50 protein-coding genes (1 of these 50 running past the window's edge) are annotated in these 57,671 nt (G+C 71.9%); 16 read left to right on the forward strand and 34 right to left on the reverse strand.

Annotation, left to right across the window (positions count from 1 at the left end):
- Positions 1-154: 154 nt before the first annotated feature.
- The 6 genes from dapB to truB all read right to left on the reverse strand — a co-directional run bounded on the left by dapB (position 155) and on the right by truB (position 7,521).
- Positions 155-922: a 4-hydroxy-tetrahydrodipicolinate reductase gene (dapB, locus tag ACFYPG_RS32365; RefSeq protein ID WP_387355008.1), complete on the reverse strand. Its 768-nt coding sequence runs from the start codon at positions 920-922 to the stop codon at positions 155-157.
- Positions 923-1,081: 159 nt separating this feature from the next.
- Positions 1,082-2,506, reverse strand: a complete 1,425-nt coding sequence (locus tag ACFYPG_RS32370; RefSeq protein WP_387355010.1) for a M16 family metallopeptidase — start codon at positions 2,504-2,506, stop codon at positions 1,082-1,084.
- 47 nt (positions 2,507-2,553) lie between these two features.
- Entirely contained in the window at positions 2,554-4,935 is a 2,382-nt protein-coding gene (locus tag ACFYPG_RS32375) for a polyribonucleotide nucleotidyltransferase (RefSeq protein ID WP_355009560.1), read from the reverse strand.
- Positions 4,936-5,161: 226 nt separating this feature from the next.
- Positions 5,162-5,431 (reverse strand): 30S ribosomal protein S15, encoded by a 270-nt coding sequence (gene rpsO / locus ACFYPG_RS32380; RefSeq protein WP_030337594.1) that lies wholly within the window; start codon positions 5,429-5,431, stop codon positions 5,162-5,164.
- A 199-nt stretch (positions 5,432-5,630) separates the two neighbouring features.
- Entirely contained in the window at positions 5,631-6,560 is a 930-nt protein-coding gene (locus tag ACFYPG_RS32385; RefSeq protein WP_355009561.1) for a bifunctional riboflavin kinase/FAD synthetase, read from the reverse strand.
- Between the two features lie 76 nt (positions 6,561-6,636).
- Positions 6,637-7,521, reverse strand: a complete 885-nt coding sequence (gene truB, locus ACFYPG_RS32390; RefSeq protein ID WP_355009562.1) for a tRNA pseudouridine(55) synthase TruB — start codon at positions 7,519-7,521, stop codon at positions 6,637-6,639.
- 200 nt (positions 7,522-7,721) lie between these two features.
- Between truB and ACFYPG_RS32395 the strand changes: the two genes are divergently transcribed.
- Both ACFYPG_RS32395 and ACFYPG_RS32400 read left to right on the forward strand, forming a co-directional pair.
- Positions 7,722-8,024 (forward strand): hypothetical protein, encoded by a 303-nt coding sequence (locus tag ACFYPG_RS32395; protein ID WP_355009563.1) that lies wholly within the window; start codon positions 7,722-7,724, stop codon positions 8,022-8,024.
- 10 nt (positions 8,025-8,034) lie between these two features.
- Positions 8,035-9,033 carry a hypothetical protein gene (locus ACFYPG_RS32400; protein WP_387355012.1) on the forward strand — a complete coding sequence of 333 codons (999 nt, stop codon included), beginning with the start codon at positions 8,035-8,037 and terminating at the stop codon, positions 9,031-9,033.
- A 22-nt stretch (positions 9,034-9,055) separates the two neighbouring features.
- Here the strand turns inward: ACFYPG_RS32400 and ACFYPG_RS32405 are convergent, their stop codons facing one another.
- The 10 genes from ACFYPG_RS32405 to rimP form a co-directional block, all read right to left on the reverse strand.
- Positions 9,056-10,381, reverse strand: a complete 1,326-nt coding sequence (locus tag ACFYPG_RS32405; protein ID WP_387355014.1) for an MATE family efflux transporter — start codon at positions 10,379-10,381, stop codon at positions 9,056-9,058.
- Positions 10,382-10,877: 496 nt separating this feature from the next.
- Entirely contained in the window at positions 10,878-11,087 is a 210-nt protein-coding gene (locus tag ACFYPG_RS32410) for a DUF6186 family protein (RefSeq protein ID WP_181548655.1), read from the reverse strand.
- Positions 11,087-11,494, reverse strand: coding sequence for a hypothetical protein (locus tag ACFYPG_RS32415; protein ID WP_210784728.1), 408 nt, complete (start codon positions 11,492-11,494; stop codon positions 11,087-11,089). The genes ACFYPG_RS32410 and ACFYPG_RS32415 overlap by 1 nt, the downstream gene beginning before the upstream one ends.
- A gap of 101 nt (positions 11,495-11,595) precedes the next feature.
- Positions 11,596-12,645 carry a bifunctional oligoribonuclease/PAP phosphatase NrnA gene (locus ACFYPG_RS32420; RefSeq protein WP_387355016.1) on the reverse strand — a complete coding sequence of 350 codons (1,050 nt, stop codon included), beginning with the start codon at positions 12,643-12,645 and terminating at the stop codon, positions 11,596-11,598.
- The gene (gene rbfA, locus ACFYPG_RS32425) at positions 12,642-13,130 is read right to left on the reverse strand and encodes a 30S ribosome-binding factor RbfA (protein ID WP_355009567.1); all 489 of its coding nucleotides are present in this window, start codon (positions 13,128-13,130) and stop codon (positions 12,642-12,644) included. The genes ACFYPG_RS32420 and rbfA overlap by 4 nt, the downstream gene beginning before the upstream one ends.
- A gap of 126 nt (positions 13,131-13,256) precedes the next feature.
- Positions 13,257-13,553, reverse strand: coding sequence for a DUF503 domain-containing protein (locus ACFYPG_RS32430; protein WP_238671751.1), 297 nt, complete (start codon positions 13,551-13,553; stop codon positions 13,257-13,259).
- 90 nt (positions 13,554-13,643) lie between these two features.
- A complete protein-coding gene (gene infB / locus ACFYPG_RS32435; protein ID WP_355009568.1) occupies positions 13,644-16,664 on the reverse strand; it encodes a translation initiation factor IF-2 in 3,021 nt (1,006 codons plus the stop codon).
- A 93-nt stretch (positions 16,665-16,757) separates the two neighbouring features.
- Positions 16,758-17,090 (reverse strand): YlxR family protein, encoded by a 333-nt coding sequence (locus ACFYPG_RS32440; protein ID WP_357199288.1) that lies wholly within the window; start codon positions 17,088-17,090, stop codon positions 16,758-16,760.
- A 16-nt stretch (positions 17,091-17,106) separates the two neighbouring features.
- Entirely contained in the window at positions 17,107-18,150 is a 1,044-nt protein-coding gene (nusA, locus tag ACFYPG_RS32445; protein ID WP_355009570.1) for a transcription termination factor NusA, read from the reverse strand.
- A complete protein-coding gene (rimP, locus tag ACFYPG_RS32450; RefSeq protein WP_355009571.1) occupies positions 18,147-18,836 on the reverse strand; it encodes a ribosome maturation factor RimP in 690 nt (229 codons plus the stop codon). The genes nusA and rimP overlap by 4 nt, the downstream gene beginning before the upstream one ends.
- A 155-nt stretch (positions 18,837-18,991) precedes the next feature.
- On the opposite strand from rimP, the gene ACFYPG_RS32455 reads away from it, so the two are divergent.
- From ACFYPG_RS32455 to ACFYPG_RS32485, 7 genes are all read left to right on the forward strand, one after another.
- Complete coding sequence (locus ACFYPG_RS32455; protein ID WP_387355019.1) at positions 18,992-19,519, forward strand: hypothetical protein; 528 nt, start codon at positions 18,992-18,994, stop codon at positions 19,517-19,519.
- Positions 19,516-19,953 (forward strand): ferritin-like domain-containing protein, encoded by a 438-nt coding sequence (locus tag ACFYPG_RS32460; protein WP_030337610.1) that lies wholly within the window; start codon positions 19,516-19,518, stop codon positions 19,951-19,953. The genes ACFYPG_RS32455 and ACFYPG_RS32460 overlap by 4 nt, the downstream gene beginning before the upstream one ends.
- Before the next feature lie 52 nt (positions 19,954-20,005).
- Positions 20,006-20,608, forward strand: coding sequence for a PadR family transcriptional regulator (locus tag ACFYPG_RS32465; protein ID WP_355009573.1), 603 nt, complete (start codon positions 20,006-20,008; stop codon positions 20,606-20,608).
- A complete protein-coding gene (locus tag ACFYPG_RS32470; RefSeq protein ID WP_355009574.1) occupies positions 20,581-21,339 on the forward strand; it encodes an ABC transporter ATP-binding protein in 759 nt (252 codons plus the stop codon). The genes ACFYPG_RS32465 and ACFYPG_RS32470 overlap by 28 nt, the downstream gene beginning before the upstream one ends.
- Positions 21,336-24,116, forward strand: coding sequence for an FtsX-like permease family protein (locus tag ACFYPG_RS32475; RefSeq protein WP_387355021.1), 2,781 nt, complete (start codon positions 21,336-21,338; stop codon positions 24,114-24,116). The genes ACFYPG_RS32470 and ACFYPG_RS32475 overlap by 4 nt, the downstream gene beginning before the upstream one ends.
- Before the next feature lie 74 nt (positions 24,117-24,190).
- Entirely contained in the window at positions 24,191-24,691 is a 501-nt protein-coding gene (locus ACFYPG_RS32480; protein WP_387355023.1) for a nitroreductase/quinone reductase family protein, read from the forward strand.
- A 151-nt stretch (positions 24,692-24,842) separates the two neighbouring features.
- Entirely contained in the window at positions 24,843-25,571 is a 729-nt protein-coding gene (locus ACFYPG_RS32485; protein WP_387355025.1) for a nucleotidyltransferase domain-containing protein, read from the forward strand.
- 6 nt (positions 25,572-25,577) lie between these two features.
- On the opposite strand, the gene ACFYPG_RS32490 is transcribed toward ACFYPG_RS32485, so the two are convergent.
- On the reverse strand, positions 25,578-26,291 hold the full coding sequence (locus ACFYPG_RS32490) for a VIT1/CCC1 transporter family protein (protein ID WP_091400358.1): 714 nt from the start codon (positions 26,289-26,291) through the stop codon (positions 25,578-25,580).
- 55 nt (positions 26,292-26,346) lie between these two features.
- On the reverse strand, positions 26,347-27,204 hold the full coding sequence (gene map / locus ACFYPG_RS32495) for a type I methionyl aminopeptidase (protein ID WP_355009578.1): 858 nt from the start codon (positions 27,202-27,204) through the stop codon (positions 26,347-26,349).
- Positions 27,205-27,299: 95 nt separating this feature from the next.
- On the opposite strand from map, the gene ACFYPG_RS32500 reads away from it, so the two are divergent.
- Positions 27,300-27,617 carry an STAS domain-containing protein gene (locus ACFYPG_RS32500; RefSeq protein ID WP_355009579.1) on the forward strand — a complete coding sequence of 106 codons (318 nt, stop codon included), beginning with the start codon at positions 27,300-27,302 and terminating at the stop codon, positions 27,615-27,617.
- Between the two features lie 26 nt (positions 27,618-27,643).
- Here the strand turns inward: ACFYPG_RS32500 and ACFYPG_RS32505 are convergent, their stop codons facing one another.
- From ACFYPG_RS32505 to pcaF, 11 genes are all read right to left on the reverse strand, one after another.
- On the reverse strand, positions 27,644-31,303 hold the full coding sequence (locus tag ACFYPG_RS32505; RefSeq protein ID WP_355009580.1) for a SpoIIE family protein phosphatase: 3,660 nt from the start codon (positions 31,301-31,303) through the stop codon (positions 27,644-27,646).
- A 194-nt stretch (positions 31,304-31,497) separates the two neighbouring features.
- Positions 31,498-32,049, reverse strand: coding sequence for a pyridoxamine 5'-phosphate oxidase family protein (locus tag ACFYPG_RS32510; protein ID WP_355009581.1), 552 nt, complete (start codon positions 32,047-32,049; stop codon positions 31,498-31,500).
- Between the two features lie 47 nt (positions 32,050-32,096).
- The gene (locus ACFYPG_RS32515; protein WP_387355028.1) at positions 32,097-32,846 is read right to left on the reverse strand and encodes a gamma-glutamyl-gamma-aminobutyrate hydrolase family protein; all 750 of its coding nucleotides are present in this window, start codon (positions 32,844-32,846) and stop codon (positions 32,097-32,099) included.
- Entirely contained in the window at positions 32,843-33,610 is a 768-nt protein-coding gene (locus ACFYPG_RS32520) for a 3-oxoacyl-ACP reductase (RefSeq protein WP_355009583.1), read from the reverse strand. The genes ACFYPG_RS32515 and ACFYPG_RS32520 overlap by 4 nt, the downstream gene beginning before the upstream one ends.
- A gap of 5 nt (positions 33,611-33,615) precedes the next feature.
- The gene (locus ACFYPG_RS32525) at positions 33,616-34,989 is read right to left on the reverse strand and encodes an aldehyde dehydrogenase family protein (protein ID WP_387355030.1); all 1,374 of its coding nucleotides are present in this window, start codon (positions 34,987-34,989) and stop codon (positions 33,616-33,618) included.
- A 94-nt stretch (positions 34,990-35,083) separates the two neighbouring features.
- Positions 35,084-36,448, reverse strand: coding sequence for a glutamine synthetase family protein (locus tag ACFYPG_RS32530; protein WP_355009585.1), 1,365 nt, complete (start codon positions 36,446-36,448; stop codon positions 35,084-35,086).
- Between the two features lie 115 nt (positions 36,449-36,563).
- The gene (locus tag ACFYPG_RS32535) at positions 36,564-38,150 is read right to left on the reverse strand and encodes an amino acid permease (protein ID WP_355009586.1); all 1,587 of its coding nucleotides are present in this window, start codon (positions 38,148-38,150) and stop codon (positions 36,564-36,566) included.
- A 394-nt stretch (positions 38,151-38,544) separates the two neighbouring features.
- Positions 38,545-39,045, reverse strand: coding sequence for a DUF456 domain-containing protein (locus ACFYPG_RS32540; protein WP_355009587.1), 501 nt, complete (start codon positions 39,043-39,045; stop codon positions 38,545-38,547).
- A gap of 109 nt (positions 39,046-39,154) precedes the next feature.
- Complete coding sequence (locus ACFYPG_RS32545; RefSeq protein WP_387355033.1) at positions 39,155-41,371, reverse strand: putative bifunctional diguanylate cyclase/phosphodiesterase; 2,217 nt, start codon at positions 41,369-41,371, stop codon at positions 39,155-39,157.
- Between the two features lie 4 nt (positions 41,372-41,375).
- A complete protein-coding gene (locus ACFYPG_RS32550) occupies positions 41,376-42,188 on the reverse strand; it encodes an SAM-dependent methyltransferase (RefSeq protein WP_355009589.1) in 813 nt (270 codons plus the stop codon).
- A 110-nt stretch (positions 42,189-42,298) separates the two neighbouring features.
- On the reverse strand, positions 42,299-43,504 hold the full coding sequence (gene pcaF / locus ACFYPG_RS32555) for a 3-oxoadipyl-CoA thiolase (RefSeq protein ID WP_387355035.1): 1,206 nt from the start codon (positions 43,502-43,504) through the stop codon (positions 42,299-42,301).
- Positions 43,505-43,610: 106 nt separating this feature from the next.
- Between pcaF and ACFYPG_RS32560 the strand changes: the two genes are divergently transcribed.
- The 4 genes from ACFYPG_RS32560 (at position 43,611) to ACFYPG_RS32575 (ending at position 47,847) form a co-directional block, all read left to right on the forward strand.
- Positions 43,611-44,576, forward strand: coding sequence for a glutathione S-transferase family protein (locus ACFYPG_RS32560; RefSeq protein WP_387355037.1), 966 nt, complete (start codon positions 43,611-43,613; stop codon positions 44,574-44,576).
- Positions 44,569-45,252 (forward strand): DUF998 domain-containing protein, encoded by a 684-nt coding sequence (locus ACFYPG_RS32565; protein WP_387355039.1) that lies wholly within the window; start codon positions 44,569-44,571, stop codon positions 45,250-45,252. The genes ACFYPG_RS32560 and ACFYPG_RS32565 overlap by 8 nt, the downstream gene beginning before the upstream one ends.
- 168 nt (positions 45,253-45,420) lie before the next feature.
- The gene (locus tag ACFYPG_RS32570; protein ID WP_387355052.1) at positions 45,421-46,713 is read left to right on the forward strand and encodes a dicarboxylate/amino acid:cation symporter; all 1,293 of its coding nucleotides are present in this window, start codon (positions 45,421-45,423) and stop codon (positions 46,711-46,713) included.
- A gap of 69 nt (positions 46,714-46,782) precedes the next feature.
- Positions 46,783-47,847 carry an NADH:flavin oxidoreductase/NADH oxidase gene (locus ACFYPG_RS32575; RefSeq protein ID WP_387355041.1) on the forward strand — a complete coding sequence of 355 codons (1,065 nt, stop codon included), beginning with the start codon at positions 46,783-46,785 and terminating at the stop codon, positions 47,845-47,847.
- Between the two features lie 50 nt (positions 47,848-47,897).
- Here ACFYPG_RS32575 and ACFYPG_RS32580 read toward each other — a convergent pair whose 3' ends face one another.
- Positions 47,898-51,500, reverse strand: coding sequence for an ATP-binding cassette domain-containing protein (locus tag ACFYPG_RS32580; protein WP_387355043.1), 3,603 nt, complete (start codon positions 51,498-51,500; stop codon positions 47,898-47,900).
- Positions 51,501-52,324: 824 nt separating this feature from the next.
- Here ACFYPG_RS32580 and ACFYPG_RS32585 point away from each other — a divergent pair.
- Complete coding sequence (locus ACFYPG_RS32585) at positions 52,325-52,888, forward strand: hypothetical protein (protein WP_387355045.1); 564 nt, start codon at positions 52,325-52,327, stop codon at positions 52,886-52,888.
- A gap of 284 nt (positions 52,889-53,172) precedes the next feature.
- Here the strand turns inward: ACFYPG_RS32585 and ACFYPG_RS32590 are convergent, their stop codons facing one another.
- Together ACFYPG_RS32590 and ACFYPG_RS32595 are read right to left on the reverse strand one after the other, a co-directional pair.
- Positions 53,173-54,012, reverse strand: a complete 840-nt coding sequence (locus ACFYPG_RS32590) for a GNAT family N-acetyltransferase (protein WP_355005204.1) — start codon at positions 54,010-54,012, stop codon at positions 53,173-53,175.
- A gap of 5 nt (positions 54,013-54,017) precedes the next feature.
- The gene (locus ACFYPG_RS32595) at positions 54,018-55,271 is read right to left on the reverse strand and encodes an MFS transporter (protein WP_355005205.1); all 1,254 of its coding nucleotides are present in this window, start codon (positions 55,269-55,271) and stop codon (positions 54,018-54,020) included.
- A 112-nt stretch (positions 55,272-55,383) separates the two neighbouring features.
- Between ACFYPG_RS32595 and ACFYPG_RS32600 the strand changes: the two genes are divergently transcribed.
- Positions 55,384-55,977 (forward strand): PadR family transcriptional regulator, encoded by a 594-nt coding sequence (locus ACFYPG_RS32600; RefSeq protein WP_355005206.1) that lies wholly within the window; start codon positions 55,384-55,386, stop codon positions 55,975-55,977.
- Positions 55,978-56,143: 166 nt separating this feature from the next.
- Here the strand turns inward: ACFYPG_RS32600 and ispG are convergent, their stop codons facing one another.
- Positions 56,144-57,316 carry a flavodoxin-dependent (E)-4-hydroxy-3-methylbut-2-enyl-diphosphate synthase gene (ispG, locus tag ACFYPG_RS32605; RefSeq protein ID WP_355005207.1) on the reverse strand — a complete coding sequence of 391 codons (1,173 nt, stop codon included), beginning with the start codon at positions 57,314-57,316 and terminating at the stop codon, positions 56,144-56,146.
- A 9-nt stretch (positions 57,317-57,325) separates the two neighbouring features.
- Positions 57,326-57,671 carry the 3' end of a M50 family metallopeptidase gene (locus ACFYPG_RS32610; RefSeq protein ID WP_387355048.1) on the reverse strand. 905 nt of this gene lie beyond the right edge of the window, so the window shows 346 of its 1,251 coding nt (coding positions 906-1,251); the start codon falls outside the window, past its right edge; it ends in the stop codon at positions 57,326-57,328.

Genomic DNA, 57,671 nt, shown 5'->3' on the forward strand with positions numbered 1-57,671 from the left:
ACTCAACGACCGCCCCCGAATGACCCTGGGCTGGGCCACCCCAGGTGAGAAAATGACCCAGCTCCTCGGTGTTGCAACCACCGGTTGAGCCCGCCCCGCTGACGGAAACTGTCCAAGATCTGTGCCAGCAACGAGGGAGCGGGAAGGTCTGAGCTCAGTCGAGCAGGGCGTCCAGGCCGACGGTGAGGCCGGGGCGGTTGCGCACCGCGCGGACGGCCAGCAGCACACCCGGCATGAACGACACCCGGTCGTACGAGTCGTGCCGGATGGTCAGCGTCTCGCCGGTACCGCCGAACAGCACCTCCTGGTGGGCCACCAGGCCGGTGGCGCGCACCGCGTGGACGCGTACCCCGTCGATGTCGGCGCCGCGCGCACCCGGCACCTCGTCCTTCGTGGCGTCCGGGACCGGGCCGAGGCCGGCCTCGGCGCGGGCCCGGGCGATCTGCCGGGCGGTGTGGGTGGCGGTGCCACTCGGGGCGTCCAGCTTGCGCGGGTGATGCTGCTCGATGATCTCGACGGACTCGAAGTGTCGGGCTGCCCGCGCGGCGAACTGCATCATCAGTACCGCGCCGATACCGAAGTTCGGGGCGATGACCACGCCCACCTCGGGCCTGTCGGCCAGCCAGCCGCGCACCTGCTCCAGCCGCTGCTCGGTGAAGCCGGTCGTGCCGACCACCGCGCTGATGCCCTGCTCGATGCACCACTGGAGGTTGCCCATGACGACGTCCGGCGTGGTGAAGTCGACGACCACCTCGGCGGTGGAGACGGCGGAACGGTCGTCACCCTGGTCGATCGACGCCACCAGGGCGAGGTCGTCGGCGGCGTCGACAGCCTTGCAGACCTCGATGCCCATCCGGCCACGGGCTCCGAACACGCCGACCCGCACCAGCCCGGCGGGGGTCTCCTCCTGCTCGTCAGTCACGGGGCACAACCTATCCCAATCGGGACGGGCCCTTCCGGCCGGATCCGGGGCATCCACCCGCCGGGATGCCACGCGCGAAAGGGCCGCAACGCGCCGCGGCGGAAGGACTCAGACCGCGCAACGGTGGAAGGACTCAGACCGCGCTGGCGACGGAAGGACTCAGACCGCGAAGTCGCCCGCGCCGAAGGGGCCCACCACGGCCAGCGACATCGGCCGGTTGAGCAGCTCGGCGGCGAGCACGTTCACGTCCTCCACTGTGACCTCGTCGACCCGGCGGAGCAGCTCGTCGACAGGCATCAGGTCGCCGTAGAGCAACTCACCCTTGGCCAGACGGCTCATCCGGGAACCGGTGTCCTCCAGGCCGAGCACGAACGAGCCCTTGCTCATCCCCTTGCCCCGGGCCACCTCGGCCTCGGTCAACCCGTCGGCGGCCACCCGGGCCAACTCGGCGCGGGTCAGGGCCAGCACCTCGTCCACCTTGCCCGGCGCGCAGCCGGCGTAGACGGCGAACAGGCCGGTGTCGGCGTACTGGCTGGCGTAGGAGTAGACCGAGTACGCGAGGCCACGCTGCTCGCGGATCTCCTGGAACAGACGGCTGGACATGCCACCGCCGAGCACGTTGTTGAGCACCCCGAGGGCGAACCGCCGCTCGTCGAGCCGGTCGATGCCGGGGCAGCCGAGGATGACGTGTGCCTGCTCGGTCTCCTTCGGCTCCACCAGTGTGGTCGCCGGCTTGGTGCGTACCGCCGGGGTCGCCGCGCGGTGCGGCGCCGGGCCGGCCGGGTCGCTGTCCAGCGGGGTTCCGCGCACGGCCTGACGGACCATCTTGACCACTGCGGCGTGGTCGAGGTTGCCGGCGGCGGCGATGACGATCTGCGGCGCGGTGTAGCGACCCCGGTAGAAGGTCTGGATCTGCCGCCGGGTCATCGGGGTGACGGTCTCCGAGGTGCCGGAGATCAGCCGGCCCAGCGGGTGATCGCCGTAGACGGCCTGGACGAAGAGGTCGTGCACCTCGTCACCCGGCTCGTCGTCGTGCATGGCGATCTCCTCCAGGATCACGCCACGCTCGGTCTCGACGTCGGCCGGCTCCAACAGCGAGTCCGCTACCAGGTCGCACATCACGTCGATCGCCAGCGGCAGGTCCTCGTCCAGCACGCGGGCGTAGTAGCAGGTGTATTCCTTCGTGGTGAAGGCGTTGGTCTCGCCACCCACCGCCTCGATCTGCGAGGAGATCTCCAGTGCGGTCCGCTTGTGGGTGCCCTTGAAGAGCAGGTGCTCGAGGAAGTGCGCGGCACCGGCCTGGGGGCCGGTCTCGTCACGCGAGCCGACCGCCACCCAGATGCCGAACGACACGCTGCGCATCGCCGGAATCGCCTCGGTGAGGACGCGCAGACCGCTGGGCAGCACGGTACGACGTACCGTGCCGCCCAGCGGGTCGTCGCTGAGCGTCCGGGTCACCGCGCGGGCGGTGCCGCCGGAGCGGCCCGCCCCGGTGTCCCGAACTCGACTCGCTTGGCTGGCCCGCCAGCCGGGGGCCACCCCCCGTCGATCCGGTGGAAACGGCGCGCTGATGGCCCGACTCACGACTTGCTCCCGGTTCGACGAGGGGTGGGTGATGCGTTGTGCGACGGTCAGCTGTGCCGGGTCCGACGGCGCGGACGCTCGCCGCCCTCGCCACCCTCGCCGCCGCCACCCTCGCCGCCGCGCTCCGGGCCACGCCCGCCACGGTCGCCGCCACGCTCACGGTCGCCACGGTCACGCGGAGCCCGGTCGCCCCGGTCCCGACCAGCCGGCCGGTCGCCAGCGGCGGCCTCACCGGCGGCCGGAGCCTCGGTGCCCTCCGGGCGGACCTTGTCGAGGTAGATCTTGCCGCGGGCGTCGATGTCCGCGATCTCGACCTCGACCCGGTCACCGACGTTGAGGAAGTCCTCGACGCGCTCGACCCGCTTGCCGTCGCCCACCTTGGAGATGTGCAGCAGGCCGTCACGGCCCGGCAGGAGCGAGATGAACGCGCCGAACGCGGCGGTCTTGACCACCGTGCCGAGGAAGCGCTCGCCCTGCTTCGGCAGCGTCGGGTTGGCGATCCCGTTGATCCGGTCGACGGCCGCCTGGGCCGACGGGCCGTTGGTGGCGCCGACGTAGATCGTGCCGTCGTCCTCGATGGAGATCTCGGCGCCGGTCTCGTCCTGGATCGCGTTGATGGTCTGACCCTTCGGGCCGATCACCATGCCGATCTTGTCGACCGGGATCTTGACGGTGGTGACCCGCGGCGCGTAGTCCGACATCTCGGCCGGAGCCTCGATCGCGGCCTTCATGACACCGAGGATGACCTGCCGGGCCTCGTTCGCCTGCTGCAGCGCGGCAGCCAGCACGTCCGACGGGATGCCGTTGAGCTTGGTGTCGAGCTGGAGTGCGGTGACGAACTCCGGCGTGCCGGCGACCTTGAAGTCCATGTCACCGAACGCGTCCTCGGCACCGAGGATGTCGGTCAGCGTCACGTACTGGGTCTTGCCGTCCACCTCGTCGGAGATGAGCCCCATCGCGATGCCGGCGACCGGCGCCTTCAGCGGGACACCCGCGGAGAGCAGGCCCAGCGTCGACGCGCAGACCGAACCCATCGAGGTGGAGCCGTTGGAGCTGAGCGCCTCCGACACCTGCCGGATGGCGTACGGGAACTCCTCGCGCGACGGCAGCACCGGGATCAGCGCACGCTCGGCGAGCGCACCGTGGCCGATCTCGCGACGCTTCGGCGAGCCGACCCGGCCGGTCTCACCGGTCGAGTACGGCGGGAAGTTGTAGTTGTGCATGTAGCGCTTGCGGTTCTCGGGGGACAGCGTGTCCACCATCTGCTCCATCCGGAGCATGTTCAGCGTGGTGACGCCCAGGATCTGGGTCTCGCCCCGCTCGAACAGCGCCGAACCGTGCACCCGGGGCAGCACGCCGACCTCGGCGGTGAGCGCCCGGATGTCACGCGGGCCGCGGCCGTCCATGCGGACCTGCTCGCGCAGCACGCGGTTGCGCACCTCGGACTTGGTCAGCGAGCGGAAGGCGGCGCTGAGCTCCTTCTCCCGACCCTCGAACCGAGCGCCCAGCTCCTCGGCGACCCGAGCCTTGACCCGGTCCAGGGCCTCCTCGCGGTCGGCCTTGCCGGCGATGGTGATCGCCTCGGCCACGTCACCGCGAGCGAACTCGGCGACGGCGTCGTAGATGTCGTCCTGGTAGTCCAGGAAGACCGGGAACTCGGTGACCGGCTTGGCGGCGACCTCGGCCAGCTCGCTCTGCGCGCGGCACAGCTCACGGATCGCCGGCTTGGCGGCCTCCAGGCCGCTGGCGACGACCTCCTCGGTCGGGGCGGTGGCACCGGCCGAGATCAGGGCGACGGCGTTCGGGGTGGCCTCGGCCTCGACCATCATGATCGCGACGTCGCCGTCCTCGAGCGTGCGGCCGGCCACGACCATGTCGAAGGTGGCGCGAGCCAGCTCCTCCAGGGTCGGGAAGGCGACCCACTGGCCGTCGATGTGGGCGACGCGGGTCGCCCCGATCGGGCCGGAGAACGGCAGGCCGGAGAGCTTGGTCGACATCGAGGCGGCGTTGATCGCCACGACGTCGTACGGGTGCTGCGGGTCGAGCGCGAGGATGGTCTCGACGACCTGGACCTCGTTGCGCAGGCCCTTCACGAAGGACGGGCGCAGCGGCCGGTCGATCAGGCGGCAGGTGAGGATCGCGTCCTCGCTCGGCCGGCCCTCACGGCGGAAGAACGAGCCGGGGATGCGGCCCGCGGCGTACATCCGCTCCTCGACGTCGACGGTCAGCGGGAAGAAGTCGAACTGCTCCTTCGGGTGCTTACCGGCGGTCGTGGCGGAGAGAACAACCGTCTCGCCCAGCTGGGCGATGACGGAACCGGCGGCCTGGCGAGCCAGCCGACCGGTGGAGAAGGTGATCTCGCGGGTGCCGAAGGACCCGTTGTCGATCACGGCGGTGCGGGATTCGGTGCCGAGTTTGGTCTCGGTCATGTGCTGTCGTGCTCCTTCGCGTCGTGGGCCCACGACATCGGGGAGCTGCTCAGCCGGCCGGTCTTCGATCGAAGCGCCCGGGTGGCCGGCATGATGCCGGGTTCCCGGGGGCCACTACCGGAGACCGGTACGCTGACCGGCTCCCTCTCGGGTGGTCGCGCGGCCCGTGTTTCTTCAGGTGGGACGCGGTACGGGGGAGTAGCCGAGCGGCCACTCCCCCGTCACGTCACCGGCGCAGACCGAGCCGCTCGATGAGCGACCGGTAGCGGGCAATGTCCTTCTTCTGGACGTAGTTGAGCAACCGACGGCGACGGCCGACCAGCAGCAGCAGCCCACGGCGGCTGTGGTGGTCGTGCTTGTGCACCTTCAGGTGCTCGGTCAGCTCGGCGATCCGCTTGGTGAGGACCGCTACCTGGACCTCCGGCGAACCGGTGTCGCCCTCGGCGGTCGCGTACTCCGCGCGGATGCTGGCCTTGGCTTCCTGATCGAGCGCCATGTTCTCCCTGTTTCGATGGGTTGATCAAGTGGGTGTCCGTCGTCCCGATGGACCGGGAACGGACCGGTACCTCGCACCCGCGGCGTCGAGCAGGCACGCGAGGCCCCACGCCGGTCACCCGACGTCCCGGCAAGACTACCAGCACTCGCCGGTAACACCCGGCGAAGGGCCTCGGTGGCGGCCCGGCACCCCGGCACGATCAGGCCAGTACGCGCCGGGTGCGCTCGACGTCCTGATTCATCTGGGCGATCAACGGCTCGATCGAGTCGTACCGGATCTGGCCCCGCAGGTGCGCCACGAAGTCCAGGGCCAGCCGCTCGCCGTACAGGTCGCCGGTGAAGTCCAGCGCGTACGCCTCCACCCGTCGCTCCCGGCCGGAGAAGGTCGGGTTGGTACCCACGGACACCGCCGCCAGCAGCGGCTCGTGCTGACCGCGGCGGATCAGCCGGGCCGCGTACACGCCGTCGGCGGGCACCGCCGCGTACCGGTGGCAGAGCAGGTTGGCGGTGGGGAAGCCCAGCTCCCGGCCCCGCTGGTCGCCGCGGACCACGACGCCCTCCACCCGGTGTGGGCGGCCCAGCGCGCCGGCCGCCGCGCCCACGTCACCCGCGTCGACACACGACCGGATGTACGTGGAGGAGAAGACGGTGCCGGCCTCGGCGACCAGCGGGGCGCCCTCCACGCCGAAGCCGAACGTCTGACCCAGCCGTTCCAACAACGCCACGTCGCCGGCGGCCCGGTGCCCGAAGCGGAAGTTGCCGCCGACCACCACCAAAGCGGCGTGCAGGTGCTCGACCAGGACGTCGTGCACGAACTGTTCGGCCGGCACCCGGGAGAACTCCGGGGTGAACGGCACCACGCAGAGCACGTCCACGCCGAGCGCCTCGATCAGCTCGGCCTTGCGGGCCGGCTCGGTGAGCACCGCCGGGTGCGAACCGGGGCGGACCACCTCGGCCGGGTGCGGGTCGAAGGTGACCACCACCGACTGCACGCCCAACTCGCGGGCCCGGGCCACGGCGTGCCCGATGGTCGCCTGGTGCCCCTTGTGCACACCGTCGAAGACGCCGATGGTGACCACCGAGCGTCCCCATCCGCCAGGCGCCGCGTCGTAGCCCCGCCACCGCTGCATGCCGTTCCTCTCTGCTGTCCCGCCGGCCGGCGGGTCGACACCGCCGGCTGCGGGCCGACGGACCTGCGCTGCGCTGTCAGGCCGGTGCGAGCACGATCTCCGCGCGGGCCCGCCCGTCCCGCTCGCTGACGATAGCGATCAGGCCGCCGGCCGGCCCGAAGACGGCGTACGGCCCGGAGAGGCCGGCCGGGTCCAACGGCCCACCATGGGCGAGCACCCGGGCCTCGTCCGGCGTGGCCTCCCGGCGCGCGAAGAACCGGTCGGCCGCCGCGTCCAGTGGCAGGTTCACCACGTCCGGAGCGCGCTGTTCCAGCTCGTCGAGGGTCGCCGCCTCGGCGAGGGTGAAGCCGCCCACCGCGGTGCGCCGCAGTGCCGTGAGGTGCCCGCCGACGCCGAGCGCCAGGCCGGCGTCCCGGGCGATGGCCCGGATGTACGTGCCGGAGGAGCAGGTCACGTCCACGTCCACGTCCACCACGTCCGGCTCGGTGCGACGGATCGCCAGCACCTCCAACCGGGAGATGGTGACCCGCCGCGCCGGCAGCTCGACGCTCTCCCCGTCGCGGACCCGCTTGTACGCCCGCTGCCCGTCGATCTTGATGGCGCTGACCGCGCTCGGCACCTGGTCGACCTCGCCGCTCAGTCCGGCCAGCGCCGAGGAGATCGCGTCGTCGGTGACCTGCCCGGCCGGCACGGTGGCGGTCACGTCGCCCTCGGCGTCGTCGGTGACTGTGGTCTGGCCGAGCCGGATCGTGCCGGTGTAGCTCTTGCCCGCGCCGATCACGTAGGTCAGCAGCCGGGTGGCCCGGCCGACACCGATCACCAGCACGCCGGTCGCCATCGGGTCGAGAGTGCCGCCGTGCCCGACCCTCCGGGTCTTCGCCAGTCGGCGGATGCGCGCCACCACGTCGTGCGACGTCATGCCGCCGGGCTTGTCGACCACGATCAGACCATCGGTGCTCACGTCGGCCAAGCCTGCCAGATGGCCCGTACTCCGCGGGGCGTGGGCACGCCCCGCGTGACCCGAGCCTCTGCCAACGCGTCCTGAGTCGTTTTGTGGGGACAGGGCGTCCATCTGGCGGAATGTCGGGCGGGGCAACCGACCGACCGTCGTGATGCGAAGATCATCCGCCCGCTGCCGTCGCCCCGAGATCAGGACCGCCGATGACCTCCGACCGACCTCCGGGCCACGAGCACCGCGCCCGGGTCGACCTGCCGCAGTGGATGCGGCAGCCGACGCCGCAGCGTCGTACCCCGATGCGCTACGTCGATGACCTGATCGAGGGTTGGCCGGCGCTGCGGGCCGCCCGCCGGGCGGTGTGGCGCTGGCGCGGCCGGACCCGGTGGAGCGAGTCGCATCCGCACATCGTCGCCGTGCTGTCGTTCGTCGTGGCCGCCGTCCTCGGCACCGCCCTGGTGACCGGTGCCTACTACCTGCTCGCGCTGGCCACCAGCGGCGAATACTGACGGAGGAAGCGTGGAGAACACCCCGCCGGCGGACCCGGTCGACCCGCCACCGCCGTCCACCGCGGTAGCGCAGGTCAACCCGGTCCAGCTACCGGAGTGGTTGCGGTCACCGCAGGTCGAGCACCAGCCCACCGGGTGGGACCGGGTCCGCTTCTTCTCGGCCCGGCACAACGGCGCGCTGCTGCTCGGCCTCGGGCTGGTGCTGGCACTGCTGATGGTCGTCGGCGGGGTGGTCCTGGTCGGCCGGATCGCGGATGACGTCCAGGCCTCCACCTCGGCGAGCCCCACCCCGAGCCCCACCCCGCCGGTCAGCAGGGTCGGCGAGCCCCGGGACCTCTTCGCCGGGTCGCCGGCGGCCGCCTTCGCGCCGGGCGAGGAGGCCGTACGGATGCCGGCGGCCAAGGCCACCGGGCCGTTCACCGCTGCCCAGGTGCGAACCGCGTTGGAGTCGGTGCGCAAAGCGTTGATCCAGAGCCGGCTCGACACCTCGATGTTCATGGGTGATCCAGAGCCGTTCCTCGCACTGCTCGCCGCGGACGCCCGCGAGCAGCTCCGGCCGGACTTCGCCAGCAATAGCTTCCTGCGGTACGCGACCCGGATGGCGTCGCCGTCGCAGTGGAAGCCCGGCGCGCGAGCCGCGGGCCGGATCAGTTACCGGGCCACCACCGAGGAGAAGGGGATCCGACTGCTGGAGGTTTCCACGGAGTTCGTGTGGGCGTACCCGTTCAACGTGGACCCGCGGGCACCTGCCGGTGCCGCTGTGGTGGCGGTCCGCGACCGGGTGGTCTGGCAGATGCCGCACCCGGACGACGTGCAGGCATCCTCCAAGGGCCTGTGGCTCGGTTCAGCGGAGGCCATCACCTGGAACGCGGACTGCGGTCAACTGCGGGACGGCTGGATCCGAGAGCAGTACTGGTTGGCTGCCCTGCACGGGAAGCGGATACCCGCGGGCGACCCGGGCACGATCTTCGACCTGGCAGCGCCCGCGCCGACCACCACGCGCTGCTGACAGGTGGGCCCCGGCGACCCGGTCAGCGGACCGCGCCGGTCACCGCCCACCTGCCGTTGCGCAGTCGCAGCAACAGGGCGACCAGCCGGATCACCACGAACACTGTGAGCCCGGCCCAGATGCCGCCCAGCCCGAGATTGAGCGCGTACGCCAGCCAGATGGCCGGCAGGAAGCCGCCGAGCGCCGCCACGATGGTGAGGTTGCGCAGGTAACGTACGTCGCCGGCGCCGATCAGCACGCCGTCGAGGGCGAACACCACCCCGGCCAGCGGCAGCATGACGACGAACCACGGCCAGGCCACCATGGCCTGCTCGCGTACCCCGGCATCGGAGCTGAACCACGACGGCACCACGCCCGCGCCGGCGGCGACGAGCAGCGCGAAGCCCACGCCGCAGACGCCGCCGAGCAGCCCGACCCGGCGGGCGAGCGCCCGCGCACCCGCGTCGTCGCCGGCGCCGAGCGCGGCACCGACCAGGGACTGCGCGGCGATGGCGAGGGCGTCGAGGACCAGGGCGGTGAAGAACCAGAGTTGCAGGGCGATCTGGTGGGCACCGACGGCGGCGGCGCCGAAGCGGGCGGCGACGGCGGTCGCGGACAGGAAGCTGGCCTGGAACGCCAGCCCACGGATCAGCAGGTCCCTGCTGAGCACCAGTTGCTGGCGGATCACGCGGGGTTGAGGGCGCAGCGACACCCGTTCACCGACCAGGGCGGCGGCGAAGAGCACTCCGCAGAGCGTCTGCGCGACGACGTTCGCCACGGCCGAGCCGACCAGACCCAACCCGCCGGGATAGACCAGCAGCGGGCAGAGCAGCGCGGAGAGCAGGTTGGGGCCGAGCACGAAGTACAGGGGGCGGCGAGTGTCCTGCACGCCGCGCAGCCAGCCGTTGCCGGCGGCGGCGAGGAGCAGGCCGGGAGCGCCGAGGGCCGCGATCCGCAACCACTGGGCGGCGGCGTCGGCGACCTCGCCACCACCACCGGCGAGGGTACGGGCGAGCGCGCCCCCGCCAAACTGCATGCCGATCGCGATCAGCAGACCGACACCGAGCGCCAACCAGGACGACTGGACGCCCTCGGCGACGGCGGCAGCCCGGTCACCCGCGCCGAAGCGGCGGGCCGTGCGTCCGGTGGTGCCGTAGGCGACCACTGTGCCGACCCAGGCGGTGAGCGTCATGACAGTGCCGCCGACGGCGAGCGCGGCGAGCGGCACCCGGCCGAGGTGACCGACCACTGCGGTGTCGACCAGCACGTAGAGCGGCTCGGCGGCGAGCACCACGAGGGCCGGCAGGGCGAGCGCGGCGATCCGCCGAGGCGAGGCGGGTTGGTGGGCGGTGGTGGCGGTCTGGCTCATCGCGGCCGATCCTGGCACGGCTGCGGTAAGGATCGCAATCCCGCCGACTACTTACCTTCGCCGGTGCGCCCGGAGCTGGCCGAATCTCCCGCCCCGCACCGATCCGAGGGATCACCGTCGGCGGGGTCGGATCACTGGCGGGTGTCCATCGACGTCTGCAGTGCGCGGCGGGCCTGCTCGCGGGCGTCGTCGGTGGTGGTCTCGGGCTTGGGCTTGTTCGGCATGGTGGCGCTCCTCTTCCCAGGGCGTGAGCCGCCGACACACGGCGGCCCTCACGGGCGGTCCTGCTGAGCGCCCCACGGCGGTCCGGGGTTACCGGAGCAGCCGACTGGGCAGCGTGAGCCCGGGTCGATCCGACCCTGGAGGGAGGCAGTGCGGGGTGTGGCACCACCGCCCATGACCTGCACCGCCAGGCGGCACCGGCCTTCTCCCAAGTTATCGTTCAGGTCCACATACTGCTTACGGTTCCCGCCATTTGGACGGTCGGCAACCCGGCTCAGCGGGCCAGGAAGTGCCAGCCCAGCCACCACCAGAACCCGAACAGACCGATCCGGCCCACCGGCACCGAACCGACCTCGTAGCGCATCACGTAGGCACAGACCTCGCCAAGGGTGGGGATCCGCGACCCCTCCCGCCGGGCCATCCACTCGACCACCGCGAAGAGGATCAGCGCGGCGAGGAAGCCGCCGATCGCGAGCGCGCGCATCATCGCCGCACCAGCCCCCAGAAGGCGGCCAACCAGGCGAACCAGGCTGCCGACCTGGTCAGTTGATCCTCCAGAAGAGGGTCGGCCAGCCGGGAGAAGGTGGGGAAGTCATCGCCGGCGGCCAGCACGAAGGTCACGCCCTCGAAGACCCCGAAGACCACCACCGGCACCGCCCACCAGGCCGCTCCCGCGCCCAGTCGGCGCGGCGCCGGCCGGCGGGGCACCCGGTTGCTCAGACCGAGCCAGATCAGCACCCCACCCGTCCCGAGGGTGAACAGATTCGCCTCGGTCGAGAAGGACGCGAACCGGCCACCGACGAGCGAGAGGCAGACGAGGACGGGAACGGAGACGGCGGGCCGGTCCCAGGCGCGGGGGGCCTCCACGGTGAGGTCGTGCGGCTGCTCCATCCCGCAATTCTTCCCGGTATCACGGAAGGCGGGAAGACCAACACTCCCCGGAGCTGACCCTGATCTTCGAGACCGGCAGATCGATGGCGGCCGAAGGCGCGTCAGCCGGTAAGCGCAGCGTCCAGCTGACCGCGGATCGACTCGACCACCTGCTCGACGGTGCCCCGACCGGTGAACCCGGCCGCGAACGTGTGCCCACCACCACCCAGCGCCACCGCGACCCGACTGACGTCCACAGCGCCCTTGCTGCGCATCGACACCGCCCACTCGGCCGGCCTGGTCTGCTTCACCACACAGCTCACATCCGCCTCGGCGGTGCAGCGCACGGAGTCGATCAGCGCCTCCAGCACGTACGGCTGCTGGTCGTGCCGGGCCAGGTCATCGAGGGTGGCGAAGGTCCAGACCAGACCCCGACCTCCGGCGGCGGCCGGCTCCAGTCGAGCCCGGCCGAGCACCTCGCCAAAGAGGCGGACCGCGCCGAAGGGCCGCGTGTCGAAGACCTGCCGGGAAATGTCACCCGGTGAGATCCCGGTCGCCAGCAGTCGGGCGGCCATCTCGTGCACCGCCGGAGTGGTCGCCGCGAACCGGAAGGAACCGGTGTCAGTGGTCAGCGCCACGTAGAGGCACTCGGCGATGGCCGGATCCACCACCACCCCGAGCCGGGCCAGCAGTTGCTCGACCACGACAGAGGTGGCCGCAGCCCCCGGGTCGACCAGGTTGACGGTGCCGAAACCGGGGTTGGAGGCGTGGTGGTCGAGCACCAACGCCGCACCCGCCGACGACAACCGCCCGGCCAACTCGCCGAGACGCGACTCGCTCGCCGCGTCGAAGCAGATCACCAGATCGGGCGCCGGGTCGGCGGCGTCCGCCGGGACCAGCAGGTCCAGACCCGGCAACCCTCGGAACGGCTCCGGCACCTCCGGCGGCCCGGGAAAGGTCGCCTGCACGTCGCGTACGCCGAGCTGCCGCAGGCCCAGACCGAAGCCGAGCATGCTGCCCAGCGCGTCGCCGTCCGGATTGATGTGGCAGATCAGCAGCACCCGGGCGGTCGGCGGGAGAGCCCGCACCAACGCCTCGGCCTCGGCCCACGCCGCCTCGGTCGGGCCGAGCCCGGTCGAGGCGACGAACGCTGCGCTGGCGGTGCTGGTCACCGCGCTTCCCCACCCCGCGGGGTCTCCTTGACGTCGGCCTCGTCGGCCTCGTCCGTCTCATCGTCCTCGTCATCCACCCGGTACGGCTGGGCCTCGCCCGCGTACTTCGCCTGGGCGGCGAGCCGCTGCACCTCGGCGTCGGCGTTGCGGGCGGCGGCGAGCAGGTCGTCGATGTGCTTGACCTGGTCCTGTACGTCGTCGAGGACGAACGCGAGCGTCGGCGAGTGGCGCAGCCCGAGCGCCTTGCCGACAGTGCTGCGCAGCATCCCCTTGGCGCTCTCCAGCGCCGCGGCGGTGTCCGCCTGGGCCACCGAGTCCCCGAGCACCGTGTAGAACACCGTCGCGTCACGCAGGTCAGCGGTAATCCGGGCGTCGGTGATGGTGATCATCCCGAGCCGCGGGTCCTTGATCTGGCTCCGCACCACCGACGCGACCAGCTCACGCACCCGTTCCGCGTGCCGGCGTACCTTGGCCGGATCAGACATCTCGCCACCTCCACGGCGTCCTGCTTCCGGTCGACCCGGCGACCCGGAGGCCGCCGGCCGACCGGCCAACATCTCGAACATTACCTTCGGGGCCGCTCCGGTCGCCCGGCACAGCCGGCACCATGGTCAGTCGTCGTCCGCACCGTAGAGCCGGCGTCGAACCGACAGCAACTCGACCTCGGGGCGATTGGCCACCAGGCGCTCACAGGAGTCGAGCACCTCGCGGACGTGCGCCGTCTCGGCGGCCACCACGGCCACCGCCAGTTGCGCTCGACCATGCAGGTCGAGCGCACCCACCTCGGCGGCCGACACCTCGAAGCGGCGCAGCGCCGCCACGATCGGCCGTACATATGATCTCTTGGCTTTGAGCGACCTGGAGTCGCCCGGCAGCAGCAGGTCGAAGACCGCGGTTCCGGTGAACATCGCCCCGGACGATACCGCCAACCCGCCCCGCATGATCAAGGGGTTTACGCCGAGTGGCGTAAACCCCTTGATCAGCGTGTCACTGCCGGATCAGGCGCGAACCTTCTCCCGCATCTCGAAGGTCTCGATGACGTCGCCGACCTGGACGTTGTTGTAACCACCCAGGGTCAGACCGCACTCGAAGCCCTCGCGGACCTCGGTGGCGTCGTCCTTGAACCGCTTGAGCGAGGTGATCGTGAGGTTGTCCGCCACGACCGCCCCGTCCCGAAGCAGTCGAGCCTTCGCGTTGCGTCGGATGATGCCCGACCGGACGATGCAACCGGAGATGTTGCCGATCTTGGACGAGCGGAAGACATCGCGGATCTCCGCGCTGCCCAGCTCGGCCTCCTCGTACTCCGGCTTGAGCAGGCCCTTGAGCGCTGCCTCGATCTCTTCGATGGCCTGGTAGATGACGGTGTAGTACCGGATCTCCACGCCCTCGCGGTCGGCCATCTCACGGACCTTGTTCGAGGCCCGCACGTTGAAGCCGATGATCGTGACCGGCTCGGACGAGGCGCTCGCGAGCATGACGTTGCTCTCGGTGATCGCGCCGACGCCCCGGTCGAGGACCTTGAGCTGGACCTCCTCGGGGATGTCGAGGTTGAACAGCGCGTCCTCCAAGGCCTCCACCGAACCGGAGACATCGCCCTTGAGGATGAGGTTGAGCGAGGTCTTCTCGCCCTCCTTGAGCTGCTCCATGAGCGTCTCAAGAGTGGCCCGGCCACGGGAGTTGGCGAAGGACGCCGCCCGCCGCCGTGCCTGCCGCTGCTCGGCGATCTGCCGCACCGTGCGGTCGTCCGCCGCGGCGAGGAACGTGTCACCCGCACCGGGCGGCGCGGTCAGACCCAGAACCATCACCGGACGCGCCGGACCAGCCTCGGAAAGCTGGTTGCCGTTCTCGTCGAGCATGGCCCGGACCCGGCCGTGCGCCCCACCGGCGACGATCGAGTCGCCCGCCCGCAGGGTGCCCTTCTGCACCAGCACCGTCGCCACCGCACCGCGGCCCTTGTCCAGGTGCGCCTCGATGGCCACACCCTGCGCCGGCCCGTCGATCGGAGCGGTCAGCTCCAGCGACGCGTCGGCGGTCAGCAGGACGGCCTCGAGCAGTTCCTCGATGCCGATGCCCGGCTTGGCTGCCACGTTGACGAACATGGTCTCGCCGCCGTACTCCTCAGCGACCAGGCCGTACTCGGTCAGCTGCTGGCGGACCTTGTCCGGGTTGGCGTCCGGCTTGTCGACCTTGTTGACCGCAACCACGATCGGCACGTCGGCCGCCTTGGCGTGGTTCAACGCCTCGATGGTCTGCGGCATCACGCCGTCGTCGGCCGCGACGACCAGGATCACGATGTCCGTGACCTGGGCACCACGGGCACGCATGGCGGTGAACGCCTCGTGACCCGGGGTGTCGATGAACGTGACCGCCCGGTCCTCGCCCTCGTGCGGGACGTGGACCTGGTACGCACCGATGTGCTGGGTGATGCCACCCGCCTCACCGGCCACGACGTTCGCCTTACGGATGGCGTCGAGCAGCTTGGTCTTACCGTGGTCGACGTGACCCATGACGGTCACCACCGGCGCACGGCTGACCAGACGCTCCTCGGCCACCTCCGCGTCGAGGTCGATGTTGAACTGCGCGAGCAGCTCGCGGTCCTCGTCCTCCGGGCTGACGATCTGGATGTCGAAGCCCAGGTGCTCACCCAGCAGGTGCAGGGTGTCGTCAGAACAGGACTGGGTCGCGGTCACCATCTCGCCCAGGTTGAACATCTCCTGGACCAGCGAACCCGGGTTGGCGTTGATCTTGTCGGCGAAGTCCGACAGCGAGGCCCCACGGGAGAGCCGGACGATCTGACCCTGACCCCGGGGAGCACCCGAGCTCATGGTCGGAGCCGACAGGTTGTCGAACTCCTGTCTGCGCTGCTTCTTGGACTTGCGACCGCGCGTCGGCCGACCACCCGGACGCCCGAAGGCACCCGCGGCGCCGCCGCCACGGCCACGACCGCCCGCACCCGGACGACCGCCGCCACCGGCCGGACCACCCGGACGGAAACCGCCGCCGGGAGCACCGCCACCGCCGCCGGGACCGCCACGGTAGCCACCGCCACCGCCGGCACCCGCGCCGCCACCAGGGCCGCCGCGGTAACCGCCACCGCCACCGGCGCCACCGCCGGGACCGCCACGGAAACCACCGCCACCGCCACCGGGACGACCGGCGCCACCGCCACCGGGGCGACCAGCGCCACCGGGGCCGGGACGACCAGCAGCCGGGCGCTGGCTCGGCATGGACGCCGGGCTGGGCCGCGGCGGCATGGAGTTCGGGCTCGGCCGCGGCGGCATGCCCGCCGGGGTGTTGGGCCGAGGGCCACCCGCACCGGCGGCCGGGGGCCGCTGCTGCTGGCCACCCTGGATGCCGAACGGGTTGTTACCGGCGCCACGCGCCGGCGGACGACCGCCGGGGCGGGCACCCGGACCCGGAGCCGGCGTGCTCGGACGAGCTGCCGGGGAACCGGGACGGGGCGGCATCGCCGCGGGACCGGGCCGAGGGCCGGGACGGTTACCGCCGTCGGCCGGAGGCTCCCGGCGAACGGGGTTGTCCCGCTGCTGCTGGCGGGCGGCCTGCGCGGCCTTGACCGCGGCCTCCTGCTCAGCCTTCAGCGCGGCGGCACGCGCCTCCGCGGCCGCCACCTCGATGTCGTGGGCACTCGCCGGCTTGGCGACCGGGGTCGCCGACTGCGGGGCACCGGGAACCGGACCCTTGGGCTTGGGACCGGGTGCCGGCGCGGCCGGCCGCCGAGGCGGCATCGGCTTGGCCGAGACCCGGGGCGCGCCCGGGGCCGGGGTTGGCGTCGGGGTCGGGTTTGAAGCCGGCGTCGACGCGGGCGCCGACGGGGCGGCCGGAGCCGGGGCTCCGGCGGACGCGACGAATGCGTTACGCAGCCGCCGGGCGACGGGCGCCTCGACGGTGCTGGACGCGGACTTCACGAACTCGCCCATTTCCTTCAACTTGGCGAGAACGGTCTTACTCTCGACCCCGAGCTCTTTTGCAAGCTCGTGAACGCGGGCCTTGCCTGCCACTGCACTCCTCACTCCGAGGTCGTGCGGGCAGCACCCGCAGCGACCTCACTCGTGCACTTGAAGCCTGGTCATTTCAGGGACTTCATCGTGTGCTCATGTCGGTCGTCCTACCCTGCTAGCGACCCTCGCCCGGTCGGGCTGACCGGACGTAGTGGTTGGCGCATCGACGTGCTCCGCCAGCGCACCGTGGTCGAGGACCTCGGTGCTGCGCAGCGCACGCCCGAAGGCGCGGCGCCGCACCGCCAGCGCGAAGCAGGCCGGATCCGGGTGCATGTTCGCTCCCCGACCCGGCAGCCTGCGGCGCGGATCAGGCCGGAGGCTGTGACCAGCCTCGTCCCTGACCGCGACGATCCGCAGCAATTCGCTGGCCGGCGCACGTTGCCGGCAACCCACACAGGTGCGCTCCGGCAGCGCGCGTCGTACCACTGGAGGAAGTCTACCCCTAGCTGCCCGAGATCGCTCCGCCCGGCTCCCGCACATGATCGGACACCCCACGCGTGGCCGGTGCGGTCTGCTCCGCATCGGACCGAATGTCGATCCGCCAACCGGTCAATCGGGCCGCGAGTCGGGCATTCTGCCCCTCCCGACCGATGGCGAGCGAGAGCTGGAAGTCGGGAACTGTCACCCGGGCGGCGCGGTTGGCGAGGTCGACCACCTCGACCCGCAGCGCCTTGGCCGGCGACAACGCGTTGCCGACGAAGGTGCCCGGGTCGTCCGACCAGTCGATGATGTCGATCTTCTCACCGTGCAGCTCGCTCATCACGGCACGCACCCGCTGACCCATCGGGCCGATGCAGGCGCCCTTGGCGTTCACCCCGGGGGTGGTGGAGCGGACGGCGATCTTCGTGCGATGGCCCGCCTCACGGGCGATCGCACCGATCTCGACGGTGCCGTCGGCGATCTCCGGCACCTCCAGCGCGAAGAGCTTCTTGACCAGAGCCGGGTGCGACCGGGACAGGGTGATCTGCGGACCGCGCATGCCCTTGGCCACGTGCACCACGACGCAGCGAACCCGCTCGCCGTGCGCGTACCGCTCGCCGGGCACCTGCTCGGACTGCGGCAGCACGCCCTCCAGCTTGCCCAGGTCGACGCTGACGATGCCCTTCTCGGTACGCGTCTCGTGCGCCTGCACCACGCCGGTGACCAGGTCACCCTCACGGCCGACGTACTCACCGAAGTGCACCTCGTCGGTGGCCTCCCGCAACCGCTGGAGGATCACCTGCTTGGCGGTCATGGCGGCGATCCGGCCGAAGTCGTGCGGGGTGTCGTCCCACTCCCGCACCAGGCTGCCGTCGGCATCCATCTCCTGGGCGTACACCAGGGCGGCGCCCGACCTGCGGTCGATCTCCACCCGTGCGTACGGTTCGGCACCGTCGGTGTGCCGGTAGGCGGTCAGCAACGCGGTCTCGATCGCCGCGAGAATCGTGTCGAACGGGATCTCCCGCTCGCGCTCGAGTGCGCGCAGCGCCGCGAGGTCGATGTTCACCTCTCCTCGTCCTCCACATCATCTTCGTCGTCGATGTCGTCTGAATCGTCGAACTCGTCGGAATCGTCCGCGTCGTCGATCTCGTCCTCCGGCTCACCGAGCTCGGCGAGCCGGGTGAACTCGACCTGCACACGGCCGGGGCCCAGCTGGGCGTACGCCCAGGCGGCGCGGCCGTCGTCGGTCTCCAGGTGCACGCCCTCGTCGTCGGCCGCGACCACCCGGCCGGTCAGCTGACGGTCACCGGCGGGCTGTTCGCCGCGCTGGCCGGGCAGCGTGGCCGCGCCCCGGGCGGTGACCTTCACCAGTCGGCCCACGTTGCGCCGCCAGTGACGGGGCAGGGTGAGCGGCCGGTCGACGCCGGGCGAGCTGACTTCCAGTTGGTACTCGCCGGCGACGATGTCGCCACCGGTCTCCTCGGCGGCGTCCAGCGCGGCCGAGACCTTGCGGGAGACGTCCGCGACGGCGTCCAGGTCGATCCCGCCGTCGGTGTCCACCATCACGCGCACCACGTGCCGGCGGCCGGCCCGGGAGACCGACAGGTCCTCCAGGTCGTAGCCGGCGTCGTTGACCACTGGCTCGATCACGGCCCGCAGTCGGTCCCGCCGCGCGGCGAGGTCACCGCCGCGGGGGCCCGCAGCACCGCGGGGCTGACCCGTCGGCCTGGTGGCACGGCCACGCTGCGTCATCTCCGCACCCTTTCCCTGGTCGACGGGGACCGGTGTTCCCGCCATGCCGGCACGCCACCGGAGTGGACACGCCGGTGGTTGCGCAGAGCGTAACGCGCCTGCCGGGCGGCGGACCGGGCGGCGCACCGACGCCGGTGACCCCCGGAGCGGCACGGATGGTGTTGACTTGCCCGGTGGGGATCGGCAGAACGACACAGCGCGACCAAGCATCCGGACATTCCCGGCGAAAGCTCCTGAGCGCCGGGGCGTTGCTGGTGCTCGGCGGTGCCGTGACGCCGCTGACCGGCTGTGATCTTTTCGACCGCGACGACCAACCGGCCCCACCGCCCGACCCGCTGCGGCCGATGGTGGACGAGTCACTCGCGCTGGCCGCCGCGTACCGGGCGACCGCGACCGCCCACCCCGAGCTCGCCGACCGGCTCAACCCGATCGCCGAGACGCACACCGCGCACGCCACCGAGCTGGCCCGGGTGATCGGCGTGACAGTGCCGTCGGCGGCCCCCGCCACCCCGACCACCGCCCCGGCCGCCGATCCGAACGGCGCGCGCGCCGCCCTGCGGGCGCTGGAGAAGACCGCCCAGCAGTCCGCCGCCGCCGCCTGCGCCGCTGCGCCCGCGGAGCGGGCGGCGCTGCTCGGGTCGATAGTCGCCGCCCGGGCAACCCACCAGGAGGCACTGAAGTGAGGCAGCCGTCCGCCGGGGAGGCACTCGCCTCCGCCCTGTCCGCCGAGTACGCGGCCATCTACGCCTACGGACGGATCGGTGTCCGGCTCAGCGGAGCGGCGCGGGACGCGGCGCGCCAGGCGGAGGCCGCGCATCGACGCCGGCGCGACGCGCTGGTCGTGCAGCTCACCACAGCCGGCGGCGTCGTCCCGCCGGACCGCGCCGGGTACGCCCTGCCGTTCCCGGTCACCGACCGGGCCAGCGCCCTGCGGCTCGCCGCCGAGGTGGAGGAGCGCACGGCCGCGCACTGGCGGGCCGCCCTGGCATCCACCACCGGCGCCGACCGGGACCAGGCGTTGGCCGCCCTGGTCGAGTACGCCGTGCGGGCCACCCGGTGGCGGAAGACGGCCGGGCTGACCCCGCTGACTGTCCCGTTTCCCGGTCGTCCGACCTGAACCAGTCCACTCCGGTTGCGGTACGCATACCAGGTATGCATACTCCGTTGCCATGTCCATCCGTCACGGGTTGCTCGCCCTGCTCGAACGCGGCCAGATGTACGGGTACCAGCTGCGCGCCGCGTTCGAGGAGTCGACCGGCTCGACCTGGCCGCTGAACATCGGGCAGGTCTACACCACGTTGTCCCGGCTGGAACGGGACGGTCTGGTGCGCCCGCTGCCGGAGAGCGAGGGCGGGCAGCGCCCGTACGAGATCACCGACGCTGGCCGGGCGGACCTGGCGCTGTGGTTCGCCACCCCGATCAGTCGCAACGACCGCCCCCGTGACGAACTGGCGATCAAACTGGCGCTGGCGCTGACCACCCCGGGGGTCGACGTCCGGTCGGTGGTGCAGGCCCAACGCAGCGCGACGATGCGGGCCCTTCAGGAGTTGACCCGGTTGAAGTACGGCAGCAACCGGCCGGAGGACCTTCCCTGGCGCCTCGTGCTCGACTCGATGGTGTTCCAGGCCGAGGCCGAGGTGCGCTGGCTGGACCACTGCGAGACCAGTCTGGTCCGGCACCAACCCAGCGGTCCGGCGCCTCCCACTACCCGACTCGATGACGCCGACGCGCGGGACGCGGCTCGATGGGCCGGCGAGGAGGCAAGACGGTGAGCGGATCGGACGACGCGGTGCTGGAGCTACGCGCCGTCCACCGCACCCACGGCTCCGGGCCGGCGGCGGTGCACGCGCTGCGCGGCGTCAGCCTGGTCGTCCGGCCCGGCGAGCTGGTCGCCGTGATGGGACCGTCCGGCTCCGGCAAATCGACGCTGCTGGCTCTCGCCGGTGGGTTGGACCGTCCGACCGGCGGCGAGGTCCGGGTCGAGGGGCAGCCGCTGGGGGCCCTGGACCGCCGCGGGCTGGCCCAGCTGCGCCGCCGTCGGATCGGCTACATCTTCCAGCAGCTCAACCTGCTGGGCAGTCTGAGCGCGCTGGAGAACGTGGCGCTCCCGTTGGAACTCGACGGGACCAGCGGACGTCGGGCCCGCGCACTGGCCATGGCCGCGCTCACCGAGGTGGGGCTGCCCGCGTTGGGAGACCGTTTCCCGGACCAGCTCTCCGGCGGGCAGCAGCAGCGGGTGGCCATCGCCCGCGCGCTGGTGGGCGACCGTCGGCTGGTCCTCGCCGACGAGCCCACCGGGGCGTTGGACTCCCAGACCGGTGAGGCGGTGCTGCACCTGCTGCGCCGCCGGATCGACGCGGGCGCCGCCGGGGTGCTGGTCACCCACGAGGCGCGGCACGCCGGCTGGGCGGACCGGGTGGTGTTCCTCCGCGACGGCGTGCTGGTCGACACGACGGCACCGCTGGGCAGTGTCGAGCAACTGCTGTCCGGCAGCGACCGGTGACCGTTCGCCGTCCGATGCGGGCCCCCGGGCGGGCCGGCACGGCGACGCCACGGCCGGTCACGCCGCCCGCCCCGGTCGGCCGGCGGCGGTTCGCCGAGCTGACCGGCTCCTGGCGGGCCGCGCTGCGAATCGCCCGGCGGGAGTCACGCCGGTCCCGGCGGCGGACCGCCCTGGTGCTCGCGATGATCGCCCTGCCGGTGGCGGCGCTGGCCTTCCTGGCGGCGAGCTACGACATGGCCGAGCTGACCCCACCGGAACGCGTCGACCGCCGGCTCGGCGTGGCCGACGCGGAGTTGCAGTGGATCGCCGGCAGCCCGGTGCGGCAGGACGGCTGGGGTGAGACATGGTCCACGCAGGACGGTGAGCCCCCCGCGCGGGTCACCGCCGCCCAGATGACCACTCTGCTGGGGCCGGGCAGCCGGGTCACCGAGCTCCGTCCCAGCGTCCCGCTGACACTGCGCGGCCCGCGCCGCGACGAGGCCGTGAACGGGCGGGCGCTGGACCTCACCGACCCGTTGGCCCGAGGGCTGGTGCGGTTCCGGGCCGGCCGGGCACCACAGCAGGCCGGTGAGGTAGCCGTCAGTCCGGTGGCGCTGCGCCGCCTGGGTCTGCGCCTCGGCCACGCCGTGGCCACCGCCGACGGCAGCAGGGCGTACACAGTCGTGGGGGTGGTCGAATTTCCCGACGACCTCGGGCCGGTCGTGGCGCTGCACCCGGGGGCCGTGCAGGCGACCGGCCCGGAGCCGGACAGCGTCTGGCTGGCGGACCTGCCCGGAGCAGTGGACGCCGCGCTGGTGTCGCGGCTCAACGAGCGGGGGGTGGTGGTCACCGCCCGAAGCCCGGTCGGCTCGGGGACCACTGCGGACCGGACGTGGTTCGGGGCGATCAGGCAGAGCGGCGCCAACGACCTGAGCACCGGCGTCCTCATCGCGGGCCTCGGGCTGCTGGAGGTGGTCCTGCTGGTCGGGCCGGCCTTCGCCGTCGGCGTCCGTCGCCGACGGCGGGATCTGGCACTGGTCGCGGTGGCGGGCGGGGACGCCGCCCAACTTCGCCGGGTCGTGCTGGCCGACGGTGTGGTGTTGGGCGTGCTGGGGGCCGCCGCAGGCCTGCTGTTCGGCGTCAGCGCGGCGTTCGCCGGTCGCCCGCTGATGGAACAGTACGTCTTCAGCGCCCGTTTCGGCGGCTACCGCTGCTGGCCGAGCGCGCTGGCCCTGCTCGGTGGCGTCGCGGTGCTGGCCGGAGTGCTCGCCGCGCTGGCACCGGCCTGGACCGCCGCCCGGCAGGACGTCAGCGCCGGGCTCGCCGGACGACGCACCCCGGCGAAATCCCCGGGCCGGTGGTTGACTCTCGGACTGGCACTGGTGGTCGGCGGGGCGGGGCTGGCGGCGTTCGGAGCCACCCAGACTTCCCCGGCGGTGGTTCTCACCGGGCTGATCCTCGGCGAGTTGGGCCTGGTCTGCTGCACGCCCACGCTGCTCGGGGCGCTCGCCCGCCTCGGCCGGGTGCTGCCGCTGGCACCACGGATCGCACTGCGCGATGCCAGCCGCAACCGGGCCGCCGCGGCACCGGCCATCTGCGCCGTGATGGCCGCCGTCGCCAGCAGCGTCGCCCTCGGCGGATACCTGGCCAGCGACGGCGCCCGCGACGCGCGCGCCTACCGGCCGGCGCTGCCGACCGGTCACCTGCTCATGTACGCGAACCGGCCGGACGGCCAGCCCACCCTGGCGCAGGTCGCCGACGCGGCCCGGGACCAGTTGGGGGTCGACGCGGTAGCCACCGTGTACGAGCCCAACTGCGCCCCGACGGGTGCCCGTTACTGCGACGTGACGCCCGTCCTCCCGCCGAGCCGAGCCTGTCCATTTCAGCCCGGCGACAATCTTCCCGCCGCACACCGCCAGCAGGCGCGGGCCGACCCACGCTGCCAGATCCGCGAGCCGGACTACGTCGGCGGCTACATCCAGGCCGGGGTGGACGACGGATTCGCGCTGCCACTTCTCACCGGCGCGGACCCGGCGACGACCGCCGCCGCCACTGCGGTACTGCATGCCGGTGGCGTGGTGGTGACCGACCCGCGCTACCTGCACGACGGCCTGGTGACCGTCCGCGTCTTCAGCACGGACGGAAAAACGGACACTCCGGCCACGGTCGTCCGCGACCTGCCGGGGTACGCGCTGCCCCAGGCGGCGGGCTCGTCCCGCCTGCTGCTGTCCACCCACGCGGCCCGACAACTCGACATGAGCTGGTCCCCGGCTGGCTGGGTGGTCGGCACCACGACCCCGCCGGACGAGGAGCAACAGGCGCGGTTCTCCGCCGCGCTGCGCACCTTCGGGACGTTCTCGCTGAACGTCGAGTACGGCGGCGCCCCACGCGACGTCTCACCGTTGCTCCTGCTGCTCGCGGCGGCGGCCGGGCTGATCACCGTGGGGGCGGCCGGGATCGCCACCGCGCTCGCCGCCGCCGAGGGACGCGCTGAACTGACCACCCTCGCGGCCGTCGGCGCGGCCCCAGCGGTACGCCGGCTGCTGGCGATCTGCCAGGCCGGGGTCATCGCCGGTATCGGTTCGGTGCTCGGCATCGTGGCCGGGCTCGGCACCGCCGCGATCGTGCTGGTCTCGGTGAACCGGCAGTACGCCAGTGACTGGCCGATATCCGATCCGTACCCCTTTCTGGTGCCGTGGCCCGCGCTCGGGGTCCTGGTGCTGGTGCCGGTGGTGGCGATGCTCGGGGCGGGCCTGTTCACCCGGGCCCGACTGCCCATCGAACGGCGGCTGGACTGACCGGTCCGCCGGGCAGCCGAAAGTGGACCGCGTGGGGGTGCCGCCGGGGCCGGGCAGCCGGCAGACTGACCGGCGTGTCAGTGCTCAGGAATGTCGTCCGTCAAGTCGGTCATCATCGCTGGTTCGGCGCCGCCGCGCGTCTGCTGGTTCCGGCCGACCGGATGGTTGGTCGACTCACCCGGGGTCGGGTGGTCGCGCTCGGCCTGCTCCCCTCCCTGCTCATCACCACAACGGGTCGCCGCTCCGGCAAGCCCCGCAGCAATCCGCTGCTCTACGTGCCCGACGGCGACGCGTACGTGGTGATCGGCTCCAACTGGGGGCAGACCCACCACCCCGGCTGGGCGATGAACCTGCTCGCCGATCCGGCCGCCGAGGTGGACGTGAAGGGCCGGCGGGTCGCGGTGCGGGCCCAGCGGGCCTCCGGCGCCGAACGGGACCGGTTGTGGCAGCTGTTGGTCAGCGCGTGGCCCGCGTACCACACGTACGTGCAGCGGGCCGGTGGCCGGGAGATCCACATCTTCCGGCTGGCCCCGACCGGGCGCGGCGCGCCCGAAGCGCCGCCGTCGGCTGGCTAGGCTGACGCTCGGCAGTTGAGGCGAGGTGGTCCCGTGAGCGCGAGGAGTGAGCCGGGGTTGCGAGCCCCGCAGCCGCGAACAGAGGCGGTCCCGTGAGCGCGAGGAGTGAGCCGGGGTTGCGAGCCCCGCAGCCGCGAACAGAGCTGGCCCGGTGAGTGAGCGGGCCGGTGTCGACCGGGGCCTCGACGATCGACGGTGGACGGTCGCGGAGCGGGTCGCCGAGGCAATCCAGCGACGGTTCCCGGCCGACGCGCTCGCGATCGCGGTACACGGGCCTCTGGCGCACGGGGACGACGACGGCGGCGGGGACCGCGAGGCCGGACTGCTGGTGGTCACCTATCGGCCCGGGACCGGCCCGTCGCCGGCCACCCGGCGGGTCGACGGGGTGCTCGTCGACCTGACCGTGGCCGCCGCCGAGGACTACCTGGCCCAGGCGCGGGTGCTCTCGCCGCTCTGGCCGCTGACCGCCGACCGGTACGTCACCACGCAGGCGTTGCACGATCCGACGGGCTGGTTGCGGACGCTGCGCGACGAGCACCTCGGCCGGCTGGCCCGGGCCCGGCCGGCGGAGTTCAGCACCGCGGCCCGCCAGGCGTGGTACAGGGGCAGCGCGGCGCACTCCCGGGCGGCCCGGCTGGCCGAGTGGTACGAGACCGATCAGGCTCTGCTGATGCTCGCCGAGGCCCGGCTGGCGGCGGCCACGGTGACCGGTCTGCTGAGTCGCACCTACTTCCGGGACCCGGGGGACGCGGTGCGACGCACCGGGTTGGCCGGGGCGGACATGACCGAGGTGGGTGTGGTGCTGGACCGGCAGGCCGAGGAGCTGACCGCCCGTGGTCGTGCGGTCGACGGCACGATCGACGAGCTGCTCAGCACCTGAGGCGCGTCACAGCCCGCCCGGTACGCCGATCAGCGAGCCGATCAGGTATGTGGCGCCGGCCGCCGCGGCGCCCAGCAGCAGCTGGCGCAGCCCGCTGGTCCACCAGGGACGGTGGGTGAAGCGGGCCACCACGGCCCCGGCGGCGAACAGCCCGAGCCCGCCGACGGCAAGCGCCAGCCACAGTTCGGTCGCGCCGAGCAGGTACGGCAGCAGCGGGACCAGCGCGCCGATCGAGAAGAACAGGAACGACGAGATCGCCGCGGCCCACGGGCTGGGCTGGTCGTCGGGGTCGACGCCCAGCTCCTCGCGGACGTGCACCCGCAGCGCCTCCTCCGGGTCGCGCCGCACCGCCTCGGCGACCTGGGTGGCGAGGTCCCGGGGCAGGCCCCGGGCCACCCACGCGTCGGCCAGCTCCCGGGCCTCCGCCTCGGGGTGCCGTTCCAGTTCCCGTCGTTCCTTGGCCACCTCGGCGGCGACCTGCTCGTTGGCGGAGCGCACGCTGGTGTACTCGCCAAGGCCCATCGAGATCGCACCGGCGACGAGGCCGGCGCTGCCGGTGAGCACGATGCTGCGAGGCGACACTCCACCGCCGCCGACGCCGGCGATCAGGGCGATGTTGGTGACCAGGCCGTCCATCGCGCCGAACACGGCCGGGCGCAGCCAGCCGCCGGAGACGTCCGCGTGGTGCGCCTCGCGCAGCGCCGCTGGGGTGTCGGTCACGGCGCATGCCCTTCGTTCGCGACTGCGGGACTCCGCTTCGCTGCGTTCCTCGCGCTCACGGCAGGGTCAGGATCTCGTGGCCGTCGTCGGTCACCACGATGGTGTGCTCGAACTGTGCCGTCCACTTGCGGTCCTTGGTGACCACTGTCCACCCGTCGTCCCACATGTCGTACTGGTAGGTGCCGAGGGTGATCATCGGCTCGATGGTGAACGTCATGCCGGGCTCCATGATGTCGGTGGGGCGCGGGCTGTCGTAGTGCGGCACGTAGAGGCCGCTGTGGAATGCCTCGCCGATGCCGTGGCCGGTGAAGTCGCGCACCACGCCGTAACCGAAGCGCTTGGCGTACGACTCGATGACGCGTCCCACCACGTTGATCTGGCGTCCCGGGGCGACGGCGCGGATGCCGCGCATCATCGCCTCGTGGGTCCGCTCGACCAGCAGCCGGGCCTCTTCGCTGACCTCGCCGACGCAGAAGGTGGCGTCGGTGTCACCGTGCACCCCACCGATGTACGCGGTCACGTCGACGTTGATGATGTCGCCGTCGTGCAGGACCGTGGTGTCCGGGATGCCATGGCAGATGACCTCGTTGAGGCTGGTGCAGCAGGACTTCGGGAAGCCCTTGTAGCCCAGCGTCGACGGGTACGCGCCATGGTCGCAGAGGAACTCGTGCACCACCTTGTCGATCTCGTCGGTGGTCACGCCGGGTTTGCAGTGCTCGCCGGCGAGCTGGGTCGCCTGGGCGGCGAGCCGGCTGGCGATCCGCATCTTCTCGATGGTCTCCGGCGTCTGCACGTGCGAGCCACGCCACTCCCGCGGACGCGTCTTGCCCACGTACTCCGGTCGGGCGATCTGGGACGGCACCGGTCGCATCGGGGAGAGCGTGCCTGGTGTCAGCGGCGGACGGACGGTCATGCCGCAAGCCTATCGCCGGGGCCGCTGGTGACCCGCGCCACGGCCGCCCGGTGGAGGTTGTTGCCCTGCCAGGGTGGCTGTGCCATGGTGTCAGCGTGGATCAAGGGGGAGCACCACCCGTCTTCTCCGCCAGCGCAGAAATCGACGGTGACCACCTCCACGTCGTGGTCGCCGGCGAGGTCGACATGGCGACAGCGGACACGATGCTCCAGACCGCGCGGCGCGAGCCCGCCGCCGGGAAGATCACTCTCGACCTGAGTGCGGTGACCTTCTTCGACTCGGCCGCCATCCACGCCCTGGTCCGGCTCGCTCAGGAGTTTCCGGGGCGGCTCAGCGTCCGCCCGTCCCGGCAGGTCCGTCGGGTGCTGGAGATCTCCGGCCTGGGCGAACAGGGCTGGCTCGACCCGGCCTAGGCAGCCGGCCGCCGCCGGGCGCGCGGTCAGTCCTGCAACTGCCGGCGCAGCGTCACCTCGGTGCCCTCGGCGGTACGCCGTACCGACAGTTCACCCAGCGCTCTGATCAGGTCCAGTCCGCGGCCCCGGAAGCCGGAACCGGTCGACTCCCGCCACTGCCCGCTGTCGCGCACGGTGGCCGTCACCGTCCGACCGTCGATGGCCACCTCCACACTGATCATGGCCTCGGCGGGGTGGACCGGGTGCTCGATGGCGTTGGCGGCGGCCTCGGAGACGGCAACCGTCAGGTCGAACCTGTCGGTTTCGCCGACGGAGTGCGCGACGAGGAAATCCTCCAGCCGCTTGCGGAGCACGCTGAGCCGGGTCGGGTCCGCCGGTAGCCGCAGCGCGAAGCGGTTCAGCTCCGCCGCCTCCAGGGCGAGAACCGCCACGTCGTCGCGGCGCGGCCGCCCGGTGACCCGCTCGACCACCGCGTCGATCAGGTCCACCACGTGCTCGCTCGGGGTGGCCGCGTCGATGCGCAACTGGGCCAGTGCGGCATCGATGCCGAGCTGACGGTCCTCGACCAGCCCGTCGGTGTAGAGCAGCAGTCGGGTGCCGGCCGGCAATTCGCCCTCCACCGACTCGTACGTCGCGTTGGGAAGCGCACCGACAGGTGGGCCGAGCGCCCGGTCGTGCAGGAACGCCACGTCACCTCCGGTGATCAACAGTGGAAACGGGTGACCGGCGCTCGCGTATCGCAGCCGCCCGGTGCCGGGGTTGAACAGCAGGCAGACCACCGTCGCGAAGGAGCGGCCCTCGGTGGAGCCGACCAGCCGGTTGAGCCGGGTCAGCGACTCACCCGGATCGAAGCCCTCCAGCACGTACGCCCGCAGCGCGTTGCGCAGCTGCCCCATCGCCGCGGCGGCCGGCACGCCCTTACCGACCACATCGCCGATGACGAGCACCAGCTCGTCGCCGTTGAGCGCGATCGCGTCGTACCAGTCGCCACCGACCTCGACGTCGGCGCTGCCGGGCAGGTAGCGGCTGGCGATCACCGCGCCGGGCAGTTGGGGCAGCGACCGGGGCAGCAGGCTGTGCTGCAGGGTGGTGGCGATGCGGTGTTCGGCTTCGTAGAGCTGGGCGTTCTCCAGTCGCACCCCGACGAGCCGGGCCAGCTCGGTCAACGCGGCGTCGTCGGCCTGCGCCTCGTCGCCGGCTGCCCGCCAGACCCGCAGCTCACCGAGCTGCTTGCCGGCGGTGCCGGTCAGCTCGGCCACGAACGACGGGTCGGTGGCGGTGGTGCCGCCGCCGTCCGCCTCGAAGCGCGCCTCGGCCGCGGAGACGACCACCCGGGCCGCCTCGGCGAGGCTCAACGCGTGCCGGGCGGCGACCTGAAGCACGTCGGCTGTGGATCGGGCGGAGTTCACCGCCACCGCTGCGTCGGCCAGCGCGCGGAGCCGGCGGATGATCTGCCCGCGCAGCTGGCCCAGCTCGACGTTGGCCCGGACCCGGGCGACCAGTTCCTGCGCGGAGAACGGCTTGGTGAGGTAGTCGTCGGCGCCGACGGCGAGACCGGCGACCTCCTCCGCGGAGCCGGCGCGGGCGGAGAGCAGCACGATCGGCACATGCCGGGTACGCGGGTCCGCGCGCAGCGCGCTCACCAGCCCGAACCCGTCCAGCCGGGGCATCATCACGTCGGTGAGCACCAGGTCGAACCCACCCTCGCGGGCCAGCGGCAGGGCGTCGAGCCCGTCGTTCGCGGTGACCACGTCCCAGGTCGGGGAGAGCAGCCGGCTGACGTGCTCCTGGAGGTCGGCGTTGTCGTCGACGACCAGGATCCGGCCGGCCGAGACGCCCTCCGACGGCTGCTGGTCGAGGTCCGGTGTCGACGCGACGCCGGCCCACAGCGCGGTCTCCGCGACGAAGAGCCGGGCCTGCTGGGGCTCACCCACCGGCAGCGGGTCGAACGCCGCCACCTGGTCCGCCGGCAGGTGCGCAGAGCCGAACGGAACGGTCACCGTGAAGGTGCTGCCCGCGTCGACCTGGCTCGTCAACCCGACCTCGCCGCCGTGCATCTCGACCAGTTCCCGGACCAGCGCGAGGCCGATGCCGGTGCCTTCGTGGGTACGTGCCCGCGCCCCGGGAACCCGGTGGAACCGTTCGAAGACGTGCGGCAGCTCGTCCGTCACGATCCCGATGCCGGTGTCCGTCACCTCCAGCCGGGCCGCGCCCTCCACGGCCCGGACCCGCACCCGGATCTCGCCGTCGAAGGTGAACTTGACAGCGTTCGACACCAGGTTGAGGACGACCTTCTCCCACATGTCCCGGTCGACGTGGACCGGCATCGGCAGCGGCGGACAGTCCACCACCAGTCGCAACCCGGCCCGGTCGGTGGCCGAGCGGAAGGTGCTGGCCAGCCGGGCGGTGTAATCGGCGAGGTCGGTGGGCTGGTAGCGGGCGGCGAGCCGACCGGACTCCAGCCGGGAGAAGTCCAGCACCGTGTTGACCAGCTTGAGCAGGCGCAGCGCGTTGCGGTGCATCATGGTGAGCCGGTCGGTGTCGGTGGGGGGCAGCGCCGGATCGGCCAGCATGTCCTCCAGCGGGCCGAGCACCAGGGTCAGTGGGGTGCGGAACTCGTGGCTGACGTTGGCGAAGAAGTTGGTCTTCGCCCGGTCCAGCGCTGCCAGTTCGGCGGCGCGGGCCCGTTCCTGCTCGTACGCCCGCTGGGTGTCGACCGCCCGGGAGATCTGGGCGGCGACCAGGTCGAGGAAGTCGCGGTAGTCGTCGCCGAGCGGCAACTGGCGGGCCACACCGACGACCAGCGCGCCGACCGTCTGGTTGGTCGCCGTGAGCGGCAACACGAGGGCCTGGTCCGCGGCGTCGACCGGCAGCGCGTCGAGCAGCGCGGTGACCTCGATCGTGGCGGGCGCGTCATCGGCGCTGAGCCGGGCCAACAGGTGCGCCGTGACATCGGCGGCGGGCGGGGTGGTGCCGGTGGAACCGGCCAGGGTGAGCTGGTCGCTGTCGTCTGCCAGATAGATCAGGGCGAACGGCACGTCGGCCCGGTGCCGGCCGAGCACCTCGGCGGCGGTCCGGCCCAGCTCCGTGGCGTTGCCGATGTCGCTCAGCTCGGCACCCAGTTCGGCCAGCGTGCGCAGTCGACGCTCGCCGAGCACCCGCCCGGTGGTCTCGCTGACGATGCAGTAGACGCCACTGACCGAGCCGTCGTCACCGCGGATCGGGTCGTACGAGACGTTGAAGTAGGTCTGCTCGACGAAGCCGTACCGGTCCAGCAGAAAAGGGTGGTCCTCGCCCCGGTAGGAGCGGCCGGTGCTCCGGACGTCGTCGAGCAGGGGGCCGAGCACCGCCCAGGTCTCCGCCCAGTTCGCGCGGGCCGGTTGGCCGATCACGTCCGGGTGTTTGCCGCCGATGGTCGGCCGGTAGGCGTCGTTGTAGAAGACCAACTGCTCGTCGCCCCAGAACATGACGATCGGCGCGCTGGAGGCGAGCATCATCCCGACGGCGTTGGAGAGCGCCGGGGGCCACTGAGCGGGCCCGCCCAGGGGGCCGGAGGACCAGTCGAAGGAGGCCAACCGCTCGCCCATCTCGCCGCCGGCCGCGAACGCGGCCGCCAGCATCGGCGGGGTCTCGCGACCGGACAGGGCCGGATGCCCGATGTCCGCGCCCCCCTGGGCCGAGCTCATGCAGCCTCCCCGCCCCGGCCGTACCCCTCGACCGTTGATCTTCACCCGCTGTGCCTCGACTTGTACCCCAGCGGACCAGCAACGTAACGCATCACGGGCGATGGACGCTGGTTACGTACGCCTGGGCCGTCGGGCACCGGACAGTGCGGGTGGCCGGCGGCGTCGAACGACGGCGGCCGAAGTGCTCTGACGAGTCAGAAGACCGGAAGTCCGTCGATGCTTGCCGCATTTTTGGTGGCCCGGTAGGCGACCAGATCATCGGCGCTGCGGCGGGAGTGTGAGGTGAGTAACAGATCGCGTTCGGCCCGGAAGTCCATGAGAGGCACCGCGTATCCGCAGGAGTCACTGACCCGCTCCACCTCGACGGTGATGACCGCCCGGACGGCGTGGACATCCGGCGGTGCGGGAAACTCGGCGAGCCGATCGGCGAAGGCGTCTTCGGTGACCGCGACGCTGCTGCCCCGACCATGCAACCGGACGATCTTCGGCGGGCCGTCGAAGGCACAGAACATCAGCGTGATCCGGCCGTTGTCCCGCAGGTGGGCGATGGTCTCCGCCCCACTGCCGTGATAGTCGAGGTAGGCCACCCGGTGCGGGCCGAGGATCACGAAGGTGCCCCGCATGCCCTTCGGTGACACGTTGACGTGCCCCTCGACCCCGGACGGGGCGGTCGCCACGAAGAAGAGCGGTTGGGCCACGATGAAGTCACGTAGTCGAGAGTCGATCTCCGGATAGACCTTGCCCATGCGTCGATCCTCCCACCGGGGCCATTGACGGGCGGGGGCGATCTCAGTCACACCCGCCGGCCGGCCGCCCGCACCAACGCCGGGATCGGGGCGGGGTCCAACTCGTTCTCCGGATGCCACTGCACCCCGAGCACGAACGGCAGGGCCGGGTCCTCCACCGCCTCGACCACGCCGTCCTCCGCCCAACCGGTCACCGTGAGCCGGCCCGGATCGGCTACCGCCTGGTGGTGGTACGAGTTGACCTGGTCGACCCCGGCCAGCACCGACGCGGCCAGGCTCCCCGGCGCGAACCGCACCGCGTGCGCGCCGTACACCCCGGGTGCCGGGCGGTGCGCCTCGTGACCCACCACGTCGGGCAGGTGCTGGTGCAGGGTGCCGCCGTACGCCACCGCCAGCAACTGCATCCCCCGACACACGCCCAGCACCGGCACCTCGGCGGCGAGCGCGGCGGCCAACAGTGTCAACTCGCCGGCGTCCCGGTCCGGTCGGTCCTCGGTACGGGGGTCGGGCGGCTGGCCGTACCGCCCCGAGCCGACGTCCGCACCACCGGCCAACAGCAACCCGTCGAGGACAGCCACCACGTCGGCGTCCACGTCGTCCGGCGGCAGCACCACCGCCCGGCCGCCCGCAGCCGCCACCGCCCGCGTGTACGCCTCCGGCACCAGCACCGCCCGCACACCCCGCCAGACGGCCCAGTCGGCGGGTTCGACGTACGCGCTGACCCCGATCAGCGGGCGTCGGGCTGGCCGGGTTCGCGACTGCGGGGCTCGCAGACCCGGCTCACTCCCCGCGCTCACAGCGGCGTGACGTACGCGCCCGTGATGCCGCCGTCGACCACGAACTGCGCGGCGGTCATGAACGAGGCGTCGTCGCTGGCCAGGAACGCCACCGCGGCGGCGATCTCCTCCGGCTGCCCGAAGCGTCCCATCGGCACGTGCACCAGCCGGCGGGCCGCGCGCTCCGGATCGGCGGCGAAGAGTTCCAGCAGCAACGGGGTGGCCACCGGGCCGGGACAGAGGGCGTTGACCCGAATGCCCTCACGGGCGAACTGCACACCCAACTCCCGGGTCATCGCCAGCACCCCGCCCTTGCTCGCGGTGTACGCGATCTGCGACGTGGCCGCACCCATCAACGCCACGAACGAGGCCGTGTTGATGATCGAGCCCTTGCCCTGCCGACGCATGTGCGGGATGGCGTACTTGCAGCACAGGTAGACGCTCGTGGTGTTGACCCGCAGCACCCGCTCCCACGCGTCCAGGCCGGTGTCCAGGATGGAGTCGTCGTCGGGCGGCGAGATGCCGGCGTTGTTGAACGCGATGTCCACCCGGCCGTGTCGGTCGGCCACCCCGTCGAACAGGTCGCGCACCGCCGACTCGTCGGCCACGTCGGTGGCCACGAACTCGCCGCCGCACTCCTCGGCGGCCTTCGTGCCGGCGGCCACGTCGATGTCCACGCAGACCACCCGGGCCCCCTCGGCGGCGAACCGCCGCACTGTGGCCAACCCGATGCCGCTGCCCGCTCCGGTGACCACGGCCACCCGGTCCTGCAACCGACCCTGCACTGGCGTCACTCCTCCGTCGCGATGAACACGTTCTTGACGTCCGTGAAGGACAGCAGCGCGTCCGGGCCCAGCTCACGGCCGAGCCCGGAGCGCTTCATCCCGCCGAACGGGGTCCAGTAGCGCACCGAGGAGTGCGAGTTGACGCTCAGGTTGCCCGCGTCGACGGCGCGGGCCAGGCGCAGGGCCCGACCCACGTCCCGGGTCCAGACCGAGCCGGAGAGCCCGTACTCGGTGTCGTTGGCGAGCCGGATCGCGTCCGCCTCGTCGTCGAACGGCAGCACCGAGACCACCGGGCCGAAGATCTCCTCCCGCCAGTGCCGGTCGGCCGGTGAGTCGGCCAGCAGCACTGTTGGCGCGTGCCAGAACCCGGGGCCGTCCGGGCAGGAGCCCGTGAAGGCGACCTTCGCCCCGTCGAGGTAGCCGGCGACCCGGTCCCGTTGGGCGGCGGAGATCAGCGGGCCCATCTCGGCGGTGTCGCGGGACGGATCCTCGACGCGCACCGCGCGTACCGCCGGTTCGAGCAGTTCCAGGAACCTGTCGTACACCGAACGCTGGACCAGGATCCGCGACCGTGCGCAGCAGTCCTGGCCGGCGTTGTCGAAGACCGCGCCCGGCGCGGTCGCGGCGGCGCGCTCCAGGTCGGCGTCGGCGAACACGATGTTCGCGCTCTTGCCGCCCAGCTCCAGGGTGAGTCGCTTCACCTGGGCGGCGCAGCCGGCCATGATCCGGGTGCCGACCTCGGTGGAGCCGGTGAAGCAGATCTTGCGGACCGCCGGGTGGGTGACGAACCGCTCCCCCACCACCGAGCCCTCGCCCGGGACGACGGTGAAGACGCCGTCGGGCAGGCCGGCCTCGCGGGCCAGCTCGGCCAGGCGCAGCGCGGTGAGCGGGGTCAACTCGGCGGGCTTGAGCACCACTGTGTTGCCGGCGGCGAGCGCCGGGGCGAACCCCCAGGCGGCGATCGGCATCGGGAAGTTCCAGGGCACGATCACGCCGACCACACCGAGTGGCTCGTGGAAGGTGACGTCCAACCCGCCGGGCACCGGGATTTGCCGCCCGCTCAGCCGCTCGGGCGCGCCGGCGTAGTAGTCCAGGACGTCGCGGACGTTGCCCGCCTCCCACCGGGCGTTGCCGACGGTGTGCCCGGAGTTGCGCACCTCCAACACTGCCAACTCGTCCAGATGCGCGTCGACCACTGCGGCGAACCGCCGCAGCAACCGCGCCCGGTCTCCCGCCCCCACCTGCCGCCAGCCAGCAAATGCGGCGCCCGCCCGCGCAATAGCGGCGTCCACGTCCTCCACAGAGGCCGCCACAACCTCCCGAAACCCGACCCCACGCGCCGGATCCACCAAAACCGTCACACCGCTACCCCTCGTCATCCCAGTCGATCATGGAGTTGTGGTGCCCCACAAAAGCCGCCCCAGGGGGCCTTCCGCCCACCACAAGTCCATGATCGACGCGGTGTGGCGGCGGTCAGAGGCGTTCGAAGCCACGCTTGAGCTCCCAGTCCGTCACAGCGGCGTCGAAGGCGGCCAGCTCGACCCGCGCCTGGTTGGCGTAGTGGGCCACCACCTCCGCGCCGAACGCCTCGCGGGCAACCGTCGACTCCTCCCACAGGGCGAGAGCGTCGCGCAACGTGCCGGGGACGCGCTCGGCCTCCGGGTCGTCGTACGCGTTGCCTGTGCACTCCGCACCCAGCTCCAGCTCGCCGTCGATGCCGTGCAGCGCCCCCGCGACCAGCCCGGCGATCGCCAGGTACGGGTTGACGTCAGCGCCGGGCACCCGGTTCTCCACGCGCATGCCCTGCCCGTGCCCGACCACCCGCAGCGCGCAGGTGCGGTTGTCGACACCCCAGCGCAGCGCGGTCGGGGCGAACGATCCCGGCTGGTAGCGCTTGTACGAGTTGATGTTCGGGGCGAAGAGCAGGCTGAACTCGCGCATGGTGGCCAGCAGCCCGGCGAGCACCCGCTGCCCGGTCTGCGACAGGTGCGCCGGTCCGTCGCCGAGCATCGCCGATGAGCCGGAGGAGTCCCGGAGCGAGAAGTGGATGTGGCAGGAGTTGCCCTCCCGCTCGTTCGGCTTGGCCATGAAGGTGATCGCCATCCCCTCCTGGGCGGCGATCTCCTTGGCGCCGTTCTTGTAGATGACGTGGTGGTCAGCGCAGGCCACCGCCTCGTCGTACCGGAAGGCGATCTCGTGTTGCCCGAGGTTGCACTCGCCCTTGGCGCTCTCCGGGGTGAGCCCCGCGCCGGCCATCTCGACGCGGATGCGGCGCAGCAGCGGCTCCACCCGGGCGGTGCCGAGCAGCGAGTAGTCGACGTTGTACTGGTTGGCCGGGGTGAGGTCGCGGTAGCCGCGCTGCCAGGCGTCCTCATACGAGTCGCGGAACAGCACGAACTCCAACTCGGTGCCGGCGTACGCGGTCAGCCCGTGCTCGGCCAGCCGGTCCAGCTGCCGGCGCAGGATCTGCCGGGGCGAGGCGACCACGTCACCCGAGCCGTCGAGCCAGGTCAGGTCGGCCAGCAGCAGTGCGGAGCCGGGCTGCCAGGGCACCCGGCGCAACGTGGCGAAGTCCGGAACCATCGCGAAGTCGCCGTAGCCGCGTTCCCAGCTCGACATGGCGTATCCGTCGACGGTGTTCATGTCGACGTCCACGGCGAGCAGGTAGTTGCAGCCCTCGCTGCCGCCCTCCACCACCTGGTCGAGGAAGAAGGGCGCGTGGAACCGCTTGCCCTGCAACCGGCCCTGCATGTCGACGAGGGCCAGCACCACGGTGTCGATCTCGCCCTCGGCGACGGCGACCCGCAGTTGTTCCAGCGTGAGCGGTGCTTTCCTCATTCGCGGGCCTCCATCACCAAGGTCTACTGGCAAACCGGATCACCGTCAATGCCCCCGGTGGCAAGGGCCGCAAACCCGGCGGGACGGCAGCACCGTCCGTCCCGCCAGGTGCCGATCAGACCGGGCCGTCGGCCGGTGCCGGGTCGGCCGCCCTCGCGGATTCCTCGACGGTACGAACCGGGCCGGTGAACCACTTGCGGGCCGAGGCGTACCACCAGACGGCGACCACGAGCAGCACCCCGCCGACGGCGAGCGGCGCGTAGTTCACCGCCGACCAGGTGAACCCGTCGTTGCCGGGCACCCCGGCGGGCACGATCGGCAGCACGAAGTAGACGGCGATGATCGCGATCTCGATCACCGCGATCCAGCCGAACAGCTTGTACTTGCGGCCCAGCGTCCACGGCCCGGGGACGAACCGGTCGCCCATCCGCAGGCGGAGCGCGATCGGGATGAGGAACGACAGGTAGAGCCCGAGCACCGCGACGGAGACGACGGCGTAGAAGGCGATCGGGATACCGGCGGAGCTCTCGTACAGCGCCGGCAGGGTCAGCACCAGGCCGGCAAGGGTGGCGCCGATGATCGCCTTTACCGGGGTGCCGTTGCGGTCGACTGTCGACCACAGCCGCCATCCGGGTACGGCACGATCCCGGCTGAACGCGTACGCCATCCGGCTCATCGAGGTCACGCAGCTCATGCCGCAGAAGAACTGCCCGATGGTCGAGATGATGATGACGATCTTGAAGAAGACCGGGGTCAGCGCCGACTCGAAGATGGCGCCGGAGAAACCGCCCGCGGCGTTGATCGCCTCGACGTCGGTGGCCGCGAAGAGGAACGCCAGCAGCAGGATCCAGCCACCGACCGCCGAGTAGAAGATCGACTGCCAGAGCCCACGGGCCGCGGCCTGTGAGGCGCCCCGGGTCTCCTCGGAGACGTGCGCGCAGGCGTCGAAGCCGGTGATCGTGTACTGGGTCAACAGGAAGCCCAGCGGCAGCACGTAGAACCAGAACGTCAGCCCACCGATGTCCCCGTCGCCGAACCCGGAGTTGTTGAACCGCTCGGTGAACACGAACTGGAAGCTCTGGTGGTTGTCGGGCACGAAGACCAGGATGGCCACCACGACGGCCGCGCCGGCCACGTGCCACCAGACCGAGACGTTCTGGAGTACGTCGATGATCCGGTGCCCGAAGATGTTGATCAGCCCGTGCAGCACCAGGATGATCACGAAGAGGACGAACGCCTGACGCAGCGTCCCGGCCCAACCGTCGAAGAGCGCCGACAGGGTGAGGTTGAGGAACGTCGCACAGCCGTAGTCCACCGAGGCCGTGACGGCCACCAGGCCGATCAGGTTCAGCCAGCCGGTGAACCAGCCGTGCACCGGGCGACCCATGGTGGCAGCCCACCAGTAGATCCCACCCGCCGTCGGATACGCCGACACCAGCTCCGCCATGCAGAAGCCAATGATCAGGATGAACAGCGAGATCAGCGGCCAGCCCCAGGAGATGGCGACCGGCCCGCCGTTGTTCCACGCCTGGCCGAAGGTGGTGAAACAGCCGGCCAGGATCGAGATGATCGAGAAGGAGATGGCGAAGTTGGAGAAGCCGCTCCACTTCCGGCGCAACTCCTGTTTGTAGCCGAGTTCAGCGAGCCGTCGGGCGTCGTCGTCCATCGGTTGCTCGGCGGTCGGCACGGGCGTCGTGGCCACTGCACACCTCCCTGAGGTGGTTCCGCGTGCGAGTGGGCAAAGTGTCGTCCCGGCCGATCAAGGCGGTCAATACGTAGTCGGTGGGAATCTCACCGCCGTCGGGCTAATTGCGTTGCCGACCGGCCACCCCGGCCGGCATCCTGGACCAGTGACCAGGCCCGACAGGGCCTACCCCGGGCGCTCGGACCGCCCGACCCGGTGGCGCGGGGCACGCCTCTCTCTCACGTACGGCCATTCCGCCGTACCCGAAAAGTGCCCCGCGCCCCACTCCCCCTCGCCGCGCGTCACACCCCCTGCACCGCGCCGATCTTGCAGTTTCAGTTGCCGATATCAGCGTGATGCGCCGGATGTCAGCGCAGTAAGTGCAAGATCGCGGGGCTCAGGCTGGGTCAGGTCAGGTCAGGAGGAGGCCGGCTACCCAGAGGGCCGCGACCAGGAGGCCGGCCAGGAACTCCACCAGCATCGACAGGCCAGCGGCCTTCAGTGCCTGCACGGTGGAGGGCCAGGCGAGCTGATTACTGCCCAGCCGGAGCCGTTCGGCCGCCCACACCCCGGCGACGAAGCCGAGCACCAGGCCGACGACCGGCACCACGAAGAACCCGATGATGCCGAGCACCCCACCGGCGAGCAGCGTGGACGTCGGCACACCGGTGCGCTTCAGGTTCCGGCCCGGCCACGCGTACTTGATCACCGCGCCACCCCCGGCGACCAGCGTGGCGGCGGCGAACACCGCCCAGCCGACCAGGCCCGCGCCGCCGAAGATCGCCCAGAGCAGCACGCCACCCCAGCACAGCGGCAGCGCCGGCAGGCCCGGCACCACCACGCCGGCCAACCCGGCCAGGATGGCCAGCCCGGCCACCACCGTCACCGCCGTCTGCGAGTCCGTCAGGTCCACGCCGCCATCCTCCGTCGCCACCCTCCGGACCGGAACGATCCCCCTCTGCGCTGCGTGCCGTCGCTTCGCGCCACGCTGCTGAGCTTGCTGGTTCGCTCGCTGCGCTCGCTCACGACGACGCTCCGCCGCGCAGCCGGGCGGTGATCACGTCGGCCGGTGCTGGCGCACCGAAGAATCGGCCCTGCCCGGTGTCGCAGCGCAGCGCCCGCAGCCGTTCCGCCTGCACGCCGGTCTCCACCGCCTCGGCCGTGACCCACAGCTCCAGGGCGTGCGCCAACCGGACCAACGCGTCGACGATCCGTTCGTCGCGGTGGTCGGCCGCCACGTCGGTCCCGTCCGCGCGGATGCCCTCCACGAACGGACCGGCGAGCTTGAGGCAGTGGATCGGCAACCGGCGCAGGTACGCCAGGTTGGAGTACCCGGTGCCGAAGTCGTCGACGGCCAGCCGGACACCGAGCGCGGCGAGCCGGTGCAGGCTGCGCAGGGGTTCGCCGGCACTGCCCATCACGGCGCTCTCGGTCAGCTCCAGTTGGAGCAGCTCCGCGGGCAACCCGCTGGTCTGCAGGGCATCGGCGACGGTGTCCACGATGGCCGGTTCGTCGGCCTGCCGGGCGGCCAGGTTGACGCTGACCACCAGCCTGGCGTCGGGGAACTCCCGCCACCACCGTTCGGCGTCCTCGCAGGCCCGCCGCAGCACCCACTCGCCGAGCCGGACGATCAGGCCGGTCTCCTCGGCCAGGCCGATGAACCGGTCCGGCCCGATCAGGCCCAACTCCGGATGCTCCCAACGGACCAGCGCCTCCACCGCGAGCATGGTGCCCTCCAGCAGCGACACGATCGGCTGGTAGTGCAGCACGAACTCGCCCCGCTCCAGCGCGGCGGGCAGCCCGGCGACCAACGCCGCACGGGCGATGTCCCGCGCGCCGCGCTCGGGGTCGTAGACCGCCCACCGGCCCCGGCCCGCCGCCTTGGCCCAGTAGAGCGTGGTGTCCGCGGCCTTCATCAGCTCGGACGCGCTGGTCTCCGAGGCCGGGCACTGGACGATGCCCACACTGGCCGAGACGGCCAACTGGTGCTCACCGACGTGGACCGGGGCCGCGACGGCGGCCAGCGCCGCTTCCGCCACGGAGACCGGGTCGTCGGTGTCGTCGCCCCCGTCGACGAGGATCACGAACTCGTCGCCCCCCATCCGGGCGACCAGGTGGCCGTGGTCGGCCACGCAGGCGGCCAGCCGTCGGCCGATCATCACGAGCAGCCGGTCACCGAGGTCGTGGCCGAGACTGTCGTTGATCGCCTTGAAGCCGTCCAGGTCGAGGAAGCACACCCCGACGCGCTGCCCGGCGTCCGCGGTGTCGAGCACCCGTCCCAACGTCTCGAAGAACAGCGTCCGGTTGGGCAGCCCGGTCAGCGGGTCGTGCAGCGCCTGGAAGCGCAGCCGCTGCTGGAGTTCGTACCGCTCGGTGATGTCCTCGATCATCGCGACGGTGAATCGGGGCCGACCCTCGTGTCGGATCAGCGAGACGGCCAGATCCGTCCAGACCGTCGTGCCGTCCTTGCGGTAGTAACGCTTCTCCACCCGGGCCGCGTCGTGCTTCCCCTCGATCATCTCCTGGTAGAGCTCCCACAATCCGGCCGCGTCGTCGGCGTGGACCAGCCCTGTCACGTTGGTCTCGCGCAGCTCCTCGATCGAGTAGCCGAGCATGTCGGCGAACGCCTGGTTGACGTCGATGATCCGACCGTCCACGCCGGCGATCCCGATCCCGATCGCGGCGCCGGTGAACACCGCCCGGAACCGTGCCTCGCTCTCGCGCAGCGCCTGCTCGACCTCGTCGCGCGCCTGCCAGGCCGACCTGGCGATCCGCTCCTGCTGGCTGAAGGTGCGGTCGCGCAGCGCACGGGCGAACCCGGCGGCCAGTCCGCCCTGCACCGCTGCGATCCGGTCGGCGAGGTCGGCCGGCGGGTCACCGTCGCACAGCACCCGGTGCCCGAAGGTCGCGCCAAACGCGTGCAGCGTCCACTCCAGGGCCTGCGGCTCGGTGAGGTGCGCCTCCACCAGGGCCCGCCCGACCTCCTCGGCCGCTTCAGCGCTGAACGGCTCCGACCGTACCGCCTGGGCCAGCCGGATCGTGTGCGCCAGCAGCAGCCGCTCGGTCTCGGCCACGCTGAGCGGCACGAAACCGAGCCGACGCACCGCGCGGGCCCAGTCGGCGGCGAACCCCTGGGCGTCCGCCCGGCCGGCATCGACCCCGCCGGGGTCCCGGTCGGCATCGACCCCGCCGGGGTCCCGGCCGGCATCGGCCCCGGCGGGGTCCGGGACGGCAGCCACGAGATCAGCCGGCGGGCTGGTCGTACCGGGCGACGCCCCCGAAGGCGCCGAACCGCTCCGGGTGCTCGTCCACGTCGGACGGTGAGTCCGGGCGCCAGAGCGGCATGTGCACCACACCCGGTTCCAGGACGGTCCAGTCGCCGAAGAAGCCGGTGACCTGAGCACGGGAGCGCAGGGTGATCTCGGTGGCGGTGCGGGCGGAGAGGCGCTGGGCGTCCAGCATCTCCTGCGGTTGGTCCTCGAAGGTGGAGTGGGAGACGACCAGGAAACTGCCCGGCGCGGCGGCGGCCCGCAGGGTGGCGAGGATCGCCTCGGGCCGGTCGGCGTCCGGGATGAAGTGCACCACCCCGGCCAGCAGGATGCCCATCGGACGACTGAAGTCGATCAGCCCGAGCTGTCGGGTCTCGGCGAGGATCCGCTCCGGCTCACGCAGGTCGGCGTGGATGACCCCGGTCAGGTCGTTGCCAGCCAGCAGCTCCCGGCTGTGCGCGACCGCCACCGGGTCGATGTCGACGTACACCACGCGGGCCTTGGGGTTCACCCCCTGCGCCACCTCGTGCACGTTGCCCACGGTGGGAATTCCGGAGCCGATGTCGAGGAACTGGTCGATGCCGGCGTCGAGCAGCACCCGGACGGCCCGGCGCAGGAACTCCCGACCGGAGCGCATGGTGGCGGCGAGATTCGGGGTCATGCTGGCGATCTGCTCCGCCAACTGCCTGTCGATCTCGAAGTTGTGCGCTCCACCCAGAAAGTAGTCGTACACCCGGGCCGCGCTCGGCCTGGTCAGATCGATCTCGGTCGGCAGTCCGTCCGGCATCTGCGTGCTCCCCAGTTCATCGCCGCAGCGCGGGACGGCACCGGCGTCGGGGCGCGCAGCGGGCACGCGTGGCCACCGGTCGACCCGCGGGTCGTGTGGTGTGGACCACTCTAGGCGGCTGACTCCAACAACAGCGAGATGCCTTGACCAACGCCGATGCACATGGTGGCCAGAGCCCGGCGTCCGCCGCGACGGCGCAGCTCCAGGGCGGCGGTCAGCGCCAGCCGCGCGCCGCTGGCGCCGAGCGGGTGCCCCAGCGCGATGGCACCACCGTTCGGGTTGACGTGCTCGGCGTCCACGGGCAACCCCAGCTCGCGCAACACCGCCACGGACTGCGCGGCGAACGCCTCGTTCAACTCCAGCACGTCCACAGCGCCCACCTCGACGCCGACGCGTTCGAGCAGCTTGCGGGTGGCCGGCACCGGGCCGATCCCCATGATCCGGGGCGGCACACCAGCCGCCGCCGCGCCGACGATCCGGGCCAGCGGGGTCAGGCCGTACCGGGCGACCGCCGCCTCGCTGGCCACCAGCAGGGCGACAGCGCCGTCGTTGACGCCCGAGGAGTTGCCGGCGGTCACCGTGCCGCCGTCGCGGAACGGGGTGGGCAGCGCGGCCAGCTTGTCCAGCGAGGTCTCCCGGGGGTGCTCGTCGACCTCGACCAGCCTGGTCTCCCGACGACCCGCCGGCACCGACACCGACACGATCTCCTCGGCGAACCGGCCGTCCGCCTGCGCCCTGGCCGCACGCTGCTGCGAGCGGTACGCGAAGGCGTCCTGCTCGGCCCGGCTGACGCCGTACTCGGCGGCCACGTTCTCCGCCGTCTCCGGCATCGAGTCGACCCCCCACCCGTCACGCATCAGCGGGTTCACCAACCGCCAGCCGAGGGTGGTGTCGTACACCTCGGCCGAGCGGGAGTACGCCGACGTCGCCTTCGGCATGACGAACGGCGCCCGGCTCATGCTCTCCACCCCGCCGGCGATCACCAGCTCCGCGTCCCCGGCGACGATGGACCGGGCGGCGGTGGCGAGCGCGTCCAGGCCCGAACCGCAGAGCCTGTTGACGGTGCTGCCCGGCACCTCCTCGGGCAGGCCGGCCAGCAGCGCCGCCATCCGGGCCACGTTGCGGTTGTCCTCGCCGGCCTGGTTGGCGCAGCCGAGCACGACGTCATCGACCCGCGCCCAGTCCACCGACGGGTGGCGGGCGACCAGTTCCCGGATCACGTGCGCGGCCAGGTCGTCGGGGCGGACGCCGGCCAGCGCGCCCGCGTACCGACCGATCGGGGTGCGGACACCGGCCACCAGGTATGCCACGGTCATCGCGAGTCCTTAGGGGGTGCAGACGGCGGGGGTGGGGCACGCCCACCGGGTCACGAGGGCTGCCGGCCGCCAGGATATCCACGCCGGCAGCGGATAGGTTGACGGCATGGCCCGGGCCCAGTTCAGCGCAGAGACCAGTGGCGGCGGCGCGTTCGTCCGCCAGCCGAACCGGTTCACCGGTCGGGTCACCGCCGACTCCAGCTCGCCACCCGGCGGCGGCCCGGACGAGCAGGACCGCTGGCCGTTGGAGGCCGGCCGTTACCGGCTGATCTGGTGCCGGGCCTGCCCGTGGGCGCACCGGGCGAGGATCGTGCGTGGCCTGCTCGGGCTGGACGACGCGATCTCGTTGGGCACCGTCGACCCGATCCGGGACGAGCAGGGCTGGGCGTTCGCCCTCGACCCGGACGGCTTCGACCCGGTGCTCGGCGTGAGCTTCCTCTCCGAGGCGTACCTGGCCACCGACCCGGACTACACCGGCCGGGTGACAGTGCCGGCACTCGTCGACACAGTGACCGGCCGGGTGGTCACCAACGACTACCCGCAGCTCACCCTCGACTTCTCCACCGAGTGGCGGCGGCTGCACGCGCCCGACGCCCCGGATCTCTACCCGGTCGCACTGCGCCCCGAGATGGACGCGCTGATGGCCGAGATCCACACCGATGTGAACAACGGGGTCTACCGGTGCGGGTTCGCCACCTCCCAGCAGGCGTACGACGAGGCGTTCCGGGCGCTCTTCGCCCGGCTGGACGCGCTCTCCGAGCGGCTGGCTGGGCAGCGCTACCTGATGGGCGACGCGATCACCGAGGCGGACGTGCGGCTGTTCACCACGCTGGTGCGCTTCGACGCCGCGTACCACGGGCACTTCAAGTGCAACCGCGACAAGCTGACCGAGATGCCGGTGCTCTGGGCGTACGCCCGGGACCTGTTCCAGACGCCGGGTTTCGGTGAGACGGTGGACTTCGACCACATCAAGCGGCACTACTACGGCACGCATCGGGAGATCAATCCCAGCGGCATCGTGCCACTCGGGCCGGACGAGTCCGGCTGGAGCACGCCGCACGGGCGTGGCTGAGCCGGGTCGGCCGGCCGCCCCGACCCTGCCGAGCGCCCGCGGCGAGGTCGCCCGCCGGGTCGCCGGGTCCGCGGCGGCCGGCTGCACCCTGGCCGGTGCGGTGGCGGTGACGCTCGCCGTGGTCGCCGGTCCCGGTCCAGGGCTCACCGGGTACGTCAGCGAGGCGGGCATTGCCGGCAGCGCCCACGCCGCGACGTACCGGATCGGGATCCTGGCCCTTGCCGGCGCGTTGCTGCTGATCGGTGCGGCGCTGCCTCCCGGGGTGTGGGCGGCGGCCCCGGCCCTGCTCGCCACCGGGGCCGTGTTCACCGCCGTGTCGGGGGCGGTGACCTGCTCCGGCGGCTGCCCGTTGCCGCCGTTCGAGCGCGCGACGACGGCGGACCTGGTGCACGGCGGCGCGAGCATCGCGGCGACCGCCGCTGTGGTCTTCGCCATGATCGCGCTGGCCGTCTCCGTGCCGGCGGGCCGGACGGTGCGTCGGCTGGCCGGCGTCGCCGCCGTGCTGGCCCTGCCGCTCTGTGCCACGGTGGGGCTGGCGATGCTCGTGATCGGTCGAGGCCCGGTGGTGGGGGTGCTGGAACGGCTGATCCTCGCCCTGGCGGTGCTGTGGGGCCTGGGCACCGCCACCGCGCTGGCCCTCTGTAAGGAGCCTCACGCCGTCCGGTCCTTCCGATGAGCGGGAATCGGCGTATCGTCGGCCAGCGATGACCAATCTCTGGGGCCTCACTGTCCGCCTGTATGTCGATCTCCGACTGCAGGCCAGTGGCATCTGTCCGGGCTAGCCGCGTTCCCACGCCTGCCCCGATCGGACCGGACAATTGGATACATCCTCATGCCCTTCAGCCTGCGCAAAATTCCCTTCTCCGTGCAGATCCTGCTCGGCCTCGTGCTCGGCGTCGCGCTGGGCTTCCTTGCCCGCAGCAACGACCTGAGCTGGTTGACCAGCACCCTGCACACCGTCGGTAGCCTCTTCGTCCAACTGCTCAAGCTGGCCGTGCCGCCGCTGGTCTTCACCGCCATCGTGGTCAGCGTGGTCAGCCTGCGTGGCGTCGCCAACGCCGCCCGGCTCGCCGTCAAGACCCTCATGTGGTTCGGCATCACCGCGCTGATCGCGGTGAGCATCGGCATCGGCCTCGGCCTGCTCACCAACCCGGGCAGGGGCGTGACCCTCGACCTGGGTGGCGCGGCCCCGCCGAAGAACACCGGCTCGTGGACCGACTTCCTCACCGGCATCGTGCCCACCAACCCGGTCGGCGCGTTCGTCGAGGGCAACGTCCTCCAGATCGTCTTCCTCGCCGTCGTCATCGGCGCCGCGGCGCTGCTGGTCGGCGAGCCCGCCGAACCGTTCGTGGCGCTGAACCGCTCCCTGCTGGAGATCGTCCAGAAGGCGCTCTGGTGGGTCATCCGGCTCGCCCCGATCGGCACCCTCGGCCTGATCGGCAACGCCGTCGCCTCGTACGGCTGGGACCTGCTGGCTCCCCTCGCGAAGTTCACCACCGCCGTCTACGTCGGCTGCGCCATCGTGCTGTTCGTGGTCTACCCGCTGGTGCTGATCCTCGCCGGCCGCCTCAACCCGCTGCGCTTCTTCGCCGGCGCGTGGCCGGCGATCGAGCTGGCCTTCGTGTCCCGCTCCTCGGTCGGCACCATGCCGGTGACCCAGCGCTCCGTCGAGCGCCTCGGCGTCCCCCGCGAGTACGCCTCGTTCGCGGTGCCCTTCGGCGCGACCACGAAGATGGACGGTTGCGCCGCCATCTACCCGGCCCTCGCCGCGATCTTCGTGGCTCAGGTGTTCGGCGTGCAGCTCGGCATCGGCGACTACCTGCTGATCGCCTTCGTCTCGGTGGTCGGCTCGGCGGCCACCGCCGGCCTGACCGGCGCGATCGTGATGCTCACCCTGACCCTCAGCACGCTGGGCCTGCCGCTGGCCGGCGCCGGTCTGCTGCTGGCCATCGACCCGATCCTGGACATGATCCGCACCGCCACCAACGTCGCGGGGCAGGCGCTGGTGCCGACAGTGGTCGCCGCCCGCGAGGGCACTCTCGACCGCGCCGCGTACGAGTCCGCCGGCCGGCGTGACCTGACCGACCCGGAGCCGGTCGCCGACACCCGGCCCGAGCTCACCCCCGTTCCTGCCTGACCGATCAACCCCTACGGCGACGGGCCCCTCTCCCCGGGGGCCCGTCGCCGTGTCGGAGAGGATGACCCGATGAGTTCCCTGTTCACTCCCCTGGCCCTGCGCGGGGTCACACTGCCCAATCGGATCGCCATGGCACCGATGTGCCAGTACTCCGCCGGCCCCGACGGTCTGCCCACCGACTGGCACCTGATCCACCTCGGCAGCCGCGCGGTCGGCGGGGCCGGCCTGGTGCTGACCGAGGCGACCGCCGTACTCCCCGAGGGCCGGATCAGCCCACAGGACACCGGCCTCTGGTCCGATGCGCACGTCGACGCCTGGCGACCGGTGACCGCGTTCGTCGCCGCCCATGGCGCGGTGCCGGCCGTGCAGCTCGCGCACGCCGGCTTCAAGGCCTCCACCTACCGGCCCTGGGCGCCCGAGCGCGGTGGCGTGCCGGACTCCGAGGGCGGCTGGACGCCCGTCGCCCCCGGCTCGGAGCCGTTCACCGCCGACTACCGGACGCCGACCAGCCTCGACGAGGCCGGCATCGCCGGTGTGGTCGACGCGTTCACGGCCGGAGCCGTACGCGCCCTGGACGCCGGCTTCGCCGCCGTGGAGATCCACGCCGCTCACGGCTACCTGCTCAACGAGTTCCTCTCGCCGCTGACCAACCGCCGCACCGACGCGTATGGCGGCGACCGCGCGGCCCGGATGCGGCTCACCCTGGAGGTGGCCCGCGCGGTGCGCGCCGCTGTCGGCGAGGACGTGCCGGTGCTGACCCGGATCTCCGCCACCGACTGGGTCGAGGGCGGCTGGACTATCGAGGACAGCGTGGTGCTCGCCGGTGAGCTGGCCGGCGTCGGCGTCGACCTGGTCGACGCGTCCTCCGGTGGGGTGAGCACGGACCAGCGCATTCCGCTCGGCCCGGGTTACCAGGTGCCGCTGGCCGCCCAGATCCGCCGCGAGGCCGGCGTGCCGACCGGCGCCGTGGGCCTGATCGTGGAGCCCGAGCACGCCGAGCAGATCGTCGCCAGCGGCGAGGCCGATCTGGTGCTGCTGGGTCGGGAGTTGCTGCGCGACCCGTACTGGCCGCGCCGGGCGGCCGCGAAGCTCGGCGTCGCGTACTCCGGCCCCGCCCAGTACGCCCGCGCCTGATCCTGCCGGTCGGGCGGCTGCTCACCCAGCAGCCGCCCGACCGTCGGCACTCAACCCGCCAGGTGTGACCAGTCGCCCTCCAGGTCCTGCCAGGTGCCCTGGGCGGCCACCGTGCCGCCGATCAGCACCACCACGTGGTCGGCCCGGACCAACGCGGCGCGCTTCGCCGTCGAGCCGACGACCGTCACCCCGTGGCCGCGCAACGCCTGCCACAACGCCAGCTCGGTGGTGACGTCCAGCGCCGACGACACGTCGTCGGCGACAAGCAGTTCGGTACGCGGTGCCAGCGCACGGGCCAGCGCCAACCGCTGCAACTGCCCGCCGGACAGCCGGGTGCCCTTGTGCCCGATGAGCAGGCCCAACCCACCACCGGCGGCGGCCAGGTCATGGTCGAGCTGGGCGGTGCTGACCGCCCCCGCCGCGTCCACCTGGTGCCCGAGCGCGATGTTGTCGACCACCGTGCCGGAGAGCACCCGGGGCAACTGACCGACGTAGCCGACCTGGTTGGGGCGCAGGAACAGCTCCGGCTCGGTGACCGGGTCACCGTTCCAGGCCAGCTCACCGGTGTGGTGCACGATCCCGGCCAGCCCGCGCAGCAACGAGGACTTACCCGACCCGACCGGCCCGACGACCAGCACCAACTGCCCCCGCTGCACGGTGAGGTCCACGTCCCGGACGGCCACCGTGCCGTCGGAGTGCACCACCCCGAAGCCACGCAGCTCCAGCCGGCGCAGCGGATGCCGGGGTGGCATGGTCGGCGCGGGCGCCGTCCCAGCGGTCAGGTCGACCTCCGGCACCCCCGCGGAGTACGTGCTCACCCCGGTCATCGCCACGGTGCGTCGGGTCCAGACCCGCGCCGAGGGCAGCTGCGAGATCAACGACGCCGTCGTCCAGGCGAACCAGCGGGCCGCGCCCAGGGTGGAGACGGCCACCAGCACCGCCCCGGCGGAGAGCGAACCGTTCAGGTAGAGCGCCCAGGCCCCGATCGGCAACAACCCACTGGCCATCGACGGTGTGGAGCGTGCCCACACCTGCACCGAGATCTCCCGCCGCTGCCGGTCGCTACGGAGCACGTCCAGGCCGGCCAGGTGACGCAGCACCGCAGTGGTCGCGCCGGCGAGCTTCACCGTCCGCGCCGCGGAGAGCGCGGAGACCAGCGCCGTGGCGAAGGAGGCCCGCGCCGCCACCGTCGCCCGGGCCGCACGCTCCAGCTTCGGCCCGAACAACGTCGCGGCCAGCCCGGAGACGACCATCGTCCCGAGGAAGAACAGCCCGGGTACGACGCTGCCGGTGACCGCCGTCATGGCGACCACGAGCACCAGCGCGACGGTCTGGTCCAACACGTTGTCGGCGAGTTGGACCACCCGCTCGGTGTCCCCACCCTGCGCCACCACCTCGGCGGGGGTGTGTGAGCTGACCCGGCGCGGCCCGGTCTGGCCGTGCACCAGCCGAAGGCCGATCCGCAGCATCTGCCGCACCCACCACTGCGGGAACCAGACGTGGGTGTAGAACGGCAGCGGCAGGGTGACCAGCAACCCGGCGACGATCCCCACCGCCGGCAGGTACGGGTTGCCGGTCCCGTCGACCAGATCCGCCCAGAGCCAGGGCAGCACCGGGCCGTCCAGCCCGAGCAGGCTGAGCCCGAGGAACAGCACGATCGCCGCCGCCCCGTACCGAGGATCGTTCGTGCAGAGTCGGAAGATCTCCCGCAGCGTCCGGGCCGGCGGCACCGGCGGCAGCGGCGGAGGATCGGCCCGGGTCGGCCCGACCGCGTCCCGCGTGCTGTCGGGGGGTGTCTCCCGTGTGGCCTGCTCATCCGGCTCGGCCCGCGTCGACGCCGGCTCGATCGGCCAGGCGACGCCCTGCTCATTCGCCGCGGCCGGCTCGCCCCGCGCCGACGCCGGCTCGCTCGGCCACGCGTCCGAGCCGGGGCCGACCAGCAGGTCGGTGCCGACGCCGGTACGACCGGCCGGCGCCACAGTCGCGTACGCGGCGGCATGGCTGGTCGCCAACAGTTCCGCGAAGCGCGTCGACGTCTCCAACGGACCGGCCTCGACCACCGCGCCGTCGGCCAGGACGACCACCTCGTCACAGCGGCGCACCGAGGAGAGTCGGTGCGCGATGACGATGCCGATCCGGTCGCGCAGCAGTCGTTCGGTGGCCCGCTGCACCCGCGCCTCGGTGACCGGGTCCAGCCGCGCGGTGGCCTCGTCGAGGATCACCACGTGCGGCTCCCGGACCAGGATCCGAGCGAACGCCACCAACTGCTCCTGACCCGCGGAGAGCACGTGCCCGCCCTCCCCCAGCCGGGTCGCCAACCCGTCCGGAAGCTCGGCGATCCAACTCGCCAGGCCCAGCTCGTCCAGCGCCCGAGCCGCCGCGTCGAGCAACTCCCCGTCGAAGAGCGCCACGTTCTCGGCGAGCGTGCCGGCCAGGATCTCGGTGCGCTGCGGCACCAACGCCACCCAGCGGCGCAACTGCTCGACGTCGAGGTCACACAGGTCTGTGCCGCCGAGGAAGACAGTGCCCGGCGGCACGTCGACCGCCCGGGTGAGCACCTTCGCCAGCGTCGACTTGCCCGAGCCGGTCCGCCCGATCAGCGCGTACGAGCGACCGCGCGCGAAGGTGAGGCTGAGCCCGCGCAGCGCGGCACCCCGGGCACTCTCCCCGTACCCGAACGTCAGGTCCCGAATGCGCAGGTCGCCCTCGCTCGGGCTGGCCCCGCCGACCGGTTCCTGCCGGGCCTTGGAGAGCAACTGCACCCGCGCCCACGCGCCGAGCGCCTCCTGGATCTCCGGCACCATCCGGCTGACGTGTTCCGCTGTCGCCCCGAAGGCCAGGGCGAGCAGCCAGATGGCGGTGAGCCGGGCGGCGTCGATCCGGCCGGTGGCCAACGCCCAGGCACCGCCGAGCACCACCGCGCCGATGCCCGCCCGGATCGTCGCGGTGGCCACCGTCGCCACCCGGGCGGACAGCACCCAGACCACCAGGCCACGGGAGAGCACGGCGGAGGCCCGCCGGGCGTACAACCGCAGCACGTACGGCCGCGCCAGACTGGTGCGTACGTCGTCCTGGCCGTGCACCGCCTCCTCCATCACGGCCGCCAGGTCGGACCACGCCTCCTCCTCGGCCATCCGGGCCGGGCCGATCCGCGCCGTGGGCCGGCGCAGACCAACCGCGAGCGCCACGGTGAGCAGCAGCATCGCGATCCCCGCCGGCCACCACACGAACAGCGCAACGACCATCGACAACAGACCGACGCAGAGGCCCTGGGCGAGACGGGTGCCCTGGTTACGAATTGCCGACGCCACCTGATAGACGTCCCCGTCGATGCGGTCCAGCAACTCGCCGACCGGAGTGGTCTCCAGGGTGGGCAGATCCTGCCCGAGAGCGACGCGGCACAGCCGGCGACGCACGTCGGCGGACCAGTCGGCGGTCAGACCGGCCATCAGCAGACTCACCGCGAGGTCGCTGAGGACCACAGCGACAAGGGCCACGGCCAGCACGGCGAAGAAACCAGCCGAACGGTGCACCAACACCGCGCCGGCCAGCGCAGACGCGCCCGCCTGCCCCGCGGCACCCAGCACGATCAGGACGGCCACGATCGTCACACGACGGGTCGACGTACCCCACAGATCACGGAGCAGGCGCATGGAAAGTCCTCCGGGACGTGGGTGGCGGAGACCTCAGCCTGCCGGCAGCACCCCGTCATCTCAACCGATTTACCCGCCCCTGAGCTGGGCTTCCGTCAGTTCCGCCAATGACCAGGACAGGGCCGCTCCGTGGGCGTTTGACCGATTTGAGAACTTCTAGCCGGTCGGCGCACGGCGTCAGAGGTCTAGATCGACTCGGGTTCTGTGATGTCGCGGTGTCCGGGCGGCCGGGACAGCGCGACTTCCACGTACGCGAGTGGATCACGCGGGTGAGGGGTGATTTTGCTGCCCTGAGCCCACGCGCCCAATGGAGTTTTTGTCGGTTTCTGGGCCGTCTGGGGTGTGGCCGGGGGCACTCGTGGGCAGGAATCATGGCCGGGGCGGGGTCGTTACATACCCTGACGATGGCAGTACCACGGCCCGCCGCCCGACCTTCCAAGGTTGGTCGCGCAGGTCGGAATGAGAACCTCCCCCGGTCGTTGCAGTCCCCACGGACGACCGACGGGCACCGCTTAGACAGGGTGCCGGCAGGTGGGCCATTCCGGAATGACCTCGGCCCCCCGGTCGTTACAACCCCCACGACCGCTGGCACCGCCGCGATGAGGGTGCCGACCCCGGAATGACCCCGGCCCCCCGGTCGTTACACAGGGTCCCGGCGCCACGAGCCCCCCGCTCGGCAGGCCGCCGACTCCGACGCCCGACCAGGCGTCACCCCTCAGACTTTTTCCCCTTTGTAAGTGCAGCGCCGGACGAGGTGCTCACACCCTCACCGCCGTTCCCCCTCTGACGGTGTGGGTGTTCTACCCCCGAAGGAGCTACCCCTCATGAACACGATCATGCGTAAGAGCATGCTGTCTGTTGCTGGTCTCGCGTTCGCCGGTGGTGTCTTCGCCGGCCCGATCGCCGCCCACGCCGCCAGCCCGGCCGTGGACGCCAAGCCCGCCGCGGTGGCCGTCCAATCCGCGCCGAAGCCGCAGGGCGACCAGTCCCACATCAGCCTCAACGACGAGCAGACCGCCAACGTCAAGGCGATCATCGCCGCCACGAAGAAGGCCGGTCTGCCGGAGCGGGCCGCGGTCATCTCGATCGCGACGAGCCTGCAGGAGTCGAAGCTGGAGAACCTGGGCCACCTGGGCGACATGAATGACCACGACTCGCTGGGCCTGTTCCAGCAGCGCCCGACCAGCGGTTGGGGCACACCCGAGCAGATCACCAACCCCGAGTACTCCACCACCGCGTTCCTCAAGGGCCTCAAGCAGGTCGACGGATGGCAGGACATGCCCCTGACCGACGCCGCGCAGACCGTGCAGGTCTCGGCCTACCCGGACGCCTACGCCCAGTGGGAGCAGCAGGCCACCGACCTCGTCACCCAGCACTGGAACAGCTGACCCCGCACCACCACAGCACGGCAACCACCACGGCACCAGGACACCGACCGCTGGCCGGCACCCGCAACCTCGGGTGCCGGCCAGCGGCGCTTCCGTTCCCTGTGGCAGCCACACGCGTTGGTCATTGCCCGTGGGTGTCGGGCGAGCCCGGAAGCGGATGCGCGTCGATAGAGCGGGATGGTGTCGGTGGCTCTCAGCAGATCTTGGACAGTTTCCGTTTCGCCGCGAGAACGGAAAGTGTCCAAGATCTACGAGGATGCATCACCACGCTCACCCGCAGCGGGTCAGAAGAGGACGGTGGCCAGGGTGCCGATCGGCTGGAAGCCACAGCGCTCGTAGACGCGGCGGGCCGGGAGGTTGAAGTCGTTCACGTACAGGCTGACGGTGGGGGCGACCCGCAGCAGCGCGTCGCGGACCACGGCTGCCATGGCGGCGGTGGCGATCCCCCGGCCTCGCCACTCCGGTGCCACCCAGACGCCCTGGATCTGCGCCGTCCGTTTGGTGACCACTGCCAACTCGGCCTTGAACACGACCTTGCCGTCGACGATGCGGGCGTACGCGCGACCGGTCCGGACCAGGTCGTTGACCCGTCGGCGGTAGCTGCGTCCGCCGTCCTCGGCCAGCGGGGAGACGCCGACCTCTTCGGTGTACATGGCCACCGCCGCCGGGAAGAGCCGGTCGACCTCGCCGGAGCGAACCTGGCGTACCTCCGGATCGGCCGGTACGGGTGGCAGTGTGTCGGTGACCAGCAGTGGCTGATTGGGGCGAACGTCTCGCGCTGGCCCCCACGTGTCGGAGAGGCGGCCCCACAGCCCGAGGACGGCATCGGCCCGGCCGACGATGGAGGAGCAGAGCCGCTCCTCGCCCGCGAGCAGGTCGGCGAAGGCAGCCACCGCGGCGTCGCTGGCCAGCACCGGCGTGAGATTGCCGCCGAGCCAGCAGAGTGATTCGAGGTTGCGGCGGGCTCCGTACCCCAGGATTCTGCCCTCGGCCCGCCACCACGAGAGTCCGCGCGCGGCGATGCGCTCGGCGACCTGCGCGCCCGCGAACGGGTCATGGTCGAGCAGTCGCTCGACCGCGCGGCGCTCCGATTCCCCCAGTTGGCGTACCGGCACCGTCAGCACGGCTATCAGCCTGCCAGATCAGCCCCCCGCTTCGCCGGTCGAGTGACAAGGCCGGCACCGGTTACCCGAGGCCGGGTCCGCCCGGCCCACCGGACGACCGGGGGCACCAGGGCTCCGAGCAGGAGGAACAGGGCACCGAGTACGAGCCAGCCGGGTACGCCCCAGCCGAGGGCCAGGGTGGTCACCACCACCGGTGCGAGCATCTTGCCCAGTTCATAGCCCATGCCGTACGCCCCCTGGTACTGCCCCTGGGCATCCGCCGGTGCCAGCCCGAAGGAGATCGCCCAGCCGGCGGCGGAGTGCCACAGTTCTCCGGTGACGTGCGCGAGCGCCCCGAGGCCGAGCAGGCCCACCGCCCCGGCGGTGGGCAGCGCGCCGCTGGCGGCGAAGAGTACGCAGGCCAGGGCGATGGCCACGCCCGCTCGACGAGCGGCGCGGGCGGCTCCGGGCAGTGTGGCGGCGGTGCCCGCGGCGCGTACCTGAAGGAGCACCACCACCACGGTGTTGACCAGTGTCAACGCGGAGATCATCCAGGCCGGGGCCCGGGTGTGGCCGGCGATCCACAGCGGCAGGGCGATGGTGAGCAGGCTGAAGTGCATCGACATCAGCCCGTCGACCAGGGTGAAGGCGAGGAACGGGCGGTCCCGTAGAGCGACCAGCCGAGGACCGTGCGTCGGGGCGGCGACCGGGGCGACGGCGGGTAGTCGAAGGAAGACCACCGCTGCCGCCAGGGATGTCGCCGCCGAGGCCAGGATCAGCGCGACGTACCCGGTCCGGGTGTCGGCGGCGATGGCGAAGCCGCCGAGGACGGCGCCGACGGAGATCCCGACGTTGGTGGTGGCTCGCAGGTAGGCGCGGGTGCGGACCCGCTGGTCGGCAGGGATCGCTCCGGCGATCAACGCGCCGCGGGCACCCCGCTCGACCGCGTCGGCAAGCGCGGTGGCGGCTCCCACCAGTACGAACGTGGGGAACGACCGGACGGCGATCAGGCCGACGGTCAGGGTGCCGGCGACGAACAGCGCGCCGACCTGCACGCCGCGCGGACCGACGCGGTCGGCCAGGTAGCCGCTCGGGGCGCTGGCCAACACACCGACCAGGGCCGAGATGGTCAGCCCGATGCCGACCTGGGTGGCCGACAGGCCGACCGACCGGGTGAGGAAGAGCGCGCTGGCGACGAGCCAGAGGCCCCGCCCCACGGTCTTGACCAGAGTGCCGAGGGTGAGGACCCGGGCCGGACCCGGCGGGGGAAGCAGGCGCATGACCGACACCCTAACAAGACGTACGTACGGTTTGTTGGATGGGGGTTGTCGACGATGCATTGCCGATATATCGTTGATGCATCAGCGATAGTCCTACGGAAGGAAGAGCCCCATGAGGTTCCACCGACAGCACCACCCGATGCACGAGGCCCGGATGCGGGGGTTCGGCTTCCCACCGGTCCCGCCCGGTCCGCACGGCCATGGCCACGAGCACGGACACGGCGGCCCCTGGGGCGGCCGGGGCCGTGGTCGGGGTCGGGGCCGACGACCCAACGTCCGAGCCTCCGTGTTGGCCCTGCTCACCGAGCGGCCAATGCACGGCTACGAGATGATCCAGGAGATCGACTCCCGCACCGGCGGTGCGTGGCGGCCAAGCCCCGGCTCGATCTACCCCACCCTCCAGCTCCTGGAGGACGAGGGCGTGATCGTCGCCAGCACCGAGGATTCCGGTGGTGGGCGGAAGCGGTTCACCGTCACCGAGGCCGGTCAGGCCGAGGCGACCGAAGCCGCGCAGACCCCGCCGTGGGCGGACGTCGCCCAGGGCACGGTGAGCAGCTGGCACGACATCCGCGACTCCGGCACGCAGGCGATGAACGCGCTGCGCCAGGTGATGATGAACGGCACCGACGACCAGCGTGAGCGGGCCGCCCAGGTGCTCGACGAGACCCGGCGCAAGCTGTACGCGATCCTCGCCGAATCCGAGTGACGCCAGGCCGCACCACAGCGCCAGCCCGCACCGCAGCGCACGAGCACCAAGGCGCCCGGCTACAGCACCGCGGCTACGAGCACCACGGCGCACAAGCGCACGATCAGCACAAACGCACAGCGGCCGTTCCCCGCACGGGGAACGGCCGCTGTTTCCACCTGGAAAATCAGTGCACGGTGACGGTCGGGCCGGTGACCAGCCCTCGCAGCTCCTCGGGAAGCTCGGCGCCCATCTCGTCGGCGAGCCGCAGCGCTTCCTCGATGAGGGTCTCGACGATCTGGGCCTCGGGCACCGTCTTGACGACCTGCCCCTTGACGAAGATCTGGCCCTTGCCGTTGCCGGAGGCGACGCCGAGGTCGGCTTCCCGGGCCTCACCCGGACCGTTCACCACGCAGCCCATGACGGCGACCCGCAGTGGCACCGGCAGCCCTTCCAGGCCGGCGGTGACCTCCTCGGCGAGCTTGTAGACATCCACCTGGGCCCGCCCGCAGGACGGGCACGAGACGATCTCCAGGCCCCGCTCGCGCAGACCGAGGGACTCCAGGATCTGGTTGCCGACCTTGATCTCCTCCACCGGCGGGGCGGACAGCGACACCCTGATCGTGTCGCCGATCCCCTCGGCCAGCAGCGCTCCGAAGGCGACCGCCGACTTGATGGTGCCCTGGAACGCCGGCCCGGCCTCGGTGACGCCGAGGTGCAGCGGGTAGTCGCACTGCTCGGCGAGCTGCCGGTACGCCCGGATCATCACGACCGGGTCGTTGTGCTTGACCGAGATCTTGATGTCCCGGAAGCCGTGCTCCTCGAACAGCGAGCACTCCCACAGTGCCGACTCGACGAGCGCCTCAGCGGTTGCCTTGCCGTACTTGCTCAGCAGCCGCTTGTCCAGGGACCCGGCGTTGACGCCAATCCGGATCGGCACCCCCGCCGCCCCCGCGGCACGGGCGATCTCCTTGACCTTGTCGTCGAACTGCCGGATGTTGCCGGGGTTGACCCGGACCGCCGCGCAGCCGGCGTCGATCGCGGCGAAGACGTACTTGGGCTGGAAGTGGATGTCGGCGATCACCGGGATCTGCGACTTCTTGGCGATCGCGGGCAGCGCCTCGACGTCGTCCTGGGACGGCACGGCCACCCGGACGATCTGGCAGCCGGACGCGGTCAGCTCGGCGATCTGCTGGAGGGTCGCGTTGATGTCGGAGGTGAGGGTCGTTGTCATCGACTGCACGGACACCGGAGCACCGCCGCCGACCGGGACCGAACCGACCATGATCTGGCGGCTGGCCCGGCGGGGAGCGAGCGGCGGAGGCGGCACGGCGGGCATACCGAGACTGATAGCTGTCACTTCAGGCACTCACCTTGAGAAGAGCGTGATGGGGTTGACGACGTCCGCGGCGATGGTCAGCAGCGTGAACGCGCCACCGATCAGGATCACCGCGTACGTGAAGGGCATCAGCTTGAGGTAGTCCACCCGGCCGGGGTCGGTCCGGCCGATCCGCGCGTAGATCCAGGAGCGGGCCCGTTCGAACCAGGCGATGGCGATGTGGCCGCCGTCCACCGGGAGCAGCGGCAGCAGGTTGAACACGCCGATGAAGAAGTTCAGCGACACGAAGAGCATGAAGAAGACCAGCCAGGCGTTGTTCTCCACCGCCTCGCCGCCGAGCCGGCTGGCACCGACCACGCTGATCGGGGTGTCGATG

Origin of the sequence: Micromonospora sp. NPDC005553 (assembly GCF_042871765.1) — a bacterium.
GTDB lineage: Bacteria > Actinomycetota > Actinomycetes > Mycobacteriales > Micromonosporaceae > Micromonospora.

What these genes read in the sequence shown, in the direction of transcription:
- ACFYPG_RS32575 (WP_387355041.1), top strand. Translation starts at nt 46,783, where the DNA reads ATGAGTTCCCTGTTCACTCCCCTGGCCCTGCGCGGGGTCACACTGCCC.
- ACFYPG_RS32430 (WP_238671751.1), bottom strand. Translation starts at nt 13,553, where the DNA reads ATGTTCACCGGAACCGCGGTCTTCGACCTGCTGCTGCCGGGCGACTCC.
- ACFYPG_RS32375 (WP_355009560.1), bottom strand. Translation starts at nt 4,935, where the DNA reads ATGACCGAGACCAAACTCGGCACCGAATCCCGCACCGCCGTGATCGAC.
- ACFYPG_RS32580 (WP_387355043.1), bottom strand. Translation starts at nt 51,500, where the DNA reads ATGCGCCTGCTCCGTGATCTGTGGGGTACGTCGACCCGTCGTGTGACG.
- ACFYPG_RS32600 (WP_355005206.1), top strand. Translation starts at nt 55,384, where the DNA reads ATGAGGTTCCACCGACAGCACCACCCGATGCACGAGGCCCGGATGCGG.
- rpsO (WP_030337594.1), bottom strand. Translation starts at nt 5,431, where the DNA reads ATGGCGCTCGATCAGGAAGCCAAGGCCAGCATCCGCGCGGAGTACGCG.
- ACFYPG_RS32510 (WP_355009581.1), bottom strand. Translation starts at nt 32,049, where the DNA reads ATGGGCAAGGTCTATCCGGAGATCGACTCTCGACTACGTGACTTCATC.
- ACFYPG_RS32505 (WP_355009580.1), bottom strand. Translation starts at nt 31,303, where the DNA reads ATGAGCTCGGCCCAGGGGGGCGCGGACATCGGGCATCCGGCCCTGTCC.
- ACFYPG_RS32530 (WP_355009585.1), bottom strand. Translation starts at nt 36,448, where the DNA reads ATGAGGAAAGCACCGCTCACGCTGGAACAACTGCGGGTCGCCGTCGCC.
- ACFYPG_RS32395 (WP_355009563.1), top strand. Translation starts at nt 7,722, where the DNA reads ATGACCTCCGACCGACCTCCGGGCCACGAGCACCGCGCCCGGGTCGAC.
- ACFYPG_RS32560 (WP_387355037.1), top strand. Translation starts at nt 43,611, where the DNA reads ATGGCCCGGGCCCAGTTCAGCGCAGAGACCAGTGGCGGCGGCGCGTTC.
- map (WP_355009578.1), bottom strand. Translation starts at nt 27,204, where the DNA reads ATGACCGTCCGTCCGCCGCTGACACCAGGCACGCTCTCCCCGATGCGA.
- ACFYPG_RS32585 (WP_387355045.1), top strand. Translation starts at nt 52,325, where the DNA reads ATGAACACGATCATGCGTAAGAGCATGCTGTCTGTTGCTGGTCTCGCG.
- ACFYPG_RS32595 (WP_355005205.1), bottom strand. Translation starts at nt 55,271, where the DNA reads ATGCGCCTGCTTCCCCCGCCGGGTCCGGCCCGGGTCCTCACCCTCGGC.
- ACFYPG_RS32415 (WP_210784728.1), bottom strand. Translation starts at nt 11,494, where the DNA reads ATGGAGCAGCCGCACGACCTCACCGTGGAGGCCCCCCGCGCCTGGGAC.
- ACFYPG_RS32455 (WP_387355019.1), top strand. Translation starts at nt 18,992, where the DNA reads ATGGTGTTGACTTGCCCGGTGGGGATCGGCAGAACGACACAGCGCGAC.
- ACFYPG_RS32385 (WP_355009561.1), bottom strand. Translation starts at nt 6,560, where the DNA reads ATGCAGCGGTGGCGGGGCTACGACGCGGCGCCTGGCGGATGGGGACGC.
- ACFYPG_RS32470 (WP_355009574.1), top strand. Translation starts at nt 20,581, where the DNA reads ATGGGCCGGCGAGGAGGCAAGACGGTGAGCGGATCGGACGACGCGGTG.
- ACFYPG_RS32405 (WP_387355014.1), bottom strand. Translation starts at nt 10,381, where the DNA reads ATGAGCCAGACCGCCACCACCGCCCACCAACCCGCCTCGCCTCGGCGG.
- ACFYPG_RS32465 (WP_355009573.1), top strand. Translation starts at nt 20,006, where the DNA reads ATGTCCATCCGTCACGGGTTGCTCGCCCTGCTCGAACGCGGCCAGATG.
- ACFYPG_RS32550 (WP_355009589.1), bottom strand. Translation starts at nt 42,188, where the DNA reads ATGCCGGACGGACTGCCGACCGAGATCGATCTGACCAGGCCGAGCGCG.
- pcaF (WP_387355035.1), bottom strand. Translation starts at nt 43,504, where the DNA reads ATGACCGTGGCATACCTGGTGGCCGGTGTCCGCACCCCGATCGGTCGG.
- ACFYPG_RS32410 (WP_181548655.1), bottom strand. Translation starts at nt 11,087, where the DNA reads ATGCGCGCGCTCGCGATCGGCGGCTTCCTCGCCGCGCTGATCCTCTTC.
- rimP (WP_355009571.1), bottom strand. Translation starts at nt 18,836, where the DNA reads ATGACGCAGCGTGGCCGTGCCACCAGGCCGACGGGTCAGCCCCGCGGT.
- ACFYPG_RS32525 (WP_387355030.1), bottom strand. Translation starts at nt 34,989, where the DNA reads ATGACGAGGGGTAGCGGTGTGACGGTTTTGGTGGATCCGGCGCGTGGG.
- rbfA (WP_355009567.1), bottom strand. Translation starts at nt 13,130, where the DNA reads ATGTCTGATCCGGCCAAGGTACGCCGGCACGCGGAACGGGTGCGTGAG.